The organism is Achromobacter sp. EB05, from assembly GCF_044232075.1.
GTDB classification, from domain to species: Bacteria; Pseudomonadota; Gammaproteobacteria; order Burkholderiales; family Burkholderiaceae_B; genus Achromobacter; species Achromobacter dolens.
Genome location: NZ_CP155917.1, coordinates 1,753,863 through 1,809,781, shown reverse-complemented (window position 1 = coordinate 1,809,781; position 55,919 = coordinate 1,753,863). Strand labels below are relative to the sequence as shown.

Sequence of the window (55,919 nt, the reverse complement as noted above, 5' to 3'; positions counted from 1 at the left end):
AGGGTCATGTCGAACTGCCGTATCCACTGCTGATTCACCAGTTCGTGCATGGCCACGATCGGCCCCGCGCCGCTCACCGCCATGCCTTGCGCCAGCAAGGGCTCGCGGTTCTGCGGCACGGCGGCGCCGTCGCGCAGCAGCGCCGCGTGGCGCAGCGCGCGCGGCCCGAACATCGAGCAAAGCACCTCGATGTGTTCGTGCCGAACGTATGAATCAGATCCTTCTCCGGCCGGGTCGTGGGTGACGACCGGACCGGCGTCCGCGGTTTGCGACCGGATGTCCATCAGGCACCAGGTCTCGGTCTGCGCGGGCGGTTCCACGCCGGCGGCAGGCCAGCGCGTACGAACCAGGTCAAGGGGCAGGCCAGCCACGCCGGCGATGAACCCTTGAAACAGCGCCTCGAGCTCGGCATCCTCCAGGGGCGGAGAAATGGCGATCGGCGCCAGGTAGCCGCCGGTGGCCGAACTGTTCGCCATGCGTCGCTCCTTTGTCGTGTTGAGATGCCCGAGGGCGGGTTTGGGGGAATCCAGAGGCCTGGAGGCGGAACGCCGACTTTGCTGCGCCATCGGCGCGGTGCCGCGTTGCGTGATGCGTGCGGCCGGGTTGCGGCGGATTCCGGCTGTCGCCCACCGGGCTGCCGCCTCGAGCCATTCCAGGTCACCGCGGGCGGGAGAAAGGCCCGGTCATGGAAGGAACGGCGAGGCGGCAGGCCGCTGGGCCCCGCCTTGCGGGCGGCGCCTAACAAAACGCCCCGCGCTCTCGAAGAGAACGCGGGGCGCGCAAATGAAAAAGGCCCGCCAGTGGCGAGCCTGTATCGGAGAACTGCGAAGAACATGAGGGACGCGCATCCGGCGATTCATCCGCCTTCCGGCGCGTTGGCCGGGCACACGTACCCTCTCATAAATAAGGCCCGCTGTAGGCGGGCCTGGTTTGTTTGCTGTTTGCTGTTTGCTTGCTACTTGCTACTGCTCGATTGTCGCGATCCGCTTGTTGCCTGCGGTGTTTTCGGTGTGCTCGCCGCGTACTTGTTGCTGCCTGCAAGGGGCGTCGATATGAACCGCAACGCCATGAACGAATTGTCGCGCACCGTCTGCCGCCGAAGCAATCCGGGCATGTCGCACTGCGTTGCGCCGATAACTGACGGCGCGTTCACACGAACGTACCCTCTCATAAAAAAGGCCCGCGGTAAGCGGGCCTGATTCTCCAGCATCCCAGCGCATCGGCGCCTGGACGGATCGTCGGCGGAAGCGCGACGACATGGATGCATTCTGCCGCCGCATCAGGCGTGCAGGCAATCCCCCTCGCGTCGCACTTCGCCCCAGACGTAGGTCAGCGAGTTGCGCGCATGCTCGATGCGGGCCACCTGGCCGCCCTCGTGCAGGGCTTCGAGCACGCGCAGGATCGCCTGTCGCATTGCGTTGCGTTCGCGCCGCGTCAGCTCGCGCGCGCCGGACGCGCCCCGCACCAGTTCGGCCATGCGCCACGGACGCCCCGGCGCCGCCGCCATGAGGTCCAGCACTTCGGTTGCATATTTCATCGGGATGCCTCCCCGCCAAGACGCTTATCCATGCTTTTTTTCCTTGATGCAAGCTTGCCGTTCGTCATGTCCCCGGAAAGGCTGGCGGGTGAAAATCGCTACCTGGGTAGCGATGAATGGGCCACATGCCGGTCACCCACCCCCATCGCCACGGACGTGGCGGCCAGCCCCGTCGTATCCGCACAAGCCGCAAGCCGCTTGATCGAAGACTTGCGGTCGGCCCGACTATGCCCGGGATGAAAGTCATGGTAGCGAGTCGCTACCGAAAAATCAACAGCGAATCGCTACTGTACTTTCGGGTAGCGGATTGCTACTATCGCTACCATGGACATCCGCTCGATACGACTGAACAACCTCAAATACGCCGTGCACGAGGCCGGGGGCGTCGACCGCCTGGCCGAACGCGCTGGCGTCAGTCGCAAATACCTCGACCAGATCCTTCAAGGGTTCCAGGGCAGGCGCGACAAAAACCCGCGCCGGGTCGGCGACGCGCTGGCCGCCAGGCTGGCCGCCGGCCTGGGCCAGCCCGCCCACTGGATGGACCTGCCGCACCCCGAGCTGTGGCGCGAACTCTCGCCCGATGCCGTGGCCGACGAGCCCACGGGCCGGCTTGCCTCCTTTCACCCCGCGCGGCTGGGCCGGCCCGACCACGGCAACGTCCTCATCGCGCAGTTCGACACCGGCGGCGCCATGGGCAACGGCCTGGAGCTGCGCGACCAACCTGGCGTCATCCAGAGCTGGAACGTCAGCCCGGAATGGCTGCAGAAGAACGTGCGCGGCTTTTCCGCCTCGAAGAACCTGTGCATCGTCACCGGGTTCGGCGACTCCATGCGCCCCATGTTCAATCCCGGCGATCCCCTGATCGTCGACCGTGGCGTGCAGGCCGTCGAATACGACGCCATCTACTTCTTTCGCGTCGGCAGCGAAGGCTTCATCAAGCGGCTGCAGCGCATCCCCACCGCCGCCGGCCTCGTGGTCCGGGCCAAATCCGAGAACACCAAGTACGATGCCTGGGACATCACCGAAGGCATGGATTTCGAGGTCTTCGGCCGCGTGCTGAAGGTCTGGCGCAGCGAGGACTTCTAGCCCCATGGCAACCCCATCGCGCCTGTCGGCGCCCGAGAAAACCATCCTGATCCATGGCGCGCTCGGCGCACTGCTGGCCCTGGCGCTGCATGCGGCGCTGTTGAACCGCGCGTGGCCATGGCACAACCCGTTCGCCACCTTCTTCGCGATCCAATGGATCTGGCTGGTGCCACTGGCCGGCGCCATGCTGGCGGGCATGCGTTCGGGCAGGCGCTGGCTGCTGGCGCTTGCGGCCTACGGCGTGGCCCTGCCGGCGCTGAATGCCTACGGGCTGGTGACGCTGCAGGGCTGGCAGCCCGCCGCCTACACCGACAGCGGCCCCCGGTCGCTGGCGACGCTGATCACCGCCGCCAGCGGCTTCATGCTGCTGCCGCTGATCCAGGCGCTCGATCCATCCCGACCCGGCTGGGACTATCCCGCCGTGTTCCGCGCCGCGTGGCGCAATACCGTCAAACTGGCGTTGGCAGGCGGCCTGACCCTGGCGGTCTGGCTGCTGTTCTGGGCCGCCAGCGCCATGTTCGGCATGATCGGCATCGCCGCGGTCGGCCAGGTCGTCAAATCCACCCGCTTCCTGCTTGGCGTCATGCCGCTGGTGCTGGCGGTCTGCCTGGTGGGCGTGCACCGCCGCCCGCAACTGGCGGACACGCTGCAGCGTTCGTGGCTCACGCTGACCGCGTGGCTGCTGCCGCTGGTCGCGCTGGTGGGTATCGCCTTCGTGCTGGCGCTGGCGGCCCGGCTGACGCTGGACCTGCAGGCGGGCGCCCTGTCGGCCGGCGCGCTGATCGCCTTCAGCGCGCTGTGGATCAAGCTCATCAACTCCGCCTGGCAGGACAGCCCGCAGGCCCCGCCCTTCGGCACGCGCCTGCGCGCGGTGCTGCGCGTGGCGACGATCGGCCTGCTGCCGCTGGCGCTGGTGGCGTTGTACGGCCTGGTGGTGCGCATCGAGCAGTACGGCTGGACCGTTCCACGCATCTGGGGCCTTTACGCTGCGATCCTGCTGACGCTGTACGCGTTGGGCTATGCCTGGGCGGCGTTGGCGGCGCGGCGCTTCCACACGATCCTGGGCGGCACCAACATCGTCGCGGCGTTCTGCGCGCTCATCATGCTGGCCCTGGCGAACACGCCGCTGCTGAGCCCCGACCGAATCGAGGTCCACAGCCAGGTGCAACGCCTGATCGACGGGCGCATTCCGCCGGAAGAATTCAGCTATCTCTCGGCCGCGCGCGACCGGGGCGAATACGGCCGGCAAGCCATGCGCAAACTGGCCGAGGGCGCCGCCCAGGCGCAATCCCCCAGGATTGCAACGGCGGCCGCCGACGCCCTGAAGGGTCAGTACCATGATTGGGGGCCGCGAGTCACATCCCGGGAACGTTCCCCAGCCAAGCCGGCCAACCTGCAGGCGTATCCGCCGGGCAGCCCGGTGCCGGATGCCTGGTGGCGCTACGCCGCGGCGGAAAATCCCTATGAGGCAGACAGGTGCGTGCGAGCGGAACAGGCCGCGGCCGACAATCCGGCCTTGGGCGGCGCGCGCTGCTGGCTGATCCACGCGGACATCACCGGCCTCGGCAATGACGACCTGGTGCTGTACATACCGCCGCGTGCGGATGCCAGCGCGGGGGGCTACGAAGCGTTCCTCACCTATCAAAGACTGGGCGACGACACGTGGGGCCTCGTGTCCTCCAAGAGCAACCGCAAGTCCGAACACGGTCCGGACGTGGACATCGTCAATGCGCTGGCGCAAGGCCAGGTGCGCACCGAACCACGCCAGGATCGCGACCTGATCGTCGGCGGGCGCCGCCTTCCACTGCGCTGAACGGCGTGGGGCGGGCGCTCCCGAGGCAGCTCGTGCGCGTCGCGCCGACAGCCTCGGGCATGAAGGTTACGGCTTTTCTTCCAGGTCCGGCGTGCCGGCGAACTGGCTCTTGAGCAAGGTCAGCGCGCCCTTTTCCGCCAGCGCCTCATTCGGGAACACGTTCTTGGTGTCTTCCAGCACGGGAAAGCCGAAGACGCGGACGCGGGCGTGGTAGCCCTCGGGGGTTTCGGCCAGTTCGATGTCGAAGTTGCGTTCTTCGATCCAGCCCGACTTGTGCAGTTTCCAGTCCATATCCGACGTGCTCCTGGTAAGAGAAGGAAAGGCGCGCTGCCGGCGTGCGGCCGGCTGCGGCGTTGGCGCGTGGCGCCGGCCCGCGAAGACCGGCGCCATCACAACCTTACACCGGCCGCGCTGACGGCGGCTTGACCGGCTGCAATGCCTTCAATCCGCCTTCTCGGGCGAGGACGGGGGCGACGGTTCGGCCGGCTCGACGACGGCCTCGGCGGGAGGCGAGAACAGGTCCCAGGAGGCCATGAACAACGCGGCGATCAGCGGCCCGATGACGAAGCCGTTCAGGCCGAACAGCGCCATGCCGCCCAGTGTCGAGATCAGCACGACGTAGTCGGGCATCTTGGTGTCCTTGCCCACCAGGATCGGACGCAGCACGTTGTCGACCATGCCGATCACCAGCACGCCGAACGCGATCAACACCACGCCCTTGATGGTCGCGCCCGTCAGCAGGAAATAGATCGCCACCGGCGCCCAGATCAGCCCCGCGCCCACCGCGGGCAACAGCGACAGAAAGCCCATGATGACGCCCCACAGCAGCGCCCCCTGGATGCCCAGGATGGAGAAAATGATGCCGCCCAAAGCGCCCTGCGACGCCGCCACCGCGATATTGCCCTTGACCGTGGCGCGCACCACCGTGGTGAACTTGCGGAACAGGTGATGCTTGTGCGTGTCGCTGAGCGGCACCGCGCGCTTGACGCGCTGGGCCAGTTGCGGCCCGTCGCGCAGCAGAAAGAACAACAGGTACAGCATGATGCCGAAGCTGATCACGAACTGGAACGTGTCCTGGCCGATGCTCAGGGCCTGCGTGGCCAGGAACTGGCTGGCCTGCATCGCGCCCGCGCTGAGCTTTTCCTGCAGGCTGGGGATATCAGCCAGGTCGAAGCGCGCCAGAATGTCGTGTACCGAAGGCGGCAACGCCTCCATGGCCTGCTGGAAGTAGGCGCCGAAGTTGATCTGCCCCGACTTGATGCTCTGGTAGAGGTTCGCGCCCTCGCTCACCAGCGAACCGCTGATGACCACCAGCGGCAGGATCACCAGCAGCAGCACCAGCGCCAGCGTGATCAGGGCCGCCAGGTTGCGCCTTCCGCCGATGCGCGGCACCAGCCGCCGTTGCAGCGGCGCGAACAGGATGGCCAGGATGGCGCCCCAGAACACCGCGCCGTAGAACGGCCACAGCAACCAGCCGAACGCGATGGAGACCACCACCAGCAGGAGCAGGAAAGTCCGGTAATGCAAGCTTGAGGATTGGCTCATGTTCCGTCCAAGGCGCGGCATGCGCCGCGAGACCCGCATTGTACTAAGGGCCTGCCGGCGGCCTGTCGAGAGGCCGGTGCCCAGGGGCCTGCCGCGCCACCACGGCGCGGGCCTGTTCCAGCGCCCCGGATTGCGCATTCAGGCCCTGCAACCGCCGATTCAGCTCCTGCTGCAGCGATGGCGTGGCGACCTTGGCCTGCCCGTCCGCGAGCGTGATGTCGCCGGCATGGGTGGCAACGAAGTCGGCCACTCCCAGCGCCTCGCGCGCCACCGTGTCCATCCTGCCCGCGGCGTCAAGCAACTCGGCCGCGGGGGCCGTGACCGCCTCGTCGTACACACCGTCGTAGACCGACGCGAGATCCGGCGCCAGCTCCATGCCGCCGCGCGCCGTGTCGGCGCGGGCCCGGGCAGCCTGCAAGCCGCGAGCGCTGTCGGCAAGCGTCACGCGTGCGTCGCTCAGCGCCTGGCGCCGCCGCACGATGTCGTCGACCGATTGAATGCGCTCGGCCGCCAGCACCGGGCCCAGCGACGTCGCGGTCTTGGCCAGGGCGTCCTGGAAGTCGGTGATGACCGCATAGGCATCGCGATAGCGGCCGATGGCGTCCGACTCGGCCTCGCTCAGCGCGCCGATCGGCGCCAGCGCGCCAGCGGCGATACGTTGCTGCAGCAGACCGATGAAGGCGGCCCGCTCCTGCGGCTCGCGATTGCCGCAAGCCGTCAGCGCCAGCGCCATGGCCGCCGCCAGGGTGGCCAGGCAGATCCGCAGCATTGCCATGCCCTTGCTCCTTGCGTAGTCCGTTGCCGCGCGGCTATCGGCCCGCCACGCGGCCGGTGCCCCCGGCCAGATTATCCCGAAGCATCCGCCGCCAGCCGCCGGCGGGCGGATTTTGTTGCCATCGAAGCGATATGACACAGGCGGCCCGGCGCGCTCAATCGGGCAACGCCAAACGCATCGCGCAGCGGCGGGCAGGATCGAATCCCGCGGCCGCCTCTTCCCGCAGCCGCGCGCGCAATGTCGGCGTCAATTGCGCCGCGGGCACTTCGACAAAACCGTGCCGCCGGTAGAACGGGCCATTCCAGGGCAATTCCCGGTCCGTCGTCAGGACGACCGAGTCGTACTCCCCCGCCGCCCGCGCGACCACCGCGCGCAGCAGCCCGCCGCCCAGGCCTTGGCCCTGCCAAGGCCTGGAGACCGACATTTCCAACAGAAACAGGTCGCCGTCCATCGGTTGCGCCAGCGCGAATCCCACGGGCCGGTCGCCGGCGTCCGCCGCGACCCACAGCAATCCCGCTGCGGCCGCATGCGCCAGCGTCGCTGTTGGCAGGGTTTCCCCCGTGGCCGCCCAGGCCATGGGCGTGCCGAGAAAGCGCTCGGCGGCGGAGCGCTCGATGTCGGGCAGCAAAGCAAGGTCGGCAGGATGGGCGCGTCGGATCATGGGGCATCAGTATGCCCCAGGCAGGCGGGCGGGGCCTGTCGTTACCCCCTAGAATGTCGGTTTGCCGGCCCGCCAGGGCCGCCCTTCCTCCTAGCCATCCCACGGAATGACTCAAGACGTTTCCCCCGACACCTGGGGCTTTGCCCAGCCCGACTGCCGCGGCGCCGCCGCGCTGCTGTATTTCATGAGCGACCTGGCGCGCGTGGCCAACCAGTACCTGCGCCCCGGCCGCCTGAGCCAGGAAGCGCTGGCCGACGCCCAGAAGGCTGTGGACGCGCTGCTGGAGCGCTATGTCGAGATCGAAGCCGCCCCCGAGGCCTTTGATGACGAACGCGTCGAACTGGCCCTGGAGACCGACACGCGCCCGGACGGTTCGACCGCCGCCCAGGTCGCGTTGCGGATGTCGCCGCGGCTGGAAGGCCTGATCATCGAAGCCCAGCGACAGGCGGCGGGCCCCACCAGCCACTGACAGGGAATCGCAGGCGTGTCGACGCCCCCTCGCCCGCGCTCCCTCTCGGTGCGACATGCCTGCCCCATCCAAAAACCCTTGCAAAATCACGGAACTAGATATAGAATCATTGATTGAGCCGAAAAGTGCTGGAAAAAGTACGGGAAGTGGCTCATATATTTGGCTCATATAGAGCTGCCCGATTGGCATCGTTATCGTTGCCCAACTGACTGGCCCGATATTGGCCTGATTTTCGGTTGTTAGCTTTGCCACGCATTTGGCATTCGGCCCGCTTGCCGGGCGCTTGCAAGAAATCCTTCCCTGGGTCCGGTTTTATCCGTTCTGCGACAGATAACCCTAACAACGCAGACTCGATTGATGCCATCATGATGAATGGCAAGATCATCCCGCCCAGGTTTTCGTCTTACGACAAACATTGCAGTTTTCTGATCATTTCGGCCTGATCGTTTCGGCCTGATCGAAAACCCTTATCCGCGGCCCTATCGGCGCGGTAAACCCGCGGCAACCCCGCAGTAACCCCGCAGTAACCCATTCGCGGCGGCGACCCAACGCCACCGCCCGCCAGGAACGCCGTCCGTCATTGACCGACGCGGCCCGGCAACAAGCCGCAGGCGCATGCCCGCGGTCAGTACCTCCGCCACCGGCGTGACGCGCAACGCAAACCATGAGAATGCGCAAAACGCCGGCAACGGAGATGCGTTAGTGTCATGCATGACTCGGCACGCGAACAGGACGCGACGCGACAACGCCCGCGCCCGGTCCTCGCGGCATGCAATGCACGGCAATCCCATAACAAGAACTTGAAAGAGAACAACACCATGAATACTCGTTTCACGACCTCGGACCTGATCCGACGCCCGGCCCATACCAAGCTGGACAACATGCCGATCCACATCGGCGACATCGTTTATCTGCAACCGGCCCACGGCCCCGCCATTCGCGCCGCCGTGATCTTCAACGCGCCGATCGACGGCACGACCACGTACACCACCGAAGTGGTGCCGTGCGGGGCAGTCGCGCAAAAGGCGCCCGGCCAGCGCATCCGCTTCCGTCACGAGCACGTGCACCGCATCGAACCGGTGCGTCGCGCCGCTCGCTGAGCTAGCGCAAACCCGCCGCGGTCATGCCGCGGCGGCTTCATTTGTGCGTGATAAAGTCGCAGGCAACGCAGTCATCGCCCGACCATCATGCAAAACAACCGGCTTGCCATCCGCATCTGGGACCTTCCCACCCGCCTCTTCCACTGGGCGCTCGTCGTCTGTATCGTCGGCGCCTTCGTCAGCGTCAAGCTGGGCGGTCTGTACATGGATTGGCATGTGCGCTTCGGCTGCGTCGCGCTGGGCCTGATCATCTTCCGCCTGCTGTGGGGCTTTGTCGGCCCGCGCTATGCGCGCTTCGCGCAGTTCGTGCGCGGCCCGCGCGCGGTGGCCAGTTACCTCAAGGGCGCGGCCGCGCCCGCCGGCCACAATCCGCTGGGTGCGCTGTCGGTGCTGGCGCTGCTGCTGGTGATCGGTTTCCAGGCCGTGAGCGGCCTGTTCACTACCGACGACATCATGACCCAGGGCCCGCTGTTCGGTCACGTCAGCGAATCCACCGCCAGCCTGCTGACCTCGTGGCACAAGCTCAACGAATGGGTCATCATCGGCCTGGTCGCCCTGCACTTGCTGGCCGTGGCCTGGTACGCGCTGGTGCGGCGCAAGCGGCTGGTGCGCGCCATCATCACCGGCAATGTCGACCCGAAAGACGTCCCGGCCGGCACCCCGCCGACCCAGGACGGGTTCGCAATCTGGCTGCGCGCCCTGATCCTGGGCGCCTGTGTCACCGGCCTGGTGCTGTGGATTCGCTCGCTGGAGATCGCCGCGGACATGTCGTTCTCGTAGCTGTCCGGCTCGCGCAGGGCCCGACAACCAAACCGCGCGCCAAAAGAAAAGCCCCTCGTTCGAGGGGCTTTTCGCATGCGACGGATGCGCCACGGAGGGCGCGGCCGGCTTACTTCTTCTTGCGGTAGGCGTCGTGACAGGCCTTGCAGCTCGCGCCCACGTCGCCGAAGGCGGCGCGCAGCTTGTCCAGGTCGCCGGCGTCGGCGGCGGCCGACAGCTTGACGATGTTGTCCTGGAACGCCTGCTGCTTCTGCTTGAAGCCGGCCGCGTCGCTCCAGATTTCCGGACGGGCATCGCCGCCTTCCGTGCCCGCGCCGAAAGCCGTCCACGGCAGCGCCGACAGGGTCTTGAGCACTTCGACGTTGGCCTTGATCTGGGCCGCGTCGTAGGGCGCCTGGCCCTTGATCACCGGCGTCATGCGGCCGAAGTGCGATGCCATCAGCGTCAGCGCCGACTGGCGGTACTTGACGGCGTCTTCGGGCTTGGCGAACTGCGCCTGGGCCGAGGTCGCCAGCAGCGACCCGACGGTCATACAGGCCAGCGCGGCGAGCGTGGACAACTTCTTCATTGCAATCTCCCGTAAGTACAACAAGAATGCCGCGCGCCCGGCGCGCGGCAAGGCGACTATACCGCCCGGGCCAGGTCCGCGGCCAGGCCGATATACGAACGCGGGGTCATCGCCAGCAGGCGCGCCTTGGGTTCGTCCGGCAGGGCCAGGCCCTGGATGAATTCTCGCAGGGCTTCCTCGGTGATGCCCTTGCCGCGCGTCAAGGCCTTGAGCTGTTCGTACGGCTGCGGCAGGCCATAGCGGCGCATGACGGTCTGCACCGGCTCGGCCAGCACTTCCCAGCAGGCGTCGATGTCGGCGTCGATCGCGGCGGCGTTGACTTCGAGCTTGCCCAGGCCGCGCATGCAGGCGTCCCACGCCACCAGGCAGTAGCCCAGGCCCACGCCCAGGTTGCGCAGCACGGTGGAGTCGGTCAGGTCGCGCTGCCAGCGGGAGATCGGCAGCTTGTCGGACAGGTGGCGCAGCACGGCGTTGGCCAGGCCCAGGTTGCCTTCGGAGTTTTCGAAGTCGATCGGGTTGACCTTGTGCGGCATGGTCGACGAACCGACCTCGCCTTCCTTCAGGCGCTGCTTGAAGTAGCCCAGGGCAACGTAGCCCCAGATGTCGCGGTCCAGGTCGAGCACGATGATGTTGGCGCGCACGATGGCGTCGAACAGCGCCGACATCCAGTCGTGCGGTTCGATCTGGATGGTGTGGCGGTTCTGGGTCAGTCCCAGGCCGGCGAGCACGCGCTGGCTGAAGGCGGGCCAGTCGATTTCAGGGTACGCCGACAGGTGGGCGTTGTAGTTGCCGGTGGCGCCGTTGAGCTTGGCCAGCGGCTCGACCGCTTCGACCGCGGCGATGGCGCGGTTCAGGCGCGCCGCGACGTTGGCGAATTCCTTGCCCAGCGTGGTCGGGCTCGCAGGCTGGCCATGGGTGCGCGACAGCATCGGCTGGTTGGCCTGGGCCACGGCCATGTCGTTGAGCTTGGCGGCGATTTCACGCAGGCGCGGCAGCACCACTTCGCTGCGGGCGCGCGACAGCATCAACGCGTGCGAGGTGTTGTTGATGTCCTCGGAGGTGCAGGCGAAATGGATGAATTCGGCCGCGGTGGCCAGCTCGGCGTGGTCGGCGACCTTTTCCTTGAGCCAGTATTCAACCGCCTTGACGTCGTGGTTGGTGACGCGTTCGATGTCCTTGATGCGGGCGGCGTCGGCCTCGGAGAAGTCGCGCACCAGTTGCTGCAGGCGGGCGCGGGCTTCCTGGGAGAAGGCGGGCAGTTCGGGCAGGCCGGCATCGGACAGGGCCACCAGCCAGGCCACCTCGACTTCGACGCGGTGGGCCATGAAGCCGGCCTCGGAGAGCAGCCCGCGCAGCGCGTCGCCGCGGGAGGCGTATCGGCCATCCAGTGGCGAAAGGGCGTTAAGTTGGCTAAGCTGGTCGGCGATTTGCATGGTCTGGGAAAGAAAAAGCGGCGGATGGGAAAACCCGGCGATTTTATCATTCAGGGCCGCGCAACATTGTGGCAAACTGGACGGGATTCCGTCCCGCGGACGGTTTGGCCGTCATGCGGCCTGCTATACTTCGGCCGCTTTCCGACTCCGCTTGTGAATCCATGAAACTGATCGGCTCGCTTACCAGTCCATACGTGCGCAAGGTGCGTATCGTCATGGCCGAGAAAAAGCTGGATTACCGGCTCGAACTCGAAAACGTCTGGTCCGCCGACACGCAGATCCAAACGTACAACCCCCTGGGCAAGGTGCCCTGCCTGGTCATGGAAGATGGCGGCGCCCTGTTCGATTCGCGCGTCATCGTCGAATACCTGGACACCTTGTCCCCCGTCGCCCGCCTGATTCCGCAGCCGGGCCGCGATCGCGCGGCCGTCAAGTGCTGGGAAGCCATCGCCGATGGCCTGCTGGATGCGTGCGTCACCATCGTCAAGGAAAAGCAGCGCCCCGAGGCGCAGCGCAGCCCCGAATGGATCGAACGCCAGTACGGCAAGATCCGCGCCAGCCTGGACGCCATGGACAAGAGCCTGGGCGACAACGCCCACTGCATGGGCATCAACTACAGCCTGGCCGACATCGCCGTGGGCTGTGCCCTGGGCTACCTGGACCTGCGCTTCGCCGAACTCGACTGGCGCGCCAACCACCCCAACCTGGCGCGCCTGTACGACAAGCTGTCGCAGCGCCAGTCGTTCGTGGACACCATCCCCAAGACGGCCTGACGCGCCTCCGGCGCCCACCCGCAACGCTCCGGCCGCCTCGCGCGGCCGGTTTCACGTCCGGCTCAGGCCGAGAATGCCTGGCCGGCCTTGAACAGCATGTAGGCCGCCAGCGCAAACAGCAGGCAGGCGAACACCCGCTTCAGCGTCTGCACCGGCAGGCGGTGCGCCATGCGCGCGCCCAGCGGCGCCGTCAGGACGCTGACGCACACCAGCACCAGCAGGGCCGGCCAGTAGATGTAACCCAGCATGCCGGGTCGGGTCGCGCCCTCGTTCAGGCCCGACACGACGTAGCCGATGCTGTTGGCCAGCGCGATGGGAAAGCCCAGCGCCGCCGAGGTCGAGACCGCGTTGTGCAGCGCCACGTTGCACCAGACCATGAACGGCACCGACAGGAAGCCGCCGCCCGCCCCCACCAGCCCCGACAGGAAGCCGATGCCGGCGCCGGCCGCGCTGGTGCCTATCACGCCGGGCATCTGGCGGCTCGGCTTGGGCTTCTTGTTGCGCAGCATGTTCCAGCCGGAATAGCCCACGAACAGCGCGAAGAACAGCGACAGCCACAGGGTGCTGAGCGCCGCGAACACCGCGCCGCCCGACAGCAGGCCGCCCAGGATGATGCCCGGCGCCATGGCCCAGACGATCGGCCACTTGATGGTGCCCTTCTGCTGGTGCGCGCGCACGCTGGAGATCGAGGTGAACAGGATCGAGGTCATCGAGGTGGCGATGGCGGCGTGCACCACCAGGTCGGCCGGCATGCCCTTCCAGGCGAACAGCATCGTCAGGAACGGCACCAGCAGCATACCGCCGCCGATGCCCAGCAAGCCCGCCGCGAAACCCGCTACCGCGCCCAGCGCCAGCAGGCAAATCACCATCGTTACATCCACATCCCTCTCCTCGTTGTCGGCGTGCGCCGTTTTTCATGAGCCAGGCCCCGCGGACGCGACGCCCGCGGGGCCTGGCTGGAACTGCTATCGGTATGGCGGCGGCCCGTGGCGGGCCGGGTTGTCTAGACGATGATGCCGCCGCCCAGGCAGATATCGCCATCGTAAAGCACCGCGGATTGCCCGGGCGTGACCGCCCATTGCGGCTCGACGAAGTCGAGCGTGAAGCCTGCGGCGGTCGTATCACCCAGCCGGCAAGCCGCATCGGCCTGGCGGTACCGCGTCTTGGCGCCGTATTCCCCGGCGGCGGGCGCCTGCCCGGCCACCCAACTGACGTCCTGCGCCCGCAGCGAGCCGGACAGCAACCAGGGATGGTCGTGCCCCTGCACCACGTAGAGCACGTTGCGTTCCAGATCCTTGCGCGCCACGTACCAGGCCTCGGCCGTGCCGTCCTCGCGCTGACGGCCCTTCACGCCGCCCACGCCCAGGCCCTTGCGCTGGCCCAGCGTGTAGAACGACAGGCCCTCGTGGCGTCCGACCTTCTGCCCCTCGGGCGTCAGGATCGGGCCCGGCTCGGTCGGCAGGTAGCGGTTGAGGAACTCGCGGAACGGCCGCTCGCCGATGAAGCAGATGCCGGTGGAGTCCTTCTTGGCCGCGTTGTGCAGGCCGATCTCGTGCGCGATGCGGCGCACTTCGGTCTTGTGGATCTCACCCAGAGGGAACAGGGTGCGCGACAGTTGCGCCTGGTTCAGCCGGTGCAGGAAATAGCTCTGGTCCTTGGACCCGTCCAGCGCCTTGAGCAGCTCGAAGCGCGATCCGCCGCCCTCGGCCGCCACTTCGCGCACGCGGGCGTAATGGCCGGTGGCGATGTGTTCGGCGCCCAGCGCCATGGCGTGGTCGAGGAAGGCCTTGAACTTGATCTCGGCGTTGCACAGCACGTCCGGGTTGGGCGTGCGGCCGGCCGAGTATTCGCGCAGGAATTCCGCGAACACGCGGTCCTTGTATTCGGCGGCGAAATTGACGTATTCGAATTCCACGCCGACGAGGTCGGCCACGCTGGCCGCGTCCAGCAGATCCTGGCGGGTGGAGCAGTATTCGGAATCGTCGTCGTCTTCCCAGTTCTTCATGAACAGGCCGACGACCTCGTAGCCTTGCTGCTTGAGCAGCCAGGCGGTGACCGAAGAATCGACCCCGCCGGACATGCCGACGACAACGCGGCCCTTCTTGGTGGATGTTTGACTCATGATGATGCCATTTTACTGTGGGCTGGCCGCGTCCTGCGGCTGCGGCTCGGCCGCCCGCGAGACCTCCATCAGCCAGGTCCGGAACGCCTGCAGCGTCGGCAGGTTGGCCTTCTGGTCCGGGTAGCACAGGTAATAGCCCATGCGCGCGCGGATCGGTAGCTGCATCGCCACCGCCAGCTTGCCGTCGCGCAGTTCGTCCTCGATCAGGCAGCGCGGGATCAGCGCCACGCCGAAACCGGCGGCTGCCGCCTGTGACAGCAGCGCATACTGGTCGAAGCGCGCTCCTTCGAGGCTGCGCCGGCTGTCGCAGCCGGCCTGCTCGAACCAGTCGCGCCAGCCTTCCAGGGCCGAGGTGTGATGCAGCAGGGGGTAGGCCAGCAGGTCCGCCGGCGTGTTACAGCCGCCCGGAATCAGGCGCGGGCTGCAGACCGGCAGGATCTCGCGGCCGACGATGTAGTCGGCGCCGCTGCCCGGCCAGATGCCTTCGCCGAAACGGACGGCGGCGTCCAGTTCGGGCGAGGAAAAGTCATAGCCCTGGCGATGCGGCAGGAATTCCACGTGGATGTCGGGCCGCAGCCGCATGAAAGCCGTGAGACGCGGAATCAGCCAGCGCGCGCCGAAGGTCGGCATACAGGTCAGGTTGAGCGTGCCGCCCTGCCCCTGGTGCGCGATCAGCTCGACGGTGGCGGCTTCGATCTGCCCCAACCCGGCCTGCACCTTGGTCAGATAGCTGCGGCCGGCCTCGGTCAGGACCAGGCCTTGCCTGATACGCAGGAATAGTTCGACGCCAACGAACTCCTCCAGGTGTTTCACTTGCTTACTCACTGCGCCCTGCGTGACGCACAGTTCCTGGGCGGCGCGGGTGAAGCTGCTATGCCTGGCGGCGACTTCGAAAGCCTGCAGGTCTGTGAGGGAAGGACAGAACCGTCTCATGGGATAGCGCCTCGGCACCGGGGTTTCCGGCAGGCGAAGTTACAAAAAGAAACTCCGCCGAAAGAGAGGCATGAAAAAAAGTCATAGCTTAAGGAGAAACTTTCGTTTGTGCAAACTAGGGTTGCACGAAAGAATCTTGCTGTTTGCGTCTGCCTTTTGCGCATCCGCGTTCCAATTCATAGGGGAATTCATGCAACGCCGTAATGTAGTCCTGGGCCTGTGTGTCGCCGCCGCGACCCTGGCCACGCCGCTGACCTCGGGCATCGCCCATGCCGAAGACGCCTACCCGAGCAAGCCGATCCGCCTGATCGTGCCGTTCCCGCCCGGGGGCACCACCGACATCGTCGGCCGCCTGTTCGCCGACAAGCTCGGCAAGGAACTGAACCAGACCGTCGTGGTGGAAAACCGCGGCGGCGCCGGCGGTTCCATCGGCAGCGCCTTCGTCGCCAGCAGCGCGCCGGACGGCTACACACTGGGCATCGCCACCGTCAGCACGCACGGCATCAACCCGGCCATCTACCCGAACCTGCCGTTCGATGGCGAGAAGGACTTCACGCCGGTCTCGAACCTGGCCGCCGTGCCGAACATCATGACCATCAACCCGAAGGTGCAGGCCAAGGACATGGCCGAGTTCATCAAGCTGGCCAAGAGCCAGCCGGGCAAGCTGACGTACGCCTCGGCGGGCAACGGCTCGGTCTCGCACATGATGGGCGAACTGTTCAAGATGGCCTCGGGCACCGACCTGATGCACGTGCCCTATCGTGGCGTGGGCCCGGCGCTGAACGACGCGCTGGCCGGCCAGGTCGACGTCATGTATGACAACCTGCCGTCCACCCTGCCGCACGTGCAGTCCGGCCGGCTGATCGCCATGGCTGTCGCCTCGCCCAAGCGCGTGGCCAGCCTGCCGAACGTGCCCACCTTCGCCGAAGTCGGCCTGCCCGCCGTCAACGACGCCTCGTGGTTCGGCCTGGTCGCCCCGGCCAAGCTGCCCGCCCCGATCCTGGCCAAGCTGAACGCCGCCGTGCAGAAGGTCAGCGCCGAAGCCGACGTCAAGTCGCGCCTGGAAGCGCTGGGCGCCGAACCGGCCGCCAACAGCCCGGAAGCGTTTGCCAAGCAGATCTCGGCCGAGATCGCCAAGAACAAGCGCATCGCCAAAGAAGCCAATGTGAAGATCGACTGAGCGATCTTCGATCCCCGCCGCGCCCGCGCGGCGCGCGGGGATCTCCGATTCACGAACGCAATACCCCCATATGCGAATTACCCAACCCCTGTCCTATCGGCTCGACCTCCCGCAGCAATATCCGAACTCGGCGCCCTCGGCCCCGCTGGTGCTGGACTCCCCGCACAGCGGCACCACCTACCCGCCCGACTTCGCGCCCGCGGTCGATTTTGGCGCCTTGCGCACGGCCGAGGACACCTGGGTTGACGATCTGTGGGGCGACGCCATCGACATGGGCGTGCCCATGATCGCCGCGAGCTTTCCGCGCGCCTATATCGACGCCAATCGCGCCCCCGACGAAATCGACGAACTGCTGCTGGACCAGGCCTGGCCCGGCGCGGTCAACGCCTCGCCCAAGGTCAAGTTGGGCAAGGGCCTGATCTGGCGCATGCTGGATGACGGCACGCCGCTGTACGACCGCAAGCTGAGCGTCGAGGAAGTGACGCACCGCATCGAGGCCTGCTGGAAGCCGTACCACGCCGCCCTCGGCCAGGTGCTCGACAGCGCCCACCAGAAGTTCGGCAAGGTCTGGCACATCAACTGCCACTCCATGCCCAGCGTCGCCGGTGCCTACGCCACCGACCGTCCCGGCCTGGTCCACCCCGACTTCGTGCTGGGCGACCGCGACGGCAGCACCAGCGACCCGGCCTTCCGCGAATTCATCGCGGCCTGGCTGCGCGAGCGCGGCTACAACGTGACAGTGAACGATCCCTACAAGGGCGTCGAACTGGTGCGCGCCTTCGGCCGCCCCGAAGAAGGCCGCCACAGCCTGCAGATCGAGATCAACCGCAAGCTCTACATGGACGAGGTCAGCCTGCGTCCGTCGGCCAATTATGGCCGCCTCAAGGCAGACCTGCGCGACCTCACCGCCGCGCTGATCGACTGGACTCGCGCACAGACGGCCTGACGCCGGACGCCTGCGCGCCAGTGCCGGCCAGCAGCCCCTTGTCAGTCTGGCCGGTATGACCGGGGCGCGAGCCCCAAAAGCCCCATGGTTAACCCCATGGGGCTTTTCTTTTGGACGGCGCGCAAACTCCTCCCCGGGGCGTATATCCGTTATAACTACGGCGAACCTTCTGAGGAGAGGCGTCGATGCACATCGGGATACCAAGGGAAACCCGAGACGGGGAAACCCGTGTCGCAGCAACACCGGAGACCGTCAAGAAGTACGTGGGCGGCAAACACACCGTTGTCGTGGAGCGTGGCGCGGGCATCGCGGCGCGCTATCTGGATGAAGCCTACGAGGCCGCCGGCGCCACGCTCGGCAGCGCCCAGGAGGCCCTGGGGGCGGAGCTGGTCATGAAGGTTCGCGCGCCCTCCGCGGTCGAACTGCCGCAGATGAAGGCCGGCGCCGTGGTCATCGGCATGCTCGACCCCTTCGACGCCGAGGGCCTCGCGCAGATGGCTGCGGCCGGCCTGACCGGCTTCGCGCTGGAAGCCGCGCCCCGCATCACCCGCGCGCAGAGCCTGGACGTGCTGTCGTCGCAGGCCAACCTGGCCGGCTACAAGGCCGTGCTGCTGGCGGCCCACCACTACGGCCGCCTGATCCCCATGATGATGACCGCCGCCGGCACCCTCAAGGCCGCGCGCGCGGTGGTGCTGGGCACCGGCGTCGCCGGCCTGCAGGCCATCGCCACGGCCAAGCGCCTGGGCGCGGTGGTCGAGGCCTCCGACGTGCGGCCGGCTGCGCGCGAGCAGGTCGAATCGCTCGGCGCCAAGTTCATCGACGTGCCGTTCGAGACCGACGAGGAACGCGAGATCGCGCAGGGCGTGGGCGGTTACGCCCGCCCCATGCCGCCGGCCTGGATGGCGCGGCAGGCGGCGCTGGTGTCGGAGCGCTGCAAGCAGGCCGACATCGTCATCACCACCGCGCTCATCCCGGGCCGGCCCGCGCCAACGCTGGTGTCGGCCGAAACCGTCGCGGCCATGAAGCCTGGTTCGGTGCTGGTGGACCTGGCGGTCGAGCGCGGCGGCAACTGCCCGCTGTCCGAAAAAGGCAAGGTGGTCGAAAAGCACGGCGTGACCCTGGTGGGGCTGACCAACCTGCCCGGCCTGGTCGCGACGGACGCGTCGGCGCTCTACGCCCGCAACATCCTCGACTTCCTGAAACTCATCATCAATGCGGACGGCGCGCTGGCGATCCAGCGCGACGATGAAATCGTGGCGGCCTGCCTGGTGTGCGAAGGCGGCAATGTGACGCGCAGGAGCTGACAGCATGGAAGCGATCAACCCCACCCTGATGAATCTCATCATCTTCGTGCTGGCCATCTACGTCGGCTACCACGTGGTCTGGAACGTCACCCCCGCGCTGCATACGCCATTGATGGCGGTGACCAACGCGATCTCGGCCATCATCATCGTCGGCGCCATGCTGGCGGCGGCGCTGACCGAAGGCGGACTGGCGCGCGGCATGGGCGTGTTCGCCGTGGCGCTGGCCGCGGTCAACGTGTTCGGCGGCTTCCTGGTCACGCGGCGCATGCTGGAGATGTTCAAGAAGAAAGAGAAGAAGCCGGCCAAGGAGGACGCGAAATGATCTCGCTGAACCTCGTCACGCTGCTTTACCTGATTGCGTCGGTCTGCTTCATCCAGGCGCTCAAGGGCCTGTCGCATCCAACAACGTCGCGCCTGGGCAATGCCTTCGGCATGGCCGGCATGGCGATCGCGGTGCTGACCACCGGCGCGCTCATCGTCGGCCTGGCGCGCAGCGGCACCGCCGGCATCGGGTTGGGCTGGGTGCTGCTGGGCCTCTTGGTCGGCGGCTCCATCGGCACGCTGATGGCCAAGCGCGTCGAAATGACCAAGATGCCCGAGCTGGTCGCATTCATGCACAGCATGATCGGCCTGGCGGCGGTCGCCATCGCGGTCGCGGTGGTGGCCGAGCCGCACGCCTTCGGCATCGTCGCCGCCGGCACGCTGATCCCCACCGGCAACCGCTTCGAACTGTTCATCGGCACCTTCGTCGGCGCCATTACTTTCTCGGGCTCGGTGATCGCCTTCGGCAAGCTGTCGGGCAAGTACAAGTTCCGGCTGTTCCAGGGCGCGCCGGTGGTGTTCGCCGGCCAGCACATGCTGAACCTGGCGCTGGCGCTGCTGATGCTGGCGATGGGCATGTGGTTCATGCTGACCCAGGCCTGGACTCCGTTCATCATCATGACGCTGATCGCCTTCGTGCTGGGCGTGCTGATCATCATCCCGATCGGCGGCGCCGACATGCCGGTGGTGGTGTCGATGCTGAACAGCTATTCGGGCTGGGCGGCGGCGGGCATCGGCTTCTCGCTCAACAACCCGATGCTGATCATCGCCGGCTCGCTGGTGGGTTCGTCCGGCGCCATCCTCTCGTACATCATGTGCAAGGCGATGAACCGCTCGTTCTTCAACGTGATCCTGGGCGGCTTCGGCGGCCAGGCCGGCGAGGCCGCGGCGGCGGGCGGCGGCCAGCAACGCAGCGTCAAGTCGGGCAGCCCTGACGACGCGGCCTTCCTGATGACCAACGCCGAGAGCGTCACCATCGTGCCGGGCTACGGCCTGGCGGTGGCGCGCGCCCAGCACGCGCTCAAGGAACTGGCCGAAAAGCTCACCGAGCGCGGCGTGACGGTCAAGTACGCGATCCACCCGGTCGCCGGCCGCATGCCGGGCCATATGAACGTGCTGCTGGCCGAGGCGGAAGTGCCTTACGACCAGGTCTTCGAGATGGAAGACATCAACAGCGAGTTCGGCCAGACCGACGTGGTGCTGGTGCTGGGCGCCAACGACGTGGTCAACCCGGCGGCCAAGAACGATCCCAAGTCGCCGATTGCCGGCATGCCGATCCTGGAAGCCTACAAGGCCCGCACCGTGATCGTGAACAAGCGTTCGATGGCTTCGGGCTACGCCGGCCTGGACAACGAGCTCTTCTACATGGACCGCACGATGATGGTCTTCGGCGACGCCAAGAAAGTGCTGGAAGACATGGTCAAGGCGGTGGAATGATGCGCCGGCGCCGCGATGCGTGCGCATCGCGGCGTCTTTCCCCGACGCGCGCTCCAGAGGATTCCCGCGACGCGGCGGCCGGCCTAGGCGCGGGCCAGTTGCTCGTCCACCACTTCGATCCAGTGCCGCACCGGCGTGCCGGTGCCGCTCTGCAAATGGCCGATGCAACCGATGTTGGCCGACAGGATCACATCCGGCGCGGCCGGCGCGATGGCGCCCAGCTTGCGGTCGCGCAGCGCCAGCGCGATCTCCGGATTGAGCACCGAATAGGCCCCGGCCGAGCCGCAGCACAGGTGCTGTTCAGCGAACGGCTGCAGCTCGAAGCCAAGATCGGCCAGCAACCGCTCCGACAAAGGCCGCAGGCCCTGCCAGTGCTGCAGCGTGCAGGGCGGATGGAACGCCGCCCGCACCCGCTTTTCCGACAGTCGCTGGCGTAGCTCATCGGCCTGCGGCGCGACGATTTCCGCCACATCCTTCACCAGCGCCACGATGTCCGCGGCGCGCTGCGCGTAGGCCGGATCGTGACGCAGGTGATGGGCGTATTCCTTGACCATGGCGCCGCAGCCCGATGCATTCATGACGATGGCCTCGACCGCGCCATCGCGCACCAGCGGCCACCACGCGTCGACGTTGGCACGCATCTGGTCCAGCGCGGCCGCCTGCGCGTCCAGGTGGAAACTGGCCGCGCCGCAGCAGCCCGCGCCGGGCGCGATGCGCGCGCCGATGCCGATGGCGTTGAGCACGCGGATGGTGGCGGCGTCGATCGACGGCATCATCGACGGCTGCACGCAACCGGCCAGCATCAGCACCTGGCGCGTGTGGCCCTCCACCTGCGGCAACGCGCCGGCCGGACGCCGCTCGGGCACCTTGCGCTTGAGCGATTCCGGCAGGACGCCGCGCACCGCCTGCCCCAGGCGCATGGCCGGCCCGAACAGCGGCGACAGCATGGCCCGGCGCAGCATCTTGCGCTTGGCCTTCTCGGCCCACGGCCGCGGCACCCGCTCCTCGACGATCTGGCGGCCGATGTCCACCAGATGCCCATATTCCACGCCCGACGGGCAGGTGGTTTCGCAATTGCGGCAGGTCAGGCAGCGGTCCAGATGCTGTTGGGTCGATTGCGTCGGTTCGGCGCCTTCCAGCACCTGTTTGATCAGGTAGATGCGGCCGCGAGGGCTGTCGAGCTCGTCGCCCAGCACCTGGTAGGTCGGACAGGTGGCCGTGCAGAAGCCGCAATGCACGCAGCGCCGCAGGATCGCATCGGCCTCTTTGCCCAGATCGGTATCGCGGGCCCAGGCTGCCAGATTGGTTTGCATGATGCCTATAGCTCCAGGACCAGCCGGCCGGGATTGAACAACCCCGCCGGATCGAGTTCTTGCTTGAGGCGGCGCGTGATCAACGCCACGCCCGGCGACAGCGGATGGAACACGCCGTCGGCCGGCGGCCGCGTGCCGGCCGGACGGAACAGCGTTGCATGGCCGCCCAGCCGTTGCGCCAGTTCGCGCAGCTCGGTGGCGTCCCGCGCCCCCGACAGCCAGCGCTGGCCGCCGCCCCACTCCAGCAGGGCCTGCCCGCTGCCGATCGCTGCCGCCGTCGGCGGCAAAGCCAGCCGCCACAAGGGCTGTCCCGGCGCGAAGAACGGATGGGTCTGTTCGCGCAAGCCGGTCCACCAGGCCTGCGCCGCCTCCGGCGCCAGGGGATCGCCGCCGATCACCTGCCGCGCGCCGGCGATGGCCGGCGGCGCGCCCGACAGGCGCACATGCATCTGGCCTTCCTCGTCAGCGCCGCCGACCCAACTGGTCGCCGAAATCGGCAAGGGTTTGCCGCGCCACAGGGCGAAGCTGGCCAGCGCCTGGGCCTGCGTCGCCGGCAACGCCAGCGTCAGTTCCTCCATCGGCCGAGGCACGACCTTGAGTGACACTTCGAGGATCGCGCCGAAGATGCCATGCGAACCGGCCAGCAGCCGCGACACGTCGTAGCCCGCCACGTTCTTCATGACCTCGCCGCCGAACGACAGCACACGGCCGTCCGAATCCAGCAACTGCGCGCCAAGCACGAAGTCGCGCAAGGCGCCGGCGCTCATGCGGCGCGGTCCCGACAGGCCCGCGGCCACACAGCCGCCAACGGTGGCGGCGGGCGAGAAATGCGGCGGCTCGAAGGCCAGCATCTGGCCGTGTTCGGCCAGCGCCGCCTCCAGCTCCGCCAGCGGCGTGCCGGCCCTGACCGTCACCACCAGTTCCGACGGGTGATAGCTGACGATGCCGCGATACGGGGTCATGTCGAGCAGGCAATGGCCATCCTGCGGCGTCACTGGACGGTAGTTGCCGTAGAACGCCTTGCTGCCGCCGCCCATGACGAACAGCGGCTTGTGACCGGCGCGAGCCGTCATGACCTGGTCGCACAATTCCGACAGGACGAAATCCATGGGAGGGACGTCCTAGAAGCGTGCGAGATCCGGAAAGCGCAGCTCGCCCGCGTGTACGTGCATCTTGCCGTACTCGGCGCAGCGGGCCAGCGTAGGGATGACCTTTTCGGGGTTGAGCAGGCACGGCGGATCGAATGCCCGCTTGACCGCCAGGAACGCGTCGAGTTCTTCGCGAGAGAATTGCACGCACATTTGATTTATTTTCTCCATTCCCACACCGTGCTCTCCAGTCACGGTTCCTCCCACCTGCACGCACAGTTCGAGTATGGCCGCGCCGAACTTCTCGGCGCGTTCCACTTCGTCCGGTTTATTCGAATCGAACAGGATCAACGGATGCAGGTTGCCATCGCCCGCATGGAACACGTTGGCGCAGCGCAGGCCGAACTCGTCTTCCATTTGCTCGATGGCGCCCAGCACCCGGGCGAGATGACGGCGCGGAATCGTGCCGTCCATGCAGTAGTAATCGGGCGACACGCGCCCGGCGGCGGGAAACGCGTTCTTGCGCCCCGCCCAGAATTTGAGCCGCTCGGCCTCCGAGGCCGACACCTGGCAGCGGGTCGAGCCGGCCGCGCGGAAGATGGCTTCCATGCGCGCGATCTCGTGCGCCACTTCCTCTGGCGTGCCGTCGGATTCGCACAGCAGGATGGCCTGCGCATCCATGTCGTAGCCGGCGCGCACGAAGGGTTCGACCATATGCGTCGCGCGCCGGTCCATCATCTCCAGCCCGGCGGGAATGATGCCATCGGCGATCACCCGCGTCACCGCGTTGCCCGCGGCCTCGACGCTGGCGAAACTGGCCATCACCACCTGGGCGCAGGCCGGCTTGGGAATCAGCTTGACCGTCACCTCGGTCACCACGCCCAGCATGCCTTCCGAGCCGATGAACACCGACAGCAGGTCCAGCCCCGGCGCGTCCGGCGCCTCCGAGCCCAGCTCGACCACGTCGCCGTCGATCGTGACCATGCGCACCCGCAGCACGTTGTGCACTGTGAGGCCGTATTTCAGGCAATGCACCCCGCCCGAATTCTCGGCGACGTTGCCGCCGATCGAACAGGCGATCTGGCTCGACGGATCGGGCGCGTAATACAGCCCGTAGGGCGCCGCGGCTTCCGAAATGGCAAGGTTGCGCACCCCGGGTTCGACCACCGCGGTCGCGCTGGCCAGGTCGATGTGCTTGATGCGATTGAACTTGGACAGGCCCAGCAGCACGCCCTGGCTGTGCGGCATCGCGCCGCCCGACAGACCGGTGCCGGCGCCACGCGCCACCAGCGGCGCATTCAGGCGCTTGCAGATGCGCATCACCGCCTGCACCTGTTCCTCGGTCTCGGGCAAGGCCACCACTGCGGGCAGTGCGCGGTAGAGCGACAGACCGTCGCACTCGTAGGGGCGCGTGTCCTCTTCACGAAACAGCACGCAATGCGACGGCAGCGCGGCCGACAACGCCTCGACGAGTTGCTGCAACGAATAAGGCGCCTGCGCTTGTGCCAGGCCGGTTTCGACCAGTGAATTCATGAGCGCAACAATAGCGCGACCGCTGGCTGGACGCAGGCCGGGATTTACCCGCATCCTGCGTACAGCCAACGGCCGCGCGGCCACGCAGAAGTAACCAGCCGTAAAGCCCCTGCGCATCGCGTGGACAAGCGCGTCGCGCCCCCGCACCATTCCCACTCATTGAGAACGCCCGTCGGCCGCGCGGGCTGCCCGTTCCCGCTGGCCGAAAAAAAACCGGCGGGTCATCCCGCCGGCCTTGATCCGCGTCCCTTCGGACGACTCACCAGGAAACGATCTTGCCCGGGTTGAGGATGTTGTTCGGATCGAACGCATGCTTGAGGCTGCGCATCAGATCCAGCGCGTCATCGCCATGCTCTTCGGCCATGAACTGCATCTTGTGCAGGCCGATGCCATGCTCGCCGGTGCAGGTGCCATCCGCGGCGATGGCGCGCCGCACCAGGTTGTGGTTGATGGCCTCGGACTCCTGCCATTCGCGCTCGCTGTCGGCGTCCAGCAGCATCAGCACGTGGAAGTTGCCGTCGCCGACGTGGCCGACGATGGTGTACGGGAAGCTGGCGCGGTCCAGTTCCTCGACGGTGTCGCGCACGCAGTCAGCCAGGCGCGAGATCGGCACGCAGACGTCGGTGGTGCTGGCGCGGCAGCCTGGGCGCAGTTGCAGGCCGGCGAAGTAGGCGTTGTGGCGCGCGGTCCACAGGCGGCTGCGGTCCTCGGGGCGCTCGGCCCATTCGAAATCCATGCCGCCATGCTCGGCGGTGATGGCCTGCACGGTCTCGGCCTGCTCCTGCACACCCGCCGGACTGCCGTGGAATTCGAACACCAGCAGCGGCGTCTCGCGCAGCGTCAGCTTGCTGTGGAGGTTGACGGCGCGCACGCTGGCCGCGTCCATGAACTCGACGCGCGCCACCGGCACGCCCATCTGGATGATCTCGATCACGCTCTGCACCGCGGCATCGAGCGTGGGGAAGTTGCAGACCGCGGCCGACACGGCCTCGGGTTGCGGATACAGGCGCACGGTGACTTCGGTGATGATGCCGAGCGTGCCTTCGCTGCCGACGAAGATGCGGGTCAGGTCGTAGCCGGCCGAGGACTTGCGGGCGCGGCCGGCGGTGCGCACGATGCGGCCATCGGCGGTGACCACGGTCAGCGACATGACGTTTTCGCGCATGGTGCCGTAGCGCACGGCGTTGGTGCCGGAGGCGCGCGTGGCGGCCATGCCGCCCAGGCTGGCGTCGGCGCCCGGATCGATCGGAAAGAACAGGCCGGTGCTGCGGATCTCTTCATTGAGTTGCTTGCGCAGCACGCCGGCCTGCACGGTGGCGGTCAGGTCTTCGGCGTTGACGGCCAGCACCTTGTTCATCTGCGACAGATCCAGGCTGATACCGCCCTGGATCGCCAGGATGTGGCCTTCCAGCGACGAACCCGCGCCGTAGGGGATCAGCGGCACGCGGTGTTGGTTGCACAGCTTGGCGACCTCGGCGACTTCCTCGGTGCTCTGGGCGAAGACCACCGCGTCGGGCAGCATCGCGGGATACGGCGACTCGTCGCGGCCATGGTGCTCGCGCACCGCGGCGGATTCGGAGAAACGGTCGCCAAAACGGGCGCGCAGGGCCTCGAGACAAGCGGCCGGCACCGCGCGGCGCAACGATTCGGCGTGCAAGGGAGCGTTCATGATCAGCGGGTTCTCGGATGGGGGAATCCGGATATTCTACGCCGCCCGCCTTGCTGCGCTGCAAACCGCCCGGACGGGGCGGCTTGCAGCAATCAGGACTTACTTGCCGGAGGTCAGCGCGACCCGGCGGCGCTCACGCACGGCATGGGCCAGGCGATCGAGCACGGCGACAGACGCGTCCCAGTCGATGCAGCCGTCCGTGATGCTCTGGCCGTAGACCAGCGGTTCGCCCGGCACCATGTCCTGACGGCCTCCCAGCAGATGGCTTTCGACCATCACGCCGACCAGCCGCGCATCGCCCGCTTCCATCTGGCGCGCCACGTCCTCGATGACCAGCGGCTGGTTCTCGGGCTTCTTGCTGCTGTTGGCGTGGCTGGCGTCGATCATGACGCGTTGGGCCAGGCCCGCCTTGGACATGTCCTGGCAGGCCGCCTCGACGCTGGCGGCGTCGTAGTTGGGCGTCTTGCCGCCGCGCAGGATGACGTGACAGTCTTCATTGCCCGCGGTCGAAACGATGGCCGAATGCCCGCCCTTGGTCACCGACAGGAAATGGTGCGGCTGGGACGCCGCCTTGATCGCGTCCACGGCGATCTTCACGTTGCCGTCCGTGCCGTTCTTGAAACCCACCGGACACGACAGGCCGGATGCCAGTTCACGATGCACCTGGCTCTCCGTCGTGCGCGCGCCGATCGCCCCCCAGGAGACCAGGTCCGCAATGTACTGCGGCGTAATCATGTCCAGGAATTCGCACCCCGCCGGCAATCCCAGGCTGTTGATGTCCAGCAGCAGCTCGCGCGCCACGCGCACGCCCTTGTTGATGTCGAAGCTGCCGTCCAGGTCCGGATCGTTGATCAGCCCCTTCCAACCGACAGTGGTGCGAGGCTTCTCGAAATACACGCGCATCACGATTTCCAGATCCGCGCTGAGGCGGTCGCGCACCGGCTTCAGGCGCTTGGCGTATTCGATCGCGGCGCGGGTGTCGTGGATCGAACACGGGCCGATCACGACGATCATGCGGTCGTCCATGCCATGCAGGATGCGGTGCATCGACTGCCGGGCGGCGAACACGGTGTCGGAAGCTTCCTTGGTGCAGGCGAACTCACGCATGACGTGCGCGGGCGGATTGAGCTCTTTGATTTCTCGGATGCGAAGGTCGTCGGTATTGTGTGACACGGTACTGCTCCTGGGTTTCCCGCCACCGGGATTGCATCCCGGGGGGTTCCTCAAACTGACGGCACAAAAAAAGCCGCCAGTTCGCTGGCGGCTTTTTTGGGGGGATTCTTTCCAAACTTCAGATTGAGCGCTTCCCTTCCTCCGCCAGCGGCTTCAGAAAACCAAAAAAATAAAAGTAAAAGGCGGGGGAAGCGAATTTCATGGGAAAAGACTCTAGCACACTTTTTTCGGGCCGTCACGCCAGTTTGCGGCGCGGCGTGGCGGCCCCGCAGGCTGCCTGGCGACCGGTCAAGCCGTCCCGCCGACGGTCAGGCCTTCCATGCGGACCGTAGGCATGCCCACGCCCACCGGCACGCTCTGGCCGTCCTTGCCGCACGTGCCCACGCCCGAATCCAGCTTCAGGTCGTCGCCGATCATGCTGACGCGGGTCATGGCGTCGGGACCGTTGCCGATCAGGGTGGCGCCCTTGACCGGATAGGTGATCTTGCCGTCTTCGATCATGTAGGCCTCGGAGGCCGAGAACACAAACTTGCCGTTGGTGATGTCGACCTGGCCGCCGCCGAAATTGGCCGCATACAGTCCACGCTTGACGGACGAGATGATCTCCTCGGGCGCCTTGTCGCCGGCCAGCATGTAGGTATTGGTCATGCGCGGCATGGGCAGGTGCGCGAACGATTCGCGGCGGCCGTTGCCGGTGGCCGCGGTCTTCATCAGCCGCGCGTTCAGCGTGTCCTGCATGTAGCCGCGCAGGATCCCATCCTCGATCAGCACGTTGCGCTGGGTGGCGTTGCCCTCGTCGTCGATGTTGAGCGAACCGCGGCGATCCGGAATGGTGCCGTCGTCGACCACCGTGACACCCTTGGAGGCGACGCGTTCACCGATACGCCCGGAGAACACGCTGGAACCCTTGCGGTTGAAATCGCCTTCCAGGCCGTGGCCGACGGCTTCGTGCAGCAGAATGCCGGGCCAGCCCGAACCCAGCACCACCGTCATTTCACCCGCGGGCGCCGGACGCGCCTCCAGGTTGACCAGCGCTTCGTGCACGGCGCGCTCAACGTAGCCCTGCAGCATTTCGTCCGTGAAATATGCCAGCCCCAGGCGGCCACCGCCGCCGGCATGGCCCATTTCGCGGCGGCCATTGCGTTCGGCGATGACGGTCAGCGACAGGCGCACCAGCGGCCGCACGTCAGCGGCCAGGCGGCCATCGCTGCCCGCCACCAGCACCACGTCATACTCGGCGCCCAGGCCGGCCATGACCTGGATCACGTGCGGATCGCGGGCCCGCGCCATGCGTTCGACGCGTTCGAGCAGCGCCACCTTTTCGGGGGCGCTCAGGGTCGCCACCGGATCGATGTCGGCATACAGGCTGCGGCCCATTTCGGCTTCGACCTGCGCCGCCACCTTGACCTTGCCGGCGCCGCGGCGGGCAATGCCGCGCACCGCGTGCGCCGAGGACAGCAAGGCATCGGCCGAGAGCGAATCGGAATAGGCGAACGCGGTTTTCTCGCCGCTGACGGCGCGCACGCCAACGCCCTGGCTGATGGAGAAGCTGCCGGTCTTGACGATGCCCTCTTCCAGGCTCCAGCCCTCGCTGCGGGTGTACTGGAAATACAGGTCGGCATAGTCGACCTTGTGGGTGAAGATTTCGCCAAGGGCGCGCGCCATATCGGCCTCGGTCAACCCCCACGGGTCGAGCAGGAGCGATTTGGCGGTGGCCAGGGATGCAATAGCGGGATCGATGATTTTCATAGGACTCTGTTCGGGGGCGCCGGCGCGACGAACGCGGCAGCCAGGACGCTCAAGGCTATATCGTACCGCCGACAAGGGGGTGGCGTCGCGGCCGCCGTTTATTGTCTATCAAGTTAACCAATTGGAACCGCTCCCATACCCGCGAGGGGCGTTCCGAAAAAATAACCTCTGCCCGGGCGCCAGCCCCTTTGCTCGCCGGCCGGACGCCCTATCGAACTTGTCATACAACGCAACAGCAAAATGAAAATGGCGTAAAAAAGTCCTCCCCGCAAACGGCCGCGCATATCATTCCCGATGGCTGAGAATGAAAATCCGCATACCCCTGGAAACCCCCGTGTCATAGGGATCGCGTCCAGTCGTCCTACCACTTGTGGAAACTCGTGCATTTGCCGCCGGCATCGACCCGGCATACGAAAATTACAGGCTTACTACACACTGAAAAGTGGGCATCCTCTGCCCATCCGCTCGCTTCGTGAAACAAAAACGCGCATTTCCCAACACGCAATGTTGCATTCGTCCGCCCTGTGAACCAAACGGGCGGTTGTTTCATTTAGTCCCAAATTTGGGAATATCATTCCCAATACTTGTTCATGGCGCAAACCCGCTAGCCTAAAGACTTTCCGGCCGTTTTGATACAAAGTAATTAGACCAAAACAGCGGCAAAGGGACGTCAAATTCTGTATTATGCGAAGCACAACAAATAAACATAACTCCGCCGGCGATTAAAGCAGTTCCATAATCAGGAATAACCATGGCCCGAGAAACCTACGCAGCTCTGCAAGCAAAGATCGAAAAGGAAATCAACAAGCTCCAAAAGAAGGCTGAAGTCCTCCAAACCAAGCGCCGCAAGCCGGTCATCGCCTCGATCATCACGTCGATGCGCGAGTACGACATCACCCCCGAAGAAATCGCCGCCGCCTTTGGCGCCGGCAAGCCCGTCCGTGCCACCCCCAGCGGCCGCCGCAAGGCTGGCGCCGCTGTCCGCCCGGCCAACGCCGCCAAACGCGCCGTTGCGCCCAAGTACCGTCATCCCCAAACCGGGGAGACCTGGAGCGGTCGTGGCAAGGCCCCCCGCTGGCTCGCCGCCGAAGAAGCATCCGGCGCCACGCGCGACAGTTTCCTCATCAAAGAATAAAACCTATTATTCAGTAAGAAAAAATAAATGCGCACCAAATTGGTGCGCATTTTTTATTTTATGACTGTCTTTTGGCGTGGCAAAAACTACTGGACCGGGAACTGGATTTCGCGCTCGGCGCCATTATTTCCGGGGAATCCGTCAAATATTGCCCGTACCAGATACGGCATCATCCGCACGAAATTGTCCCGTTCGCTGAGTATGAAGGCGCTGGAACGGTAGACCTCGGCTCCGCCCCGCTGGCTGTCGTGGATCTGCAGCGTGAGCGTGTTGCGCTGGACCACCATGGGCACGTCGACCCAATCCGGGCCCCAATAGCCGTAGTAGCCGCCCCACGGCCGCGGACCGTAGAAACCGCCATAGCCATAACCGCCATTGAAATACGGATCGTACGGACGCCGCACCATCACCTGCGTCTGGCTCGTGCCATAACGGAACGAGACATCGAAACGGGCCTTGGCGCCCGGCTGGGCTTCCACCAGCCCGGTCGCGCCGATGCCGGCGCGCACCATGTCCTGGTATGACTGGTATTCGAGATTATTGGCCTGCGCTGGCTCGGCCGGCACGAATTGGTAAGTCTGGCCTTCGACGCCTGTCGGCCACTGCTGGAAGGAGGTGACGCGCGCCGACACGGTGGGGGTGGCACATCCGCTCAGCACCAGCGCCCCCAATACAGCCAGGACGGCCGCCCAACGGCCGGTATTGAACGGGGAAGAACGAGACATTTGCAACTCCTCATTGCGCGACGGCGCCCATCATACTGAGCTTTGACCGCGCGGTCCCCCAAAAGTTTACGCCGGGCGGGTGCGTCCGGCGCCTGTGTCTGTCAGGCCTCACACTACAATAGGACTCTCGTTCATACAGGACTGCAATCCCATGCGCACAGACACGCCCGTTACCGTATACCGCAAGGATTACCAGCCCTACCCCTACGACATCCCGCAGGTTTCCCTGGCCTTCGACCTCGCGCCCGACAGCACCGAGGTCCGCTGCGTCATGCAGGTCCGGCGCAAGGCGGACGCCAGCGCCGACGCCGCGCTGGTGCTGGACGGCGAAGAACTGGAGCTCGTCTCGGTAGGGGTGGATGGCCAGGCGCTGCCGGCCGACCGTTTTCACCTGTCCGAGCACAGCCTGGCGCTGTACGGCCTGCCCGCCGAGGCCAGCGTGGAGATCGTCAGCCGCTGCAAGCCCTCGGCCAACTCCACGCTGATGGGCCTGTACGTCTCGGGCGGCAATTTCTTCACCCAATGCGAAGCCGAAGGCTTTCGCCGCATCACCTGGTTCGCCGACCGCCCGGACGTCATGTCGCGCTACCGCGTGACCTTGCGTGCCGCGCCGGCCTACCCGGTGCTGCTGTCCAACGGCAACCTGGTCGCCTCGCGGCAACTGCCCGACGGCCGCAACGAGGTCGAATGGGAAGATCCGTTCCCCAAGCCCTGCTATCTGTTCGCCCTGGTGGGCGGCAACCTGACTCACCGCGAAACCACGGTCAAGACCGCCAGCGGCCGCGACGTGCTGCTGCAGGTCTACAGCGACCCGGGCGCAGAGACCAAGACCGAATGGGCGCTGGATTCCCTGGTGCGCGCGCTGCGCTGGGACGAGACCCGCTTCGGCCTGGAACTGGACCTGGACCGCTTCATGGTCGTTGCCGTCCATGATTTCAATATGGGCGCGATGGAGAACAAGGGCCTGAACATTTTCAATGCCGCCTACGTACTGGCCGACGCGGATACCGCCACGGACGCCAACTACGAAGGCATCGAATCCGTCATCGGCCACGAGTACTTCCACAACTGGACCGGCAACCGGGTCACTTGCCGCGACTGGTTCCAATTGAGCCTGAAGGAAGGCCTGACCGTATTCCGCGACCAGGAATTCAGCGCCGACATGATGGCGCAGGACATGGACGAGGCCGCCGCCGCGAGCGCCCGCGCGGTCAAGCGCATCGACGACGTGGTGACGCTGCGCGCGGCGCAGTTCCCCGAGGACGCGGGCCCGATGGCCCACCCGATCCGTCCCGACAGCTACCAGGAAATCGGCAATTTCTATACCGCCACGGTGTACGAGAAAGGCGCCGAGGTCATCCGCATGCAGCACACGCTGTTGGGCGAGGCCGGTTTCCGCGCCGGCATGGACGAATATTTCCGCCGCCACGACGGCCAGGCCGTGACCTGCGACGACTTCGTCGCCGCCATGGAATCCGTCTACACGCGCCAGCACCCGGGCCGCGATCTGTCGGTGTTTCGCAACTGGTACCGCCAGGCGGGCACGCCGCGCGTGACGGTCAGGCTGACGCACGACGCCGCCGCCCGCCGCTGCACCGTGACGTTGTCGCAGGAATGCCAGCCGGTCGGCGTCGAGAAAAAGGCCCCTGCCGGCTTCGTCAAGGCGCCCTACCATATCCCCTTCGCCATCGGCCTGCTGGACCGCAACGGCCGCGCCCTGCCGTTGCGCCATGACGGGATGGTCAAGGACACCGCGCTGCTGGAACTGACAACGCAGAGCCAGCAATGGCATTTCGACGACATCGACGAAATGCCGGTGCCGTCGCTGCTGCGCGATTTTTCCGCGCCGGTGATCGTCGATTACGACTGGACCGACGAGGAGTTGGCGCTGCTGTCGGCCCACGACGGCAACCCCTTCGCACGCTGGGAAGCCGGCCAGGAACTGGCCACCCGCCAGATCCTGGCGCTGGCCGCGGCGCGCCAGGCCGGCCGCACGCTGCACGCCGACCCGGCCTTCATCGCCGCTTGGCGCGCGCTGTTGACCGACCCAGCGCTGGATGCCGCGTACCGCGCCCGCGCCCTGGCGCTGCCCTCGGAAAAGACCCTGGCCGAACGCATGCAGGCCGTCGATCCGCCGGCGCTGGCGGTGGCGCGCGACTTCCTGCGCGCCGAGCTGGGCCGCCAACTCTCGGCCGAATTCCGCCAGGCCTTCGATGACAACCAGACGCCGGGCGCATACAGCCCCGCGCCGGTGCCGGCCGGCAAGCGCGCGATGAAGAACCTGGCGCTCAGCCACCTGATGGCGGCCGGCGAGCACGAGGCGCAGCGCCTGGCCGAACAGCAATACGAGCACGCCGGCAACATGACCGACAGCATGGCCGCGTTGTCGGCCCTGATCAACTACGGCCAGGGCGATTTCCCGCAGCAGGCGCTGGCGGCGTTCTACGACAAGTGGCGCGACAACGCGCTGGTGGTGGACAAGTGGTTCGCGTTGCAGGCCGCGGCGCGCTACACCACGGTGCAGACCGCGCGCGAACTGATGAAGCACCCGGCGTTCACGCTGCGCAACCCGAACCGGGCGCGCGCGCTGATTTTCCAGTTCTGCCTGAACAACGCCCGCGGCATGCACCACCCGGACGGGTCCGGCTATGCCTTCTGGGCCGACCAGGTGCTGGCGCTGGACGCGCTCAATCCGGAAATCGCCGCACGCCTGGCGCGCGCGCTGGACAACTGGTCGCGCTACGTGCCGGCCCTGCGCGGTCCCATGCAGGAAGCCCTGCAGCGAGTGCGCGGCCACGAGGGGCTGTCGCGCAACGTGCAGGAAATCGTATCCAAGGCTTTAGAATTCGCAGCATAGGGAGAACCTCTTGAAACGTAAAACACTTACCCAATACCTGGTGGAGCAGCAACGCTCCGCGCAGGCCCTGGCCCCCGAAGTGCGGCTGCTCATCGAAGTGGTGGCGCGCGCCTGCAAGGCGATCAGCCACGCGGTCAGCAAGGGCGCGCTCGGCGGCGTCCTGGGCAGCCTCGAAAGCGAGAACGTGCAGGGCGAAGTGCAGAAGAAGCTGGACGTGCTGTCCAACGAGATCCTGCTCGAAGCCAACGAATGGGGCGGCCACCTGGCGGCCATGGCCTCGGAAGAGATGGAGACCATCCACCTGATTCCGAACCGTTACCCCAAGGGCGAATACCTGCTGCTGTTCGATCCGCTGGACGGCTCCTCGAACATCGACGTGAACGTGTCGATCGGCACCATCTTCTCGGTGCTGCACGCCCCGCACAACGTGTCGGGCGCGCCGGTCTGTGAGGCCGACTTCCTGCAGCCGGGCAACAAGCAGGTGGTGGCCGGCTATGCCGTCTACGGCCCGCAGACCATGCTGGTGCTGACCATCGGCAACGGCGTGGTCGGCTTCACGCTGGACCGCGAAATGGGCTCGTGGGTGCTGACCCACGAAAACATCCGCGTGCCCGAAGACACCAAGGAATTCGCCATCAACATGTCGAACATGCGCCACTGGGCCGCCCCGGTCAAGCGCTACATCGACGACTGCCTGGCCGGTTCCACCGGCCCCCTGGGCAAGGACTACAACATGCGCTGGATCGCCTCGATGGTGGCCGACGTGCATCGCATCCTGACCCGCGGCGGCATCTTCATGTACCCCTGGGATGCGCGCGAGCCGGGCAAGGCCGGCAAGCTGCGCCTGATGTACGAAGCCAACCCGATGAGCTTCCTCATCGAACAGGCCGGCGGCGCGGCGATCAACGGCACGCAGCGCATCCTCGACATCCAGCCGGACAAGCTGCACCAGCGCGTCAGCGTGATCCTGGGCTCGAAGAACGAAGTCGAGCGCGTGGGCCGCTACCACGCCGAGGACGCGGGCAAGTAAGCCCGGCTTTCGCCCAGCAAAAAGCCCCGGCCTGAGCCGGGGCTTTTTTTTCGTCGGGATCCGGCGAAGGGCTTACTTGACCTCTTCGATGGACTTCACATCGTCCTTGTTGATCTGGACCTTCTTGCCGTCCTTGTCGTACTCGTACATGCCGGATTTCTTGTCATAGGTCGGCTCGTCGGGCGTCACGGTCGAGGTCCCGTCCCGCTGCTGAATAACCGAGGGCGACGAGCATCCGGCCAGCACCCCTACTCCGGTCACCACCAGGGCCAACGTCATGGTCTTCAGGTTCATGGGCGTGTTCTCCGAGTGTGAATGGTGAATTCACTGTATCGGATGCGCGCCCAAAAAAAGTGACGGCATGTGGCCAAAATGCGTATGAAAGTAAAAAACCCCTCGCGGTTCACACCGCGAGGGGTTGCAACCCCATACAACCGCAAGTTGCCTTTACACCTTGGCGTGCGCCTCGATATAGCGGCGCACGGCGGCGGCGTCGCAGTCCATGACTTCGACGCGCTGCGGCAAGGATTCCAGGTTTGCCAGGTTGCCCGGCGGCGTGGCCGGACGGCCCAGGGCGGCCTCGATGGTTTCAGAGAACTTGGCCGGCAAGGCGGTTTCCAGCACCAGCATCGGCACGCCGGGCTCGACGTGCTCGCGCGCGACCTTGACGCCGTCGGCGGTGTGCGGATCGACCAGCACGCCGGTCTGGTCGTAGAGCGAGCGGATGGTGGCCAGGCGGTCTTCGTGCGAGCTGGCGCCCGAGACGAAGCCGTACTGCGCCTCGAACCGCGGCTTGAGCGCCGACAGGTCGAAGAAACCGTCGCGCGCCATGTCGGCCCACAGCGCCTTGACGCGGTCGGCATCGCGGCCGACCAGGTCGAACACGAAGCGCTCGAAGTTGGAGGCGCGCGAAATGTCCATCGACGGGCTGGAGGTGGCGTAGGTCTGCTCGGCCGGGCGCGGGCGATAGATGCCGGTGCGGAAGAACTCTTCCAGCACGTTGTTCTCGTTGGTGGCCAGCACCAGGCGACGCACCGGCAGGCCCATGCCGCGGGCGATGTGGCCCGACAGGATATTGCCGAAGTTGCCCGAGGGCACCGTGAACGAGACCTGCTGGCCCGGCTTGTCGGTGGCGCGCAGCCAGCCGTGGAAGTAGTACACCACCTGGGCGGCGATGCGCGCCCAGTTAATCGAGTTGACCGCGCCCAGGCGGTACTTGGCCTTGAAAGCCAGGTCGCCGGCCAGCGCCTTGACGATGTCCTGCGCTTCGTCGAACACACCGCGCACGGCGATGTTGTGGATGTTCTCGTCCTGCAGCGAGTACATCTGGGCGCGCTGGAACGCGCTCATGCGGCCGTGCGGCGACAGCATGAACACGGCCACGCCGCGCTTGCCGCGCAGCGCGTATTCGGCCGCCGAACCGGTGTCGCCCGAGGTGGCGCCAACGATGTTGAGCGTGGTGCCGCGCCGGGTCAGCACGTACTCGAACACCTGGCCCAGGAACTGCATGGCCATGTCCTTGAAGGCCAGCGTCGGGCCTTCGGACAGCCCCAGCAGCGACAGGCCGTCGTTCAGCGGGCGCAGCGGGACGATGTCTTCGCTGTTGAAGATCTGCGAGGTGTAGGCGGCGCGGGTCAGGCGGCGCAGGTCCTCGGCCGGAATATCGGTGGCAAAGCGCGACAGCACTTCGAACGCCAGGTCGGCGTACGGCAGGCCGCGCCACGATTCCAGCGTCTCGGCGGAAATCTGCGGCAGTTGCTCCGGCACGGCCAGGCCGCCGTCCGGCGCCAGCCCTTCGAGCAGGATGTCGGAAAACGGCTGGGGCGCCATGCCCCCCCGCGTAGAAATGTAGTTCATGTCATTGACTCCACAATGCACTGCGTCCCGCCAGGCCAGGCCGCGCGGAGCCGGCTCCGCCGGGCCGCCGCCGGCGCCCCCTTGAGGGGGAAGCGCCGCAGGCGCTTCGGGGGTGGGCCTTCCTCATGCCAAATGCTCCACGCGCAGGCGCGTGACCTTGGACCGCACGAACGGCAAGGCCTCGATGCGCTCGATGGCCTGGTTGACATTGCCTTCCACCGCTTCGTGCGTCAGGAAGATGATGTCCGCGCCGCCGATGTGCGAGGGCTGCTGGATCATCGAGCCGATCGAGATCGACCGGTCAGCCAGGAGGCGCGCGATGTCGGCCAGCACGCCCGGCTGGTCGTCCACGCGCAGGCGCAGGTAGTAGGAGGTGCTGACCTGCTCGATCGGCAGGATCGGCGTGTCGGCCATGGCGTCCGGCTGGAACGCCAGGTGCGGCACGCGGTTGCCCGGATCGGCGGTATGCAGGCGGGTCACGTCGACCAGGTCGGCCACCACCGCCGAAGCGGTCGGCTCTTCGCCGGCGCCCTGGCCGTAGTACAGCGTCGGGCCGACGGCGTCGCCCTTGACCAGCACCGCGTTCATGGCGCCTTCGACGTTGGCCAGCAGACGCTCGGCCGGCACCAGCGCGGGATGCACGCGCAGCTCGATACCGTCGGCGCGGCGCTTGGTGATGCCCAGCAGCTTGATGCGGTAGCCCAGGCGCTCGGCGTGCTCGATGTCCTCGGCGGCCAGTTGCGAGATGCCTTCGATGTAGGCGCGGTCGAACTGCACCGGCACGCCGAAGGCCAGCGAGGCCAGCAGCGTCAGCTTGTGCGCGGCGTCGACGCCCTCCACGTCGAACGTGGGATCGGCTTCGGCGTAGCCCAGGCGCTGGGCTTCGGCCAGCACGTCGGCGAACGGCAGGCCGCGCGAGCGCATTTCCGACAGGATGAAATTGGTGGTGCCGTTGATGATGCCGGCGACCCACTGGATGCGGTTGGCGGTCAGGCCTTCGCGGATGGCCTTGATGATGGGGATGCCGCCGGCGACGGCGGCTTCGAAGGCCACCATCACGCCGCGCTCGGAGGCCGCGGCGAAGATCTCGTTGCCGTGCTTGGCCAGCAGCGCCTTGTTGGCGGTGACCACGTGCTTGCCGTTGGCGATGGCTTCCAGCACCAGCTCGCGCGCCAGGGTATCGCCGCCGATCAGCTCGACCACGATGTCGATCTCGGGATCGCGCACCAGCGCGTGCACGTCAGTGTCCACGGGCAGCGTGTCGCCGACGCGGGCGCGCGCCTTGGGCACGTCGCGCACGGCGGCGCGGGTCACTTCAATGCGGCGACCGGCGCGGCGCGCGATCTCTTCCGCATTGCGCGACAGCACCGTCCAGGTGCCGCCGCCAACCACGCCCAGGCCGAGCAGGCCCACTTTCATGGGATTCATCGCGGCGCCCTCGGCGGGCGGGCGTTGAGGGGAATTCATTTCATTTCTCCATAATGCGGGCGCTACGCCACGCAAGCCACGCAAAAAACGGCTGCCCCCGTATCGGGATGCCGCGGATCCGGCTCCGCCGGTCCGCAGGCATGCCCCCTCGAGGGGGAAGCGCCGCAGGCGCTTCGGGGGTGGGCCTACCTTCGGGGGGGACCTTACCTATAGCCGTCCTTGCGGAACATATCCTTGATGCCGCGCACCGCCTGGCGGGTGCGCTGCTCGTTTTCGATAAGAGCGAAGCGCACGTATTCGTCGCCATACTCGCCGAAGCCGATCCCGGGGGACACGGCCACTTTCGCATCCGACAGGACGCGCTTGGCAAACTCCAAAGAGCCCATCGCCCGGTAGGGTTCGGGGATCTGCGCCCAGATGTACATGGACGCCTTGGGAATTTCCACATTCCAACCTGCTTCGTGCAGACCGCGCGCGAGCACGTCGCGGCGGCTTTGGTACTGCGCCACGATCTCGTTCACGCAGTCCTGCGGGCCGTCCAGGGCGGCGATCGAAGCCACCTGGATCGGCGTGAACGTGCCGTAGTCGTGATAGCTCTTGATGCGCGCCAGCGCGCCGACCAGCTCGCGGTTGCCGACCATGTAGCCGATGCGCCAGCCCGCCATGTTGTAGCTCTTGCTCATGGTGAAGAACTCGACCGCGACATCGCGCGCGCCGGGCACCTGCATGATCGAGGGGGCGACGTAGCCGTCGAAGGTGATGTCGGCATAGGCCAGGTCGTGCACCACCAGGATGTCGTGTTCCTTGGCCAGGGCCACCACGCGCTCGAAGAACGACAGGTCGACGCACTGGGCGGTCGGGTTGCTGGGGAAGCCCAGCACCATCATCTTGGGCTTGGGAATCGATTCGCGCACGGCGCGCTCGAGTTCCTCGAAGAAGTCCACGCCCGGCGTCATGCGCACGGAGCGGATGTTGGCGCCGGCGATGACCGCGCCGTAGATGTGGATCGGGTAGCTGGGGTTGGGCACCAGCACCGTGTCGCCGCGGTCCAGGGTGGCCAGCATCAGGTGCGCCAGGCCTTCCTTGGAGCCGATGGTGACGATGGCTTCGGAATCGGGGTCGAACTCGACCGCATAGCGGCGCTGGTACCAGTCGCAGATGGCCTTGCGCAGGCGCGGGATGCCCTTGGACACCGAGTAGCCGTGGGTGGTCGGGCGGATGGTGGCCTCGACCATCTTGTCGACGATGTGCTTGGGAGTGGCGCCGTCCGGATTGCCCATCGACATGTCGATGATGTCCTCGCCGCGCCGACGGGCTGCCATCTTGAGCTCGCCGGTAATGTTGAAAACGTACGGGGGCAAACGCTCAATGCGAGAGAACTTCCTCATGATGGGAATCCTTAGGGGGCGAAGGGGCAAAAATCCAGGGCGCGAGGGCGCGAAGGGGAAACGGGCTCAAAAGCCGCGCCAGCACACGTTTGCGGCGCAGCAAAACCCTGTAATCTAGCGCAAGGACGCCTGGGCGGCAAATGGAACAAAAATAGGGCCTGCTTGATGGCAAATTTGGTGGCAAAAATGCCCGCCCTCCCGCCGGGCCGCCCCCAACGGCGGGCAGCCTCCCCGCGGGGGGCAGAGAGCGAGCGCAGCGAGTGAAGCGTGGGGGTATTCCCTTTGCAACATACGGCCATCCTGATGCGCTATTATCGGAGCCATAAAGCCGGAGTATTTATTGAAGCTGCATACCGATCCTGCGACGGCCGCCCTGAACACCGTCACCGCCTACGGTGACGGTTATATCGAGGTCAACCAGGTACGTTTTTCCTCCTCGGTCGCTTTTGGCCCCGAAGGCGAAGTTACCCCTTGGCCCGTTCAGTCGCCGGCCGACATCACCCCCACCCTCTTGCGTCAGGCGGCCGGATTGTCCGAACCCGTCCGCGACCCGTTGGCGTTCCTGGACGAACCCGAAGCCACCCCCAGCCGCCCGGCCAATGCGCCGGAAGTGCTGCTGGTCGGCACGGGCGGCCGGCAACAGTTCCTGCGCCCCGAGGTGCTGCGTCCCCTGTTGGCGGCCGGCATCGGCGTGGAAATCATGGACACCCACGCCGCCTCGCGCACCTACAACATCCTGATGGCGGAGGGCCGGCGCGTGGTCGTCGCCCTCATCCCCCCCAACGGAGACCCCCAGACATGATGATGCCCATCATCGGCAAGCCCGCCCCGCTGTTCACCGCTGAAAGCACCATCGGGCCGATCAGCCTGGAGCAGTGCCAGGGTCGCGCCGTGATCCTGTACTTCTATCCCAAGGACAACACCCCTGGCTGCACCACCGAGAGCCAGGATTTCCGCGACCTGCACGCCGACTTCCTGTCGGCCAGCGCCGTGGTGGTCGGAATCTCGCGCGATTCGCTGAAGTCGCACGAGAACTTCAAGGCCAAGTACGAGCTTCCTTTCCCTCTCATCTCCGACGCCGACGAAACCGTGTGCAATCTGTACGGCGTCATCAAGCAGAAGAACATGTACGGCAAACAGGTGCGCGGCATCGAGCGCAGCACCTTTCTGATCGACGCTTATGGCGTGCTGGTGCAGGAGTGGCGCGGGGTGAAGGTCCCGGGCCACGCCAAGGAAGTCCTGCAGGCCGCCAAGAGCATCGGTTAGCCGTGCACAGGAATACCCGTCAGGTGCCATAGCCGGCCCATACTGGAGAGTGACGCATATGCCGCTTCCGAAGTTGCCCACCCGCCCCGCAGCCATCCTGACCTTCCCCTCGGGCGATAACGCCCGGGCGCAGGCCCGCAGCACCAAGACCGCCGCTGCGCGGTCGAACACCCAGGCCGTCCTGGCCGAAGACGACGAGGACGAGCTGCTGGTCCAGCCCGAACTCGACGGCATGGCCCCTCCCGCCCGCAAGGCCCAGATCCCGGCCCGCCAGGTGCCGCCGCCGGCCCCCGCCGCACCGGCGCCGCGCGCCCAGGCGCGCCAGGCCAAGCCCGCCGCGACCCCGGCCAAGCGCACCAAGCCGCGCGCCCAGAACGAGCCGCGCAAGCTGTTCGTGCTGGACACCAACGTGCTGCTGCACGACCCCAGCTCGCTGTTCCGCTTCGAAGAGCACGACATCTTCCTGCCGATGATGACGCTCGAAGAACTGGACCACCAGAAAAAGGGCATGTCCGAAGTGGCGCGCAACGCTCGCCAGGTCAGTCGTTCGCTCGACGCCCTGGTGCAGGACGCCACCCAACTGGACGAAGGCCTGGAACTGGCCAAGCTGGGCAACAAGGACGCCACCGGGCGCCTGATGTTCCAGACCACCGCCATCCACAGCACCCTGCCGTCGGACCTGCCCATGGGCAAGGCCGACAACCAGATCCTGGGCGTGGTGCGCGCTCTGCAGGAAAAATACCCGCAGCGTGAAGTCGTGCTGGTGTCCAAGGACATCAACATGCGCCTGAAGGCGCGCGCGCTGGGCATGGCCGCGGAAGACTACTTCAACGACCACGTCCTGGAAGACTCGGACCTGATGTACTCGGGCGTGATGCAGTTGCCCGAGGATTTCTGGAACAAGCACGGCAAGGACGTCGAGTCCTGGCAACAGGGCGGCACCACCTTCTACCGCATCCACGGCCCGCTGTGTTCGCAGTTCGTGGTCAACCAGTTCGTCTACTTCGAAGGCCAGATGCCGCTGTACGCCCAGGTGCGCGAGGTCAGCGGCAAGATGGCGGTGCTGGCGACGCTGCGCGACTACACCCACGGCAAGAACAACGTCTGGGGCATCACCGCGCGCAACCGCGAGCAGAACTTCGCCATGAACCTGCTGATGAACCCGGAATGCGACTTCGTGTCGCTGCTGGGCCAGGCGGGCACGGGCAAGACGCTTCTGGCGCTGGCGGCCGGCATCACCCAGGTGCTGGAGACCAAGCGCTACACCGAGATCATCATGACCCGCGTCACGGTGCCCGTTGGTGAAGACATCGGCTTCCTGCCCGGCACCGAGGAAGAGAAGATGCTCCCCTGGATGGGCGCGCTGGAAGACAACCTCGACGTGCTGAACATGGGCGAAGGCGAAGGCAATGGCGACTGGGGGCGCGCCGCCACCATGGACCTGATCCGGTCGCGCATCAAGGTCAAGTCGCTGAACTTCATGCGCGGGCGCACCTTCCTGAACAAGTACCTGATCATCGACGAGGCCCAGAACCTGACGCCCAAGCAGATGAAGACGCTGGTGACGCGCGCCGGCCCCGGCACCAAGGTGATCTGCCTGGGCAACATCGCCCAGATCGACACGCCGTACCTGACCGAAGGCAGTTCGGGCCTGACGTTCGTGGTCGACCGCTTCAAGGGCTGGCCGCATTCGGGCCACGTAACCTTGCAGCGCGGCGAGCGCTCGCGCCTGGCGGACTACGCCGGGGACGTGCTGTGAACCCTCGCGGCTGAGTCTCCACGCCGCGCCCACCGCCGTGGGCGGACGCCGCCTCCCCGGGACGGCGTCTCCAAAGAAAAAGCCCCTTGAGCGATCAAGGGGCTTTTTTATCACCGGTGCCTGACGATTATTTGTCGGCGGCGTTGGTGATGGCGTTGCCGGCCCGCGACATGTCCTTGCCCATGCCCGCCACGGTATTGCAACCGGCGAGTACGAAGCCGAACACGACGAAGGCGGTCAGCACGATCTTGCTGCGCATGCTGCGCTCCTGAAATGTGGGGAAAAGATTCCGGGGCGTACTTTAAACGATCTGCACCCGCAGTTCACCCAGTCCCTCAACGCCGCCGGTGATGACATCGCCCTGCACCACGGCGCCAACGCCTTCCGGCGTGCCGGTGAAGATGATGTCGCCAGGCTGCAGTTCGAACAGGCCCGACAGGTAGGCGATGCTTTCCGGCACGTTCCAGATCATCTGCGAGATGTCGCTGGCCTGCTTGCGCTGGCCATTGACGTCGAGCCAGATGGCGCCCTTGTCGAGCGTGCCGACCACGCTGCGCGGATGGATCGGGCCCAGCGGCGCCGACAGATCGAAGGCCTTGCCCACTTCCCAGGGACGGCCTTGCTTCTTCATCTCGCCCTGCAGATCGCGGCGGGTCATGTCCAGGCCAAGGGCGTAACCCCAGACGCAGTCGTTGGCCTGTTCCACCGGGATATCGCGGCCGCCCTTGCCCAGCACCACCACCAGCTCCATTTCGTAGTGCAGGTTGGAGGTCTTGGGCGGATACGGCATCTTGCCGGTTTCGCCGTCGGCCACGCTCAGCACGGCGTCGGCGGGCTTGCAGAAGAAGAACGGATCTTCACGGCCGGTGAAGCCCATTTCCTTGGCGTGCTCGGCGTAGTTGCGGCCGACGCAGTAGACACGGCGCACCGGGAACAGCGCGGCGCTGCCGGCAACGGGAACCGCGGTCAGCGGCTGGGGAGGCAATACGTAGTCCATGATCTATCAACCTATGACGGGTGGAACGGTCCGATGGCAAAAATCATTCGCGAGTGTATCCCGTTCCGGGACGGCGGAAATATTCAGCAAATTGTAGGGATTTCCCCATCGAACACCACCAGGCGCTCGATGAAATCCGCCATGTAGGCCTTCATTTCCTGGTGGGCGGCCGACACCTGGTAGCGGTCGTGGGCGGCGGCGTCACTGAACGCCGCCACCACCGCGTGGGTCAGTCCGTCCGAACGGCCGGCCTGGTTGGGCCGGAAGGCATAGCCCGCCACGCCGTCGCATTCGGCCAGGATGCGGTCGCAGTAGCCCCGCACCCGGTCATGAAAGCGCGCATCGGCGGCGCCGGACAATTGCAGCATTACGACATGCAGGAACATCACGACTCCTTTTTCGAACGGGCGACGGCAAGCCAGGCGCGCGACACCAGCCCCATGATGCCGTCGCGGAACAACAGGACGCACAGGATGAAGATAGCCCCCTGCACGATCAGCACCCAGGAGCCCAGCGGCGCCAGGTAATTCTGCAGCGACACGAAGGTGAAGGCGCCGGCCAGCGGACCAAACACCGTGCCAATGCCGCCCAGCAGCGCCATCAGCACCACTTCGCCGTTGGCGTGCCAGTGCACGTCGGTCAGCGAGGCCACGCCGAACACCAGCACCTTGAGCCCGCCGGCCAACCCCGCCACCGAGGCCGACAACGTAAACGCCAGCAGCTTGTAGCGCGACGTCGAATAGCCCAGCGAGCGGGCCCGTTGCTCGTTGTCGCGCACGGAACGGATCACCTCGCCGAACGGCGAGTTCAACACCCGCAGCACGAAGGCGTATCCCAGCGCGAACACCGCCAGCGTGAAGTAATACATCGGCATCACGCTGTCCAGGTCGACCAGACCGAACAGCTTGCCGCGCGGCACGCTCTGCAGGCCGTCCTCGCCGCCGGTGAAACCCGCCTGCACCGCGATGAAGTACACCAGTTGCGACAGCGCCAGTGTGATCATGGCGAAGTAGATGCCCTGGCGCCGGATCGCGATGGCGCCGAACGCCAGTCCCAGCAGGCCGCCGGTCAGCACGCCGGCCAGCAGGCCAAGTTCGGGCGTGGCGCCCAGCAGCTTCATGACAATGCCGGTGGCATAGGCCGCCGCGCCGAAGAAGGCCGCATGGCCGAACGACAGCAGGCCGACGTAGCCCACCAGCAGGTTGAACGCCGCGGCGAACAGCGCGAAGCACAGCACCTTCATCAGGAAAGTGGGATAGACGAACCAGGGCGCGGCCAGCGCAGCCAGCGCCAGGATCGCCATGCACCAGCGCATGGCGCGACGGCCCAGTTGCACCGGTTCGCGCGTGGCTTCGGCCGCCAGCACGTTCTGCACCTGCAGCGGCTTGCCGAACAGGCCGGCAGGCTTGCACAGCAGCACCAGCACCATGATGAGGAAGATCGCCAGGTTGGCGGCCTCCGGATAGAACACCTTGGTCAGCCCCTCGATGATGCCCAGCCCGAAACCGCTGACGATGGCGCCCATGATGGAACCCATGCCGCCGATCACCACCACCGCGAACACCACCACCACCAGGTTCGAGCCCATCATCGGGCTGACCTGGTAGATGGGCGCGGCGATCACGCCGGCCACCGACGCCAGCGCCACGCCGAGCGCGTAGGTCAGCGTGATCAACAGCGGCACGTTGATGCCGAACGAGCGCACGATGGTCGGGTTCTCGGTGGCCGCGCGCAGCATGGCGCCGACCCGGGTCTTCTCGATCAGCACCCACACCGCCAGGCACAGCACCAGCGACACCACCACCGCCCAGCCGCGGTACCACGGCAGGAACATGAAGCCCAGGTTGACCCCGCCCGTCAGCGCCTTGGGGATGGTGTATGGCAATCCCGACACGCCATAGGCCTGGCGCAGCCCACCTTCAATCAGCAGCGCCAGCCCGAAGGTCAGCAGCAAGCCGTACAGATGGTCCATGCGGTAGGTGCGCGAGATCAGCACGCGCTCGACCACGATGGCGAACGCCGCCATGATGAGCGGCACCAGCACCAGCGCGGCCCAGTAGTTCACGCCCAGGTAGTTCAGCAGCATCCAGGCCAGGAACGCGCCCGCCGTGTACTGCGCGCCATGGGCGAAGTTGATGATGTTCAACAGGCCGAAGATCACCGCCAGCCCGATCGAGAGCAAGGCGTAGAACGAACCGTTGATCAGGCCGAGCAGGAGCTGGCCGAACAGTGCCGTGGACGGCACGCCAAAAATTTCGAACACAGGATTCTCCCCTCAGACGCCCAGGCGGCGCGCGATCCGCTCGGGATCGTTGCGCGCCTCTTGCGCCGACAATTGGTCGACCACGCGGCCATGCTCCATCACGTAGTGGCGGTCGGCCACCTTGGTGGCGAAGCGGAAATTCTGCTCGACCAGCACGATGGTGAAGCCGCGCTCCTTGAGCGTGCGGATGGCCTGCCCGATCTGCTGCACGATCACCGGCGCCAACCCCTCGGTGGGCTCGTCCAGCAGGATCAACTGGGCGCCGGTGCGCAGGATGCGGGCGATCGCCAGCATCTGCTGCTCGCCGCCCGACAGGTTGCCGCCAGAGCTGCCGCTGCGTTCGCGCAGGTTGGGAAACAGGGTGTAGATCTCATCCAGCGACATGCCGCCGTCGGCCAGGCGCGGCGGCAGCAGCAGGTTCTCGGTCACGTCCAGGCTGCGGAACACCGCCCGTTCCTCCGGGCAATACACCACGCCCAGCCGCGGGATGCGGTGCGGCGCCATGCCCACGGTTTCCTGGCCATTCAACAGGATCGAGCCGCGGCGCTTGTCCAGGATGCCCATGACGGCGCGCAGCGTGGTGGTCTTGCCCGCGCCGTTGCGGCCCAGGATCGTGACCAGTTCGCCGCGCCGCACGTCGATGTCGACGCCGTGCAGCACATGCGATTCGCCATACCAGGCGTTGAGGTCCTTGATCGACAGCATCAGTCGTCCCCCTCTTCAGCGCCCATATAGGCGGTAATGACGCGCTCATCGCGCGATACCGTGGCGTAGTCGCCCTGCGCCAGCACCGCGCCGCGCGCCAGCACCGTGATGGTGTCGGATAGGTCGGCGACCACCGACAGGTTGTGCTCCACCATCAGGATGCTGCGATTGGCCGACACGCGCCGGATCAGCGCCGCGATACGCGCCACGTCTTCCTGGCCGAGGCCGGCCATCGGCTCGTCCAGCAGCATCACTTCAGGCTCCAGGGCCAGCGTCATGGCGATTTCCAGCGCCCGCTTGCGGCCGTAGGGCAACAGGGCCGCCGTGGTGTCGGCCAGGCCCGCCAGACCGACCGCCTCCAGCAGGGCCAGGCCCTGGTCGTTGAGGCGATCGACACTGCGACGGCTGCGCCAGAACCGCATCCCGTCGCCATGCTGGCGCATCAGCGCCACGCGCATGTTCTGCAGCACGGTCAGCCCCAGGAACACCGCCGAAATCTGGAACGAGCGCACGATGCCCAGGCGCGCGATCTGCTCAGGCGCCAGCGCGGTGATGTCGCGGCCGCGATAATGGATTGCGCCCTGGTCGGGCGTCAGGAACTTGGTCAGCAGGTTGAAGCAGGTGGTCTTGCCGGCGCCGTTGGGGCCGATCAAGGCATGAATGGAACCTTCCCGCAGGGCCAGGGACACGCCGTCGACGGCATTGAAGCCGCCGAACCGCTTGACCAGCCCCTGGGCGGACAGAACCGCTTGGGTGCTCATGGCCGTCCTCCTACATGCGGGCCAGCAGGCCGCCGTCGATCGCCAACACGTGGCCATTGACGAACGAAGCCCCCGGCGAAGCCAGGTACACCACCGCCGGCGCGATGTCCTCAGGCGTGGCCCAGCGCCCCACCGGCACCGCCGTCGACAGGAACGACTGGAACTGCGGATTGTCCTGCAGCCCCTGGGTGAAGTCGGTGCGCACGAAGCCCGGCGCCAATGCGTTGCAGGTGATGCCCTGGCCGCCATACTCGACCGCCAGCGCGCGGGTAAACGCCGCGATGGCGCCCTTGGCGGTGGCGTAGGCCGCGATGTTCGGCATGGTGGCCTGGCCGGCGACGGATGACATCAGCACGATGCGGCCGAAGCCGCGCGCCGCCATCGCCGGCAGCACCGCGCGGGCGCAATGGAAAGCGCCATTCACGTGCACGTTCTGCAGCGCCTGCCATTCGGCGGGCGCCATCTCGACCACCGGTTTGCGGTTCTGGTTGCCGGCATTGCTGACCAGCACGTCGATGGCCACGCCATCGCTTTCCAGTTGCGCGATGGCCGCGGCCACGGCGGCGCCGTCGGCCACGTCGAACACCGCGCTGCGCGCCGGGATGCCGGCCGCGGCCAGTTGCGCGCAAGCGGCGTCGCAGGCGGCCTGCGACAGATCGTTGATCACCACGCGTCCGCCCGCCCGGCCCAGGCCGGCGGCGATCGCATACCCCAGCCCGCGCGCGCCCCCCGTCACCAGCGCCGTGCGCCCGGCCAACCCGAAGGTCTGGCCCAGATAGTCCTGATTCAAGCTTGTCTCCTTGTCTTATAGGCGCCGGATCTCTCGGAACATCCGCGTCGGGAAAGGCTTCCCGAGGCTCGGCATCCCTGGCCCGGCTCGTGTCGATCCGCCGTCCCTGCAGGAAAACGTGATTGACATAAATCTCAATATACGCGACTATTTTTAAACACTCAATAACAAGATTTTTAGTTTTTCTTCCATAACGAGTTTTGGCTAGGAGACATCATGGCCCTCGAAACCCCTGGCTGCCCTGCGGCCAACGCGCTGCCGCCACTGGCATCGCGCTTCCTGAAAGTGGATGAACTGCCGTGGAAGCCCACGCAGGTCGAAGGCATCGACATGAAGGTGCTGATGCAGGACAAGGAGTCCGGCCTGCTGACCGCGCTGTTCCGCTGGCAACCCGGCACCGAGCTGCCGCTGCATGAACATGTCGAGGTCGAGCAGACCTATGTGCTGGAAGGCTCGATCGTCGACGCCGAAGGCGAAGTGCGCGCCGGCGACTACGTCTGGCGCCCGCGCGGCAACCGCCACGTGGCCCGGGCTCCGCATGGCGCGCTGGTGCTGAGCTTCTTCCTGAAACCCAACCTGTTCATCGACGCCTACGCCGGCCAGACGCTGGAATAGGCACGCCCCGGCAAGACCCCGCGCGACCGCCCGGCACAGGGCGGCGCGCCAAGATACAAGCCCCCGAGGAGACAAAACCATGAAGATCCGTTTCAAGCATTGCCTGGCCGCCTGCGCGCTGGGCGCCGTTTCACTGTCGGCCCAGGCCCAGGTATCCGACGACGTCGTCAAGATCGGCGTGCTGGGCGACCAGTCCGGCATGATGGCCGACCTGTCCGGCAAGTTCGGCGTCGAGGCCGTGAAGATGGCCGTCGAGGATTTCGGCGGCAAGGTGCTGGGCAAACCCATCGAGGTGGTGTCCGCCGACCACCAGAACAAGGTGGACATCGGCGTCTCGATCGCGCGGCGCTGGTACGAGAACGAAAAGGTCGACCTGATCCTGGACGTGCCGAACTCGGCCATCGCGCTGGCGGTGCAGGACCTGACCCGCCAGATGAAGCGCGTGGTGATCTTCACCAGCGCCGGCTCGGCCGACCTGACCGGCAAGGCCTGCTCGCCCAACGGCATGCACTGGACCTACGACACCTACGCCTACGCCACCGGCGTGGCCAGCGGCGTCATGGAAGACGGCGGCAAGAGCTGGTTCTTCATCACCTCCGACTATGCCTTCGGCCATTCACTCGAACGCGACGCCATGGCGGTGGTCAAGGCCAAGGGCGGCCAGGTGGTCGGCAGCGTGCGCCACCCCATCGCCAGCGCCGACTTCTCGTCGTTCCTGCTGCAGGCGCAGGCCTCCAAGGCCCAGGTGATCGGCCTGGCCAACGGCAGCGGCGACACCATCAACAGCATCAAGCAGGCCTTCGAGTTCGGCATCATGGGCAGCAAGCAGCGCGTGGCCGCGCTCTTCATGAGCATCGTCGACGTGCGCAGCGTCGGGCTGGAATACGCGCAGGGGCTGAACCTGGTCGAGCCGTTCTATTGGGACCAGGACGACAAGGCGCGCCAGTGGTCCGAGCGTTATTTCAAACGCACCGGCCGCATGCCGTCGATGGTGCAGGCCAGCAACTACAGCGCCACCCTGCACTACCTGAACGCGATCAAGGCGGCCGGCACCGACGCCTCGGAGGCGGTGCTCAAGAAGATGCACGAAACGCCCATCAACGACTTCATGACCGAGAACGGCCGCATCCGCGAGGACGGACGCGTGATGCGCGACCTGTACCTGTTCCAGGTGAAGAAGCCGTCGGAATCCAAGCGCGACTGGGACTACTACAAGCTGGTTCGCAAGATCCCAGCCGAACAGGCGTTCCGTCCGCTGGACCAGGGCGGTTGCGCGCTGGTGAAGCCATGAGCGGCGGCGCGCCCGGCCTGCTGGCAGGCAAGCGCGCCGTCGTCACGGGGGGCGCCAACCCCCGTGGCATCGGCGCCGCCATCGTCGCGCAATTCCTGGCGCAAGGCGCCAGCGTCGCGGTGCTGGACCGCGATTATCCCGACCACGCCGACGCCGGCCTCGCCGGCGGCCGCGTCAATCTGCACTGCGACGTGTCGAGCAGCGCCTCCTGCGAGCAGGCCGTGGCGCAGGCGGCGCGGGCGCTGGGCGGCATCGACGTGCTGGTGAACAACGCCGGCATCGTCGCCGCGACCCGCATCTGGGACCTGCCCGAGGACGAGTTCCGCCGCATGATCGACGTCAACCTGACCGGCACGTACAACGTGACGCGCGCCGCCCTGCCCCAGTTGCTGGAAAGCGGGCGACGCCCGGCCATCGTCAACCTGGGGTCGACCGCCGCCCTGCGCGGCGGCGGCCTGCTGGGCGGTTCGCACTATGCCGCCTCCAAGGGCGGCGTGATCAGTTTCACCAAGGCGCTGGCGCGCGAACTGGGCCCGCGCGGCGTGCGCGCCAACTGCGTGGCGCCGGGCATCATCGAGACCGACATGACGCTCGGCAAATTCGGCGAAAATTGGGAACAAGAACTCAAACAGGGCATTCCGCTGCAACGCTTCGGCTCCCCGGCCGAAGTGGCGCAGGCCATTCTGTTCCTGGCCTCGGACCTGTCCTCCTACTCAACCGGCATCGTGGTCGACGTCAACGGCGGCTTCCACATTCACTAGGCGCGTCAGCAGCAATGAGCACTCCCGATCGCATGTTGTCCATCCTCGACCTCTTCCGCGACGACACCACCGCCGCGTTCCAGGAGGACGTCATGGCGCATCTGGAGTGCTCGCGCGCCACCGCCTACCGCTATCTCAAGTCACTCACCGAAAGCGGCCTGCTGGCGCCGACCGCCGGCGGCGCCTACGTGCTCGGCTCGCGCATCATCGAGCTGGACCGGCACCTGCGCCAGCACGACCCGCTGATGCGCGCGGCCCGCGACGTCATGCGCGCCACGGGCGACGAACTCAACGCCAACCTGATGTTGTGCAGCTACTACGGCGACAAAGTCATGTGCGTAGACCGCTACTGGACCGACCATTCCATCGAATCCAGCTACGCGCGCGGCCGCCCCTTCCCCATGTTCCGCGGCGCCACCGCCAAGCCCATCCTGGCCAATCTGCCGCCTTACCAGTTGCGCAACCTGATGCTGTGGCACGCCGCCGAAATCCGCGAGGCCGGGCTGGGCGAGGACTGGGATGCGTTCCGCGCCAACATCAAACGGCTGCGCGCAGCCGGCGTGTGCGTGTCGCACGGCGAGGTCGACCCGGGCCTGATGGGGATCGGCTCGGCGATCTTCACGCCCGACCAGAAGGTGGTGGGCAGCCTGGTGTTCATCGCCGCCGAGGCACGCACGCCCGCCAAGCGGCTGGCGCTGCTGCAGGAACGCATTCAGGAGGCGGCGGCGCAGGTGACGCAGAATCTGCAGGGCCTGCAAGACAACGGCGCGGCGGCGATCGGCATCATGCCGTCGCGGCCGCGCCGCCTGAAGGCGCCCGCCGGTGCGACACCGGCGCGGCGCAAGGCCTGATCAGCCCTTGTTGTAGCGCTCGGCGCTCTTGAGGATTTCCTCGTGGGCGGCGTCAACGCCCTTCCAGCCCTTGACCTTGACCCACTTGCCCTTTTCCAGGTCCTTGTAGTGCTCGAAGAAGTGCTGGATGCGGGCCGTGTCTTCGGCCGGCAGGTCTTCGTACGACTTGATGTTGCGGTACGGGGGGTAGAGCTTTTCGATCGGCACGGCCAGCAGCTTGGCGTCGCCACCCGACTCGTCGTCCATTTCCAGCACGCCGATGGCGCGGCAGCGCACCACGGCGCCGATCTGGATGGGGAACGGGGTCAGCACCAGCACGTCGGCGGGGTCGCCGTCTTCCGACAGCGTTTGCGGGATATAGCCGTAGTTGCACGGGTAGTGCATGGCCGTCAGCATGAAGCGGTCGACGAAGATCGCGCCCGATTCCTTGTCGACCTCGTACTTCACCGGGTCGGCGTTCATGGGGATCTCGATGATCACATTGAAGTCTTCCGGCAGCTTCTTGCCGGGGGACACGCGGTCATAACTCATGATGGAACCTTGTCAGTCTGAAAGAGGATCAAAGCGAACCGTCGTCCTTGAACGGCGGCTTGGTGGTCGGGGCCGGCACCGCGGGCGCGGCCGGCTTGGGAGTGGCCGGCGGGGCCGGCGAATACGTCGGCACGGGGCTGTCGAACGCCGCGGCCGGGATCGGCGCGCTGTCGAAATATTCGTCGATGTCGGAGGTGCCGCCGACGACCGGCGCATCTTCCGGCGCCAGCGCGCGCGCCTGCTGCTCCTTGTTGGCGCGGGCGTCCGGGTCCAGCACGTAGTCCGACGCCGACGCGGCCACGGCCGGCGGCAACGCGGGATAGTCGCCGCCGATATCGGCGTCGATATCCGATAGGCCGACCGCGTACCCGCCCTCGGCGTCCAGGCGGTACGGGTCCGAGCCGGTATCCGCCGCCGGCAGCGCCGCGTCGGCAGCCAGCACGGGCAGCGCCATGCTGGCGGCGGTGGCGAGGCGCCAGTGGCGCACCGCATCGGCCGGGCGGTCGAGACGGTCGTACAGGCTGCCCAGCAGCGCGTGCGTCTGCGCATCGCTACGGCGCGACAGGCTGCGCAGCAGGTAGCGTTCGGCCTGGCCCCACAACTGGCCGTTCAGGCACAGCATGCCCAGCGCGGTCAGCAGGTCTGGATCGGTGGGACGCTGCTGCAGCCAGGTCTCGGCCTTGGCCAGCCGGCGCGAGACCTGCTCGGCGTCGCAGCGCGCGTAGGCGGCCACCAGGGCGGGGTTGAATTTGACGGCGATGGCGGCCTCGAGCACCTTGGCGGCTTCGTTGGCCTCGCCGGCCGCTTCGAAGGAGGCGGCGCCGGCCAGCGCGATCTCGGGCAGCAGGCGCTCCTCGGCCTTGAGGTCTTTCCAGATGGCGCGCCAGCCGTCGTTGGCGGCCGCCGCACGCAAGCGCGCCGCGCCGGCCACGTCGATCAGATGGTCGCCCTCGGCGCGCGCCAGGGCATTGCGGCGCAGCAGGCCGCGCGCCAGCGTGAAGACCTGTTCGTCATGATGCAGGGCCGTGTGCGCGCGCAGCAGCAGGCGCATGGTATGCAGGTGGCGCGCGCCGCCGTCGGCCAGCGGCGCCAGCACGGCCAGCGCGCGCTCGGCGCGGCCCTGGTCCAGCAGCATGTCGGCCGACACCGTCGCGGTGGCTTCCACCAGGCCGGGGTCGGTGCCGGCCTGCTCCTGCGCGGTCGCCAGCAGGCGGTCGCGGCGGTCGAATTCCCCCAGGCCATGCGCGGCACGGGCGGCCGACAGCGCGGCCAGCACGCGGCGGGTCTGCACCTTGGTCTGCTCGAGCAACTTGGTCAGGTCTTTTTCGGCGTGCGAATAACGGCCTTCGAGCAGGCCGATCCAGCCGCGCTCGAGCAACTCGTGATCGCGCGCCTGGGCGCGCTTGCCGCGCCAGGCGCGGACGCGATCGGGGATGGCAAGCAGCCAGGCCAACAGGCGCAGGCCGACGTACAACACGACGAAGGCGGCCACGATCAGCAGCACGGCCAGCGTCAGCGACATCGAGATGCGCCACGGCCAGACCAGCAGCAGCACGTTGCCGGAATGGGAACGCAGCACCACCGCCAGGGCGACGGCGATGACGGCGAGCAGCAGTGTCCAGAACCAGGTACGCATGGGCCTCAGTCCTGATCGCTGGTCTTGAAGCCGGCGGCGCGCAGCGCGGCCACGGCGTTCAGGCTGTCGGACACGTCGGGCATGCGCACCGCGATATCGGTCTGCGCCAGTTCACGGGCCAGGTTCTGGGCCGCGACCGTGTCAGGCGAACGGGTGTCGAAGTACTTGGCCAGCGTGGCGCCGACGTTGTCGAGCTCGCTTTTCCAGACCGCGGGCTGGCGCATCAGCATGGCCAGTTGCACGGTCAAGAGGCGCTGGCGCAGCGTGCCGCGCACCTGGTCGGCCTGTTCCGGCGACAGCAACAGCGCCGCGGGTTCGTCAACGCGCTGGATCGAGATCAGGCCGCCAAGCTCATGTGCCAGCGCCGAGCCGGCGCGGCCCGGCCACGAGGCCACTTCGGCGCGCCAGCGCTGCCACCAGGCCGCGTCGGCCGGCAGGCCGGCCTGAGGGTCGACCGGGGCGGGGGCCGGGGTCGCGGGGCGAGTCTCGCCGGCGGCGATGCCGGGCGCGGCGGCGTCCGGCACCAGCAGCGGCGCCTTGCCGACCAGGGCCGTCAGGCGCTCGATGCGGGCTGACTGGGCCGGAATGTCGACGGTGGACACGGCGCGCAGGCGGTCCAGGTCGCCGTTGATGGCCTGCTGCAAGCTGGAGAAGCGCGGGCGGTCGGCTCGCGCCAGGCGCGATTGCGCGGTTTCCAGCGCGACGATGGCGTTGGAGACGTTGCCGGCCAGCCGGAGTTGCTGGCTGCCGATGGTAAGCAGGCGCTCGACGTCGTTGGCCAGCAGTTCGTCGCTCGCGCTGTCGTTGAAGTTCTGCCAGGCCTGTTGCAGGGCGTTGTACTGGCTCTGGGTCTCGCGCACGCTGTCTTCGAGGTCACCCAGGCGACCGGCCTGGGCTTGCGCCAGGGCCAGGGCTTCGCGAGTGTCCTTGCGCGCCTGCGCCACGTCGGCGGCCAGCGTGTCCAGGCGCGAGGCGACCTCACGGCCGGCGGCGACGAACTGCGTGCGTTGCTGCCACAGGGCATAGCCCAGCCCGACGGCGAGCAGGATGACGATGATGAGGGCAGTGACCAGGGGGCCACTGCCGCGCTTGGCCGGACGGGCCGTGACGGAATCGGCCGGGGCCGATGCGGGCGCGCTGGCGCCCGGGGCGGCCGGGTTAACGGCCGGATCGGTAGCGGGAGTCTTGTCTGTCATGACGCGATTGTATTCGGTGTCAGTCCGAAGCAACGAATCAAGCAGCAACAAAAGCCTGGAAAATCGACTCGTCGTTGGGCATGCAGATTTTTACCATTGCTTGCGAACCCGGATCAGATGCCGGCGACGGCACGCGCCGCGCCAGCGAAGGATGGGTCAGGACAAAGCCGCAACCGCCCCACCAGGCGGCCAGCCCGGCCGCCTGCAACTGGTCGCGCACCGAGTCCGCGCCCTCGCCGCTGGTGATGAGCCAGGTGGCCGGCACGCCCTGCGCGGCCCAGCTCCGCAGGCGCGCAAGCTCGAACTCGTCCCATTGTGCCGGCAGGCGCCGGTAGGCCGCGTGACGTGTCACGGAGACGCCATGTGACTGCAATTGTTCGCTGAGCCAGTCCCGGCCCTGCGTGCCGCGCACCACCAACACCCGCGACGGCAGCCGTGGCAGGCCGCAAAGGACCTCCCAGAGCGCCTCGGAATCGTGGCTGGCGGCCTGGTCGCCGGGATGCAGGACTGTTGTATTCGCGCCAAAACCCGGCAGCCCCGCCAGCCCTGCGGCGCTGGCCGGTCCGACCGTGGCGACGGCCACGCCCACGGGCCAGGGCGCCGGACCATCCGCTCGGGCCAGTTGATCCAGGTATTGCCGGGCGGCATTGCCGCTGACGAACACCACCATGTCGTAGTCCGCCGGCCGCGGCAGGTCCGTGGCGGCGACGGACAGGGGGTGGATATCGAGCGCGGGCAGGATGCAGGGCGTCCAGCCCGCGGCGCGCAA

General features: G+C 66.7%; 54 protein-coding genes (2 of these 54 cut by a window edge). 21 read left to right on the top strand and 33 right to left on the bottom strand.

The window, feature by feature from the left end; translation table 11 throughout:
* Both AAID08_RS08285 and AAID08_RS08280 read right to left on the bottom strand, forming a co-directional pair.
* Window positions 1-476 carry the 5' portion of a hypothetical protein gene (locus AAID08_RS08285; protein ID WP_395757511.1) on the bottom strand. 118 nt of this gene lie to the left of the window's left edge, so 476 of the gene's 594 nt are visible here — the first part of the coding sequence; the start codon lies at window positions 474-476; its stop codon lies off the left edge, out of view.
* Window positions 477-1,279: 803 nt separating this feature from the next.
* A complete protein-coding gene (locus tag AAID08_RS08280) occupies window positions 1,280-1,537 on the bottom strand; it encodes a hypothetical protein (RefSeq protein ID WP_054501325.1) in 258 nt (85 codons plus the stop codon).
* 324 nt (window positions 1,538-1,861) lie between these two features.
* On the opposite strand from AAID08_RS08280, the gene AAID08_RS08275 reads away from it, so the two are divergent.
* Window positions 1,862-2,623 (top strand): S24 family peptidase, encoded by a 762-nt coding sequence (locus AAID08_RS08275; protein ID WP_336235896.1) that lies wholly within the window; start codon window positions 1,862-1,864, stop codon window positions 2,621-2,623.
* A gap of 4 nt (window positions 2,624-2,627) precedes the next feature.
* Complete coding sequence (locus AAID08_RS08270; RefSeq protein ID WP_343718755.1) at window positions 2,628-4,436, top strand: DUF4153 domain-containing protein; 1,809 nt, start codon at window positions 2,628-2,630, stop codon at window positions 4,434-4,436.
* Window positions 4,437-4,502: 66 nt separating this feature from the next.
* Here AAID08_RS08270 and AAID08_RS08265 read toward each other — a convergent pair whose 3' ends face one another.
* The 4 genes from AAID08_RS08265 to AAID08_RS08250 form a co-directional block, all read right to left on the bottom strand.
* On the bottom strand, window positions 4,503-4,727 hold the full coding sequence (locus AAID08_RS08265) for a hypothetical protein (protein WP_054501327.1): 225 nt from the start codon (window positions 4,725-4,727) through the stop codon (window positions 4,503-4,505).
* Between the two features lie 150 nt (window positions 4,728-4,877).
* On the bottom strand, window positions 4,878-5,981 hold the full coding sequence (locus AAID08_RS08260; RefSeq protein WP_144658077.1) for an AI-2E family transporter: 1,104 nt from the start codon (window positions 5,979-5,981) through the stop codon (window positions 4,878-4,880).
* Between the two features lie 43 nt (window positions 5,982-6,024).
* Window positions 6,025-6,756, bottom strand: a complete 732-nt coding sequence (locus AAID08_RS08255; RefSeq protein ID WP_054501329.1) for a DUF3053 family protein — start codon at window positions 6,754-6,756, stop codon at window positions 6,025-6,027.
* A 154-nt stretch (window positions 6,757-6,910) separates the two neighbouring features.
* Window positions 6,911-7,417: a GNAT family N-acetyltransferase gene (locus AAID08_RS08250; RefSeq protein ID WP_054501330.1), complete on the bottom strand. Its 507-nt coding sequence runs from the start codon at window positions 7,415-7,417 to the stop codon at window positions 6,911-6,913.
* Window positions 7,418-7,523: 106 nt separating this feature from the next.
* Here AAID08_RS08250 and AAID08_RS08245 point away from each other — a divergent pair, with 106 nt between their 5' ends.
* The 3 genes from AAID08_RS08245 to AAID08_RS08235 all read left to right on the top strand — a co-directional run bounded on the left by AAID08_RS08245 (window position 7,524) and on the right by AAID08_RS08235 (window position 9,766).
* Window positions 7,524-7,886, top strand: coding sequence for a hypothetical protein (locus AAID08_RS08245; protein WP_054501331.1), 363 nt, complete (start codon window positions 7,524-7,526; stop codon window positions 7,884-7,886).
* 818 nt (window positions 7,887-8,704) lie between these two features.
* Window positions 8,705-8,986: a hypothetical protein gene (locus tag AAID08_RS08240; RefSeq protein ID WP_116791106.1), complete on the top strand. Its 282-nt coding sequence runs from the start codon at window positions 8,705-8,707 to the stop codon at window positions 8,984-8,986.
* 87 nt (window positions 8,987-9,073) lie between these two features.
* Window positions 9,074-9,766, top strand: coding sequence for a cytochrome b/b6 domain-containing protein (locus AAID08_RS08235; RefSeq protein ID WP_054501332.1), 693 nt, complete (start codon window positions 9,074-9,076; stop codon window positions 9,764-9,766).
* Window positions 9,767-9,875: 109 nt separating this feature from the next.
* Here the strand turns inward: AAID08_RS08235 and AAID08_RS08230 are convergent, their stop codons facing one another.
* Both AAID08_RS08230 and purB read right to left on the bottom strand, forming a co-directional pair.
* Window positions 9,876-10,334 (bottom strand): cytochrome c, encoded by a 459-nt coding sequence (locus AAID08_RS08230; protein ID WP_006393799.1) that lies wholly within the window; start codon window positions 10,332-10,334, stop codon window positions 9,876-9,878.
* Window positions 10,335-10,390: 56 nt separating this feature from the next.
* Window positions 10,391-11,767 (bottom strand): adenylosuccinate lyase, encoded by a 1,377-nt coding sequence (gene purB / locus AAID08_RS08225; protein ID WP_054501333.1) that lies wholly within the window; start codon window positions 11,765-11,767, stop codon window positions 10,391-10,393.
* Window positions 11,768-11,928: 161 nt separating this feature from the next.
* On the opposite strand from purB, the gene AAID08_RS08220 reads away from it, so the two are divergent.
* On the top strand, window positions 11,929-12,540 hold the full coding sequence (locus tag AAID08_RS08220; RefSeq protein ID WP_054501334.1) for a glutathione S-transferase: 612 nt from the start codon (window positions 11,929-11,931) through the stop codon (window positions 12,538-12,540).
* Window positions 12,541-12,602: 62 nt separating this feature from the next.
* Here the strand turns inward: AAID08_RS08220 and AAID08_RS08215 are convergent, their stop codons facing one another.
* The 3 genes from AAID08_RS08215 to gcvA form a co-directional block, all read right to left on the bottom strand.
* The gene (locus AAID08_RS08215; RefSeq protein ID WP_054501335.1) at window positions 12,603-13,421 is read right to left on the bottom strand and encodes a sulfite exporter TauE/SafE family protein; all 819 of its coding nucleotides are present in this window, start codon (window positions 13,419-13,421) and stop codon (window positions 12,603-12,605) included.
* A 122-nt stretch (window positions 13,422-13,543) separates the two neighbouring features.
* Window positions 13,544-14,662: a tRNA 2-thiouridine(34) synthase MnmA gene (gene mnmA / locus AAID08_RS08210; RefSeq protein WP_175142252.1), complete on the bottom strand. Its 1,119-nt coding sequence runs from the start codon at window positions 14,660-14,662 to the stop codon at window positions 13,544-13,546.
* A 12-nt stretch (window positions 14,663-14,674) separates the two neighbouring features.
* Window positions 14,675-15,595: a transcriptional regulator GcvA gene (gene gcvA, locus AAID08_RS08205; RefSeq protein ID WP_116791074.1), complete on the bottom strand. Its 921-nt coding sequence runs from the start codon at window positions 15,593-15,595 to the stop codon at window positions 14,675-14,677.
* Window positions 15,596-15,785: 190 nt separating this feature from the next.
* On the opposite strand from gcvA, the gene AAID08_RS08200 reads away from it, so the two are divergent.
* From AAID08_RS08200 to AAID08_RS08180, 5 genes are all read left to right on the top strand, one after another.
* Window positions 15,786-16,775 carry a tripartite tricarboxylate transporter substrate binding protein gene (locus AAID08_RS08200; RefSeq protein ID WP_049072511.1) on the top strand — a complete coding sequence of 330 codons (990 nt, stop codon included), beginning with the start codon at window positions 15,786-15,788 and terminating at the stop codon, window positions 16,773-16,775.
* 70 nt (window positions 16,776-16,845) lie between these two features.
* Window positions 16,846-17,721 carry an N-formylglutamate amidohydrolase gene (locus AAID08_RS08195; protein ID WP_047992307.1) on the top strand — a complete coding sequence of 292 codons (876 nt, stop codon included), beginning with the start codon at window positions 16,846-16,848 and terminating at the stop codon, window positions 17,719-17,721.
* Window positions 17,722-17,906: 185 nt separating this feature from the next.
* Complete coding sequence (locus AAID08_RS08190; RefSeq protein ID WP_395757510.1) at window positions 17,907-19,025, top strand: Re/Si-specific NAD(P)(+) transhydrogenase subunit alpha; 1,119 nt, start codon at window positions 17,907-17,909, stop codon at window positions 19,023-19,025.
* A gap of 4 nt (window positions 19,026-19,029) precedes the next feature.
* A complete protein-coding gene (locus tag AAID08_RS08185) occupies window positions 19,030-19,347 on the top strand; it encodes an NAD(P) transhydrogenase subunit alpha (RefSeq protein ID WP_049072509.1) in 318 nt (105 codons plus the stop codon).
* A complete protein-coding gene (locus AAID08_RS08180) occupies window positions 19,344-20,783 on the top strand; it encodes an NAD(P)(+) transhydrogenase (Re/Si-specific) subunit beta (RefSeq protein ID WP_395757509.1) in 1,440 nt (479 codons plus the stop codon). The genes AAID08_RS08185 and AAID08_RS08180 overlap by 4 nt, the downstream gene beginning before the upstream one ends.
* An 83-nt stretch (window positions 20,784-20,866) precedes the next feature.
* Here the strand turns inward: AAID08_RS08180 and glcF are convergent, their stop codons facing one another.
* The 6 genes from glcF to tldD form a co-directional block, all read right to left on the bottom strand.
* A complete protein-coding gene (gene glcF / locus AAID08_RS08175) occupies window positions 20,867-22,096 on the bottom strand; it encodes a glycolate oxidase subunit GlcF (RefSeq protein WP_064524175.1) in 1,230 nt (409 codons plus the stop codon).
* A gap of 5 nt (window positions 22,097-22,101) precedes the next feature.
* Window positions 22,102-23,205: a glycolate oxidase subunit GlcE gene (gene glcE / locus AAID08_RS08170; RefSeq protein WP_064524177.1), complete on the bottom strand. Its 1,104-nt coding sequence runs from the start codon at window positions 23,203-23,205 to the stop codon at window positions 22,102-22,104.
* Window positions 23,206-23,217: 12 nt separating this feature from the next.
* Complete coding sequence (locus AAID08_RS08165; protein WP_054501343.1) at window positions 23,218-24,717, bottom strand: FAD-linked oxidase C-terminal domain-containing protein; 1,500 nt, start codon at window positions 24,715-24,717, stop codon at window positions 23,218-23,220.
* Window positions 24,718-24,976: 259 nt separating this feature from the next.
* The gene (locus tag AAID08_RS08160; RefSeq protein WP_116791078.1) at window positions 24,977-26,386 is read right to left on the bottom strand and encodes an FAD-binding oxidoreductase; all 1,410 of its coding nucleotides are present in this window, start codon (window positions 26,384-26,386) and stop codon (window positions 24,977-24,979) included.
* 99 nt (window positions 26,387-26,485) lie between these two features.
* Window positions 26,486-27,559, bottom strand: coding sequence for a 3-deoxy-7-phosphoheptulonate synthase AroG (gene aroG / locus AAID08_RS08155; RefSeq protein ID WP_064524179.1), 1,074 nt, complete (start codon window positions 27,557-27,559; stop codon window positions 26,486-26,488).
* 288 nt (window positions 27,560-27,847) lie between these two features.
* Complete coding sequence (gene tldD / locus AAID08_RS08150) at window positions 27,848-29,308, bottom strand: metalloprotease TldD (RefSeq protein WP_054501346.1); 1,461 nt, start codon at window positions 29,306-29,308, stop codon at window positions 27,848-27,850.
* 751 nt (window positions 29,309-30,059) lie between these two features.
* On the opposite strand from tldD, the gene AAID08_RS08145 reads away from it, so the two are divergent.
* Window positions 30,060-30,443, top strand: a complete 384-nt coding sequence (locus AAID08_RS08145; RefSeq protein ID WP_054473936.1) for an H-NS family nucleoid-associated regulatory protein — start codon at window positions 30,060-30,062, stop codon at window positions 30,441-30,443.
* An 86-nt stretch (window positions 30,444-30,529) separates the two neighbouring features.
* Here AAID08_RS08145 and AAID08_RS08140 read toward each other — a convergent pair whose 3' ends face one another.
* Window positions 30,530-31,168, bottom strand: a complete 639-nt coding sequence (locus tag AAID08_RS08140; RefSeq protein ID WP_116791080.1) for a DUF4136 domain-containing protein — start codon at window positions 31,166-31,168, stop codon at window positions 30,530-30,532.
* Window positions 31,169-31,319: 151 nt separating this feature from the next.
* Here AAID08_RS08140 and pepN point away from each other — a divergent pair, with 151 nt between their 5' ends.
* Both pepN and AAID08_RS08130 read left to right on the top strand, forming a co-directional pair.
* Entirely contained in the window at window positions 31,320-34,025 is a 2,706-nt protein-coding gene (pepN, locus tag AAID08_RS08135) for an aminopeptidase N (protein ID WP_336235898.1), read from the top strand.
* A 10-nt stretch (window positions 34,026-34,035) separates the two neighbouring features.
* The gene (locus AAID08_RS08130) at window positions 34,036-35,055 is read left to right on the top strand and encodes a class 1 fructose-bisphosphatase (RefSeq protein ID WP_054417627.1); all 1,020 of its coding nucleotides are present in this window, start codon (window positions 34,036-34,038) and stop codon (window positions 35,053-35,055) included.
* A 72-nt stretch (window positions 35,056-35,127) separates the two neighbouring features.
* Here the strand turns inward: AAID08_RS08130 and AAID08_RS08125 are convergent, their stop codons facing one another.
* The 4 genes from AAID08_RS08125 to alaC all read right to left on the bottom strand — a co-directional run bounded on the left by AAID08_RS08125 (window position 35,128) and on the right by alaC (window position 39,728).
* Window positions 35,128-35,349: a YgdI/YgdR family lipoprotein gene (locus tag AAID08_RS08125; protein WP_006388435.1), complete on the bottom strand. Its 222-nt coding sequence runs from the start codon at window positions 35,347-35,349 to the stop codon at window positions 35,128-35,130.
* 153 nt (window positions 35,350-35,502) lie between these two features.
* Window positions 35,503-36,912: a threonine synthase gene (thrC, locus tag AAID08_RS08120; protein ID WP_064524183.1), complete on the bottom strand. Its 1,410-nt coding sequence runs from the start codon at window positions 36,910-36,912 to the stop codon at window positions 35,503-35,505.
* A 123-nt stretch (window positions 36,913-37,035) separates the two neighbouring features.
* Window positions 37,036-38,340 carry a homoserine dehydrogenase gene (locus tag AAID08_RS08115; protein ID WP_049072494.1) on the bottom strand — a complete coding sequence of 435 codons (1,305 nt, stop codon included), beginning with the start codon at window positions 38,338-38,340 and terminating at the stop codon, window positions 37,036-37,038.
* Between the two features lie 203 nt (window positions 38,341-38,543).
* Complete coding sequence (gene alaC / locus AAID08_RS08110) at window positions 38,544-39,728, bottom strand: alanine transaminase (RefSeq protein ID WP_054417625.1); 1,185 nt, start codon at window positions 39,726-39,728, stop codon at window positions 38,544-38,546.
* Window positions 39,729-40,068: 340 nt separating this feature from the next.
* On the opposite strand from alaC, the gene AAID08_RS08105 reads away from it, so the two are divergent.
* Genes AAID08_RS08105 through AAID08_RS08095 form a run of 3 tightly spaced genes read left to right on the top strand, consistent with a single transcriptional unit; the run spans window position 40,069 to window position 42,753 of the window.
* Complete coding sequence (locus tag AAID08_RS08105; RefSeq protein WP_006388431.1) at window positions 40,069-40,530, top strand: Mth938-like domain-containing protein; 462 nt, start codon at window positions 40,069-40,071, stop codon at window positions 40,528-40,530.
* Complete coding sequence (locus AAID08_RS08100; RefSeq protein WP_006388430.1) at window positions 40,530-40,994, top strand: peroxiredoxin; 465 nt, start codon at window positions 40,530-40,532, stop codon at window positions 40,992-40,994. Before AAID08_RS08105 ends, AAID08_RS08100 begins: the two co-directional genes overlap by 1 nt.
* Window positions 40,995-41,052: 58 nt before the next feature.
* Complete coding sequence (locus AAID08_RS08095; RefSeq protein WP_064522689.1) at window positions 41,053-42,753, top strand: PhoH family protein; 1,701 nt, start codon at window positions 41,053-41,055, stop codon at window positions 42,751-42,753.
* Between the two features lie 127 nt (window positions 42,754-42,880).
* On the opposite strand, the gene AAID08_RS08090 is transcribed toward AAID08_RS08095, so the two are convergent.
* The 7 genes from AAID08_RS08090 to AAID08_RS08060 form a co-directional block, all read right to left on the bottom strand.
* Complete coding sequence (locus AAID08_RS08090; protein WP_006388428.1) at window positions 42,881-43,012, bottom strand: entericidin A/B family lipoprotein; 132 nt, start codon at window positions 43,010-43,012, stop codon at window positions 42,881-42,883.
* 42 nt (window positions 43,013-43,054) lie between these two features.
* The gene (locus AAID08_RS08085) at window positions 43,055-43,750 is read right to left on the bottom strand and encodes a fumarylacetoacetate hydrolase family protein (RefSeq protein ID WP_054501351.1); all 696 of its coding nucleotides are present in this window, start codon (window positions 43,748-43,750) and stop codon (window positions 43,055-43,057) included.
* An 83-nt stretch (window positions 43,751-43,833) separates the two neighbouring features.
* Window positions 43,834-44,136: a Dabb family protein gene (locus tag AAID08_RS08080; RefSeq protein WP_064522687.1), complete on the bottom strand. Its 303-nt coding sequence runs from the start codon at window positions 44,134-44,136 to the stop codon at window positions 43,834-43,836.
* The gene (locus AAID08_RS08075) at window positions 44,136-46,013 is read right to left on the bottom strand and encodes an ABC transporter permease (RefSeq protein WP_064522685.1); all 1,878 of its coding nucleotides are present in this window, start codon (window positions 46,011-46,013) and stop codon (window positions 44,136-44,138) included. Before AAID08_RS08075 ends, AAID08_RS08080 begins: the two co-directional genes overlap by 1 nt.
* Window positions 46,014-46,025: 12 nt before the next feature.
* Window positions 46,026-46,718, bottom strand: coding sequence for an ABC transporter ATP-binding protein (locus AAID08_RS08070; protein ID WP_336235899.1), 693 nt, complete (start codon window positions 46,716-46,718; stop codon window positions 46,026-46,028).
* Window positions 46,718-47,479, bottom strand: coding sequence for an ABC transporter ATP-binding protein (locus AAID08_RS08065; RefSeq protein WP_054501355.1), 762 nt, complete (start codon window positions 47,477-47,479; stop codon window positions 46,718-46,720). Before AAID08_RS08065 ends, AAID08_RS08070 begins: the two co-directional genes overlap by 1 nt.
* Window positions 47,480-47,489: 10 nt before the next feature.
* Entirely contained in the window at window positions 47,490-48,269 is a 780-nt protein-coding gene (locus tag AAID08_RS08060; protein WP_064522683.1) for an SDR family NAD(P)-dependent oxidoreductase, read from the bottom strand.
* Between the two features lie 216 nt (window positions 48,270-48,485).
* Here AAID08_RS08060 and AAID08_RS08055 point away from each other — a divergent pair, with 216 nt between their 5' ends.
* From AAID08_RS08055 to AAID08_RS08040, 4 genes are all read left to right on the top strand, one after another.
* The gene (locus AAID08_RS08055; protein ID WP_049072486.1) at window positions 48,486-48,884 is read left to right on the top strand and encodes a cupin domain-containing protein; all 399 of its coding nucleotides are present in this window, start codon (window positions 48,486-48,488) and stop codon (window positions 48,882-48,884) included.
* Window positions 48,885-48,963: 79 nt separating this feature from the next.
* Window positions 48,964-50,175, top strand: a complete 1,212-nt coding sequence (locus AAID08_RS08050) for an ABC transporter substrate-binding protein (protein WP_054501357.1) — start codon at window positions 48,964-48,966, stop codon at window positions 50,173-50,175.
* Window positions 50,172-50,936, top strand: a complete 765-nt coding sequence (locus AAID08_RS08045; RefSeq protein ID WP_064522681.1) for an SDR family NAD(P)-dependent oxidoreductase — start codon at window positions 50,172-50,174, stop codon at window positions 50,934-50,936. Before AAID08_RS08050 ends, AAID08_RS08045 begins: the two co-directional genes overlap by 4 nt.
* 14 nt (window positions 50,937-50,950) lie before the next feature.
* Window positions 50,951-51,787 carry an IclR family transcriptional regulator gene (locus AAID08_RS08040; RefSeq protein ID WP_054501359.1) on the top strand — a complete coding sequence of 279 codons (837 nt, stop codon included), beginning with the start codon at window positions 50,951-50,953 and terminating at the stop codon, window positions 51,785-51,787.
* Here AAID08_RS08040 and ppa read toward each other — a convergent pair whose 3' ends face one another.
* The 4 genes in view from ppa to AAID08_RS08020 are tightly spaced (at most 37 nt apart) and all read right to left on the bottom strand, a layout consistent with a single transcriptional unit that may run on beyond the window.
* Complete coding sequence (ppa, locus tag AAID08_RS08035) at window positions 51,788-52,318, bottom strand: inorganic diphosphatase (protein WP_049072482.1); 531 nt, start codon at window positions 52,316-52,318, stop codon at window positions 51,788-51,790. It abuts the gene before it with no gap.
* A gap of 28 nt (window positions 52,319-52,346) precedes the next feature.
* A complete protein-coding gene (locus tag AAID08_RS08030; RefSeq protein ID WP_054501360.1) occupies window positions 52,347-53,954 on the bottom strand; it encodes a heme biosynthesis HemY N-terminal domain-containing protein in 1,608 nt (535 codons plus the stop codon).
* A 5-nt stretch (window positions 53,955-53,959) separates the two neighbouring features.
* The gene (locus AAID08_RS08025; protein WP_054501361.1) at window positions 53,960-55,150 is read right to left on the bottom strand and encodes a uroporphyrinogen-III C-methyltransferase; all 1,191 of its coding nucleotides are present in this window, start codon (window positions 55,148-55,150) and stop codon (window positions 53,960-53,962) included.
* Between the two features lie 37 nt (window positions 55,151-55,187).
* Window positions 55,188-55,919: the 3' portion of a uroporphyrinogen-III synthase gene (locus AAID08_RS08020; RefSeq protein WP_054501362.1), read on the bottom strand. 81 nt of this gene lie beyond the right edge of the window; 732 of the gene's 813 nt are visible here — the last part of the coding sequence; the start codon falls outside the window, past its right edge; the stop codon is at window positions 55,188-55,190.

Bases quoted from the DNA above. Each gene is read 5' to 3' on its own strand.
- AAID08_RS08280 (WP_054501325.1), bottom strand. From the start codon at position 1,537: ATGAAATATGCAACCGAAGTGCTGGACCTCATGGCGGCGGCGCCGGGG.
- AAID08_RS08275 (WP_336235896.1), top strand. From the start codon at position 1,862: ATGGACATCCGCTCGATACGACTGAACAACCTCAAATACGCCGTGCAC.
- AAID08_RS08270 (WP_343718755.1), top strand. From the start codon at position 2,628: ATGGCAACCCCATCGCGCCTGTCGGCGCCCGAGAAAACCATCCTGATC.
- AAID08_RS08265 (WP_054501327.1), bottom strand. From the start codon at position 4,727: ATGGACTGGAAACTGCACAAGTCGGGCTGGATCGAAGAACGCAACTTC.
- AAID08_RS08260 (WP_144658077.1), bottom strand. From the start codon at position 5,981: ATGAGCCAATCCTCAAGCTTGCATTACCGGACTTTCCTGCTCCTGCTG.
- AAID08_RS08255 (WP_054501329.1), bottom strand. From the start codon at position 6,756: ATGGCAATGCTGCGGATCTGCCTGGCCACCCTGGCGGCGGCCATGGCG.
- AAID08_RS08250 (WP_054501330.1), bottom strand. From the start codon at position 7,417: ATGATCCGACGCGCCCATCCTGCCGACCTTGCTTTGCTGCCCGACATC.
- AAID08_RS08245 (WP_054501331.1), top strand. From the start codon at position 7,524: ATGACTCAAGACGTTTCCCCCGACACCTGGGGCTTTGCCCAGCCCGAC.
- AAID08_RS08240 (WP_116791106.1), top strand. From the start codon at position 8,705: ATGAATACTCGTTTCACGACCTCGGACCTGATCCGACGCCCGGCCCAT.
- AAID08_RS08235 (WP_054501332.1), top strand. From the start codon at position 9,074: ATGCAAAACAACCGGCTTGCCATCCGCATCTGGGACCTTCCCACCCGC.
- AAID08_RS08230 (WP_006393799.1), bottom strand. From the start codon at position 10,334: ATGAAGAAGTTGTCCACGCTCGCCGCGCTGGCCTGTATGACCGTCGGG.
- purB (WP_054501333.1), bottom strand. From the start codon at position 11,767: ATGCAAATCGCCGACCAGCTTAGCCAACTTAACGCCCTTTCGCCACTG.
- AAID08_RS08220 (WP_054501334.1), top strand. From the start codon at position 11,929: ATGAAACTGATCGGCTCGCTTACCAGTCCATACGTGCGCAAGGTGCGT.
- mnmA (WP_175142252.1), bottom strand. From the start codon at position 14,662: ATGAGTCAAACATCCACCAAGAAGGGCCGCGTTGTCGTCGGCATGTCC.
- gcvA (WP_116791074.1), bottom strand. From the start codon at position 15,595: ATGAGACGGTTCTGTCCTTCCCTCACAGACCTGCAGGCTTTCGAAGTC.
- AAID08_RS08200 (WP_049072511.1), top strand. From the start codon at position 15,786: ATGCAACGCCGTAATGTAGTCCTGGGCCTGTGTGTCGCCGCCGCGACC.
- AAID08_RS08195 (WP_047992307.1), top strand. From the start codon at position 16,846: ATGCGAATTACCCAACCCCTGTCCTATCGGCTCGACCTCCCGCAGCAA.
- AAID08_RS08190 (WP_395757510.1), top strand. From the start codon at position 17,907: ATGCACATCGGGATACCAAGGGAAACCCGAGACGGGGAAACCCGTGTC.
- AAID08_RS08185 (WP_049072509.1), top strand. From the start codon at position 19,030: ATGGAAGCGATCAACCCCACCCTGATGAATCTCATCATCTTCGTGCTG.
- AAID08_RS08180 (WP_395757509.1), top strand. From the start codon at position 19,344: ATGATCTCGCTGAACCTCGTCACGCTGCTTTACCTGATTGCGTCGGTC.
- glcF (WP_064524175.1), bottom strand. From the start codon at position 22,096: ATGCAAACCAATCTGGCAGCCTGGGCCCGCGATACCGATCTGGGCAAA.
- glcE (WP_064524177.1), bottom strand. From the start codon at position 23,205: ATGGATTTCGTCCTGTCGGAATTGTGCGACCAGGTCATGACGGCTCGC.
- AAID08_RS08165 (WP_054501343.1), bottom strand. From the start codon at position 24,717: ATGAATTCACTGGTCGAAACCGGCCTGGCACAAGCGCAGGCGCCTTAT.
- AAID08_RS08160 (WP_116791078.1), bottom strand. From the start codon at position 26,386: ATGAACGCTCCCTTGCACGCCGAATCGTTGCGCCGCGCGGTGCCGGCC.
- tldD (WP_054501346.1), bottom strand. From the start codon at position 29,308: ATGAAAATCATCGATCCCGCTATTGCATCCCTGGCCACCGCCAAATCG.
- AAID08_RS08145 (WP_054473936.1), top strand. From the start codon at position 30,060: ATGGCCCGAGAAACCTACGCAGCTCTGCAAGCAAAGATCGAAAAGGAA.
- AAID08_RS08140 (WP_116791080.1), bottom strand. From the start codon at position 31,168: ATGTCTCGTTCTTCCCCGTTCAATACCGGCCGTTGGGCGGCCGTCCTG.
- pepN (WP_336235898.1), top strand. From the start codon at position 31,320: ATGCGCACAGACACGCCCGTTACCGTATACCGCAAGGATTACCAGCCC.
- AAID08_RS08125 (WP_006388435.1), bottom strand. From the start codon at position 35,349: ATGAACCTGAAGACCATGACGTTGGCCCTGGTGGTGACCGGAGTAGGG.
- thrC (WP_064524183.1), bottom strand. From the start codon at position 36,912: ATGAACTACATTTCTACGCGGGGGGGCATGGCGCCCCAGCCGTTTTCC.
- AAID08_RS08115 (WP_049072494.1), bottom strand. From the start codon at position 38,340: ATGAATCCCATGAAAGTGGGCCTGCTCGGCCTGGGCGTGGTTGGCGGC.
- alaC (WP_054417625.1), bottom strand. From the start codon at position 39,728: ATGAGGAAGTTCTCTCGCATTGAGCGTTTGCCCCCGTACGTTTTCAAC.
- AAID08_RS08100 (WP_006388430.1), top strand. From the start codon at position 40,530: ATGATGCCCATCATCGGCAAGCCCGCCCCGCTGTTCACCGCTGAAAGC.
- AAID08_RS08095 (WP_064522689.1), top strand. From the start codon at position 41,053: ATGCCGCTTCCGAAGTTGCCCACCCGCCCCGCAGCCATCCTGACCTTC.
- AAID08_RS08090 (WP_006388428.1), bottom strand. From the start codon at position 43,012: ATGCGCAGCAAGATCGTGCTGACCGCCTTCGTCGTGTTCGGCTTCGTA.
- AAID08_RS08085 (WP_054501351.1), bottom strand. From the start codon at position 43,750: ATGGACTACGTATTGCCTCCCCAGCCGCTGACCGCGGTTCCCGTTGCC.
- AAID08_RS08080 (WP_064522687.1), bottom strand. From the start codon at position 44,136: ATGTTCCTGCATGTCGTAATGCTGCAATTGTCCGGCGCCGCCGATGCG.
- AAID08_RS08070 (WP_336235899.1), bottom strand. From the start codon at position 46,718: ATGCTGTCGATCAAGGACCTCAACGCCTGGTATGGCGAATCGCATGTG.
- AAID08_RS08065 (WP_054501355.1), bottom strand. From the start codon at position 47,479: ATGAGCACCCAAGCGGTTCTGTCCGCCCAGGGGCTGGTCAAGCGGTTC.
- AAID08_RS08055 (WP_049072486.1), top strand. From the start codon at position 48,486: ATGGCCCTCGAAACCCCTGGCTGCCCTGCGGCCAACGCGCTGCCGCCA.
- AAID08_RS08050 (WP_054501357.1), top strand. From the start codon at position 48,964: ATGAAGATCCGTTTCAAGCATTGCCTGGCCGCCTGCGCGCTGGGCGCC.
- AAID08_RS08045 (WP_064522681.1), top strand. From the start codon at position 50,172: ATGAGCGGCGGCGCGCCCGGCCTGCTGGCAGGCAAGCGCGCCGTCGTC.
- AAID08_RS08040 (WP_054501359.1), top strand. From the start codon at position 50,951: ATGAGCACTCCCGATCGCATGTTGTCCATCCTCGACCTCTTCCGCGAC.
- ppa (WP_049072482.1), bottom strand. From the start codon at position 52,318: ATGAGTTATGACCGCGTGTCCCCCGGCAAGAAGCTGCCGGAAGACTTC.
- AAID08_RS08030 (WP_054501360.1), bottom strand. From the start codon at position 53,954: ATGCGTACCTGGTTCTGGACACTGCTGCTCGCCGTCATCGCCGTCGCC.
- AAID08_RS08025 (WP_054501361.1), bottom strand. From the start codon at position 55,150: ATGACAGACAAGACTCCCGCTACCGATCCGGCCGTTAACCCGGCCGCC.